Below are 57,671 nucleotides of genomic sequence, written 5' to 3' on the forward strand. Positions count from 1 at the left end.
TTGATGATGAGCCGATGGAACCGTGCAATGACGGTGTCCAGCCGACGGACTGACTTAATCCGTTGGCGGCTGACGCGTTAATTGCGGCGCCGTTTAAAAGAGTGCCGTCTTCATGAAGCGCTTTTCCGCCGCTGAAGACGCTGATGACTTTATCAGCAGCCAGTCCCGGCACTTCAAAGACATTATTCTGGGCATATATTTTTGACGCGTGGCCTGCGCCCCACGCATAGCTGAACGGGTATGCGGCGCTTTTAGAGCCTGCGTAAAAATTATTATAAATATGAACCTGCCCGTACCGGACCCGCGGTGCGCGCTGGACGATGTTCTGGTAATAGTTATGGTGAGTGGTCACCTTCAGTTTTCCTTCATCCGACGTCTTGCTGTCGCTGTTTCCGATGACGGAGCCTTTGTCATGGTCATGATATTTATTATAGGACAATGTAATATAATTCGCCCCGTTGGCTATATCCGTCTGGCCGTCATGGTGCTGATATTTTCTCCCGTAATAGTAAGGAAAACCGCTGTCGGGATTCGATCCGTCATTAAAGGTGCAATGATCGATCCAGATGTGCGTCGCGCCGTTAATGGTGATATTGTCATATTCCGAGTTCCAGTTGCCGCTGCTGCCGTCCGTCGGGTCCCATTGCGGAAAATAGTCGTAAGCGTCTTGAAATTCAATGTTGCGGATGATGACATTGTCGACGCCGTTCTTTATATTAAAACTTCCGCCTGTCACTTTGGCATTTGAACCCGAACCGATGATCGTCGTATTTGAAGGAATGTCAATCACGACCCGTGCTTTCTGGTTTTTTTGAGATCGCTGTCTGGCGTCTTCCTGGGTGCCTGACGGCGCTTTTTTCCCCCATTTGTCCGGGTCGTACGCCTTCAGATAAGCGTTGAGATCATATGCCGGATCCTTATAATCATTAAAGCCGAGCGTTTTATTCCGGTCGTCCGTATTCATATTGATTGTGCCTTGTATGTAAATAATCTTCGGCGTGCTGTTGGCGCTTCCCCCTAATGCAGAAACGAGCTGCTGTCTGTTTGATACGGTGTAGACATTCGATGAAGAGGCTTTCGCGCCGCCGGTTGTCCCGCCGGAAGCGGCTCCCCAGCCGTCATTTGTTCCTAACGTCTGCCGTCCCAGGTCAGCGGCATAGACGTCCGCAGGGATCATACATAAACAAACCGCCAGCATAAATAACATTTTTTTCATGAATTGTGCTCCTCCTGATTTTTCATTCCAATTTATTACAATTGAATTCTATCAAATCAGTTGAGAAACGGCACCGAAAATGTACAGCATGTGCCTTTCGGTTTTATTGCGGAAACCGCAAAAAAATCCCAAGGGACCGAAAACCCCTTGGGATCTGTTCAGCTTACGCCCATGATTTTACTTTTTCGTTATCCGTGACAAACAGAAGAACTTTTCCTTCATCTAAGCGCTTTTCAAATTGTGATGCTTCCTCTTCTGAAAAGCCGATTTCATGAATTTTGTTGCGGAGCTCGTCGCCTTTTTTATTAAACATATTGCCGACCGCGTGTTTAATGCCCGTTTCTTTCGCTCCGATGGTATTGACATCAGTATTATCTGCCAGGCGGTCCGTTCTGTCGTCATCATGAGAAAGCACATATACGTCTTCTTTTGCGACACCCAATTGCTGAAGCTCTTTTACGTCCTGCATCAGTTTTTGATCATTTGTATATTCTCTTACTACCGGTTTCATTGATAAGTCCTCCCTTTTGTTTTTGTATATTGGATGTTTACCCGCTCAACCAAAGGTCAAACAAAAGAAAGAGAGTTCCGGGAAAAAACGGGCAGATTGTCGCTGGATATTTTCCGGCGGGACATGTTACAGTAGGGAAAGCTACATTTATCAGAAAAATAAAAATCTTCATGAGCCGATTAAGCAGGGAGGTGGTTCCTATTCATTACTTTTCACCGGAACAGCGATTTAACGCTTGGGTTGTCAGTGATTTAGTGAAGCAGGTATTCCGCCGGCATACCCGCTGCCCGGATGGAATAAAAGAGCTTACGGTCTTTGCTGAAGATACTTTTCATATTAATATCGATTTCGTTTTCTCTATCATTATCAATATCGGTGATATCGAATCCGTTCTGCCGAAAGAAATTGAAAATAAGCTGGGTTCTTATCTGACCGCGCTTCAGCCCGTCATTACCGCTGACATGCTTCATTCTTCAAAAACGAATGCCTATGAATATTTGGAACATGAGAAAAACACCGATGTGTACCGGTTATTCTTTTAAATACGCATATAAGGAAAGAAGGGCCCGGGCCCTTCTTTTTTTGTTGCCGGCGGACGGTTTGATTTTGTATTCGGGAAATGGTTCGTGTTACATTTGGAACAAACACTCATGTTGAAGGAGGATGCATCATGCCGAAAAATCAGCAGCAGATTCAATTGGCAAGACGCCCCAAAGGCGTTCCCGTCCATGACGATTTCCGCTTTGAAACGATTGCCGTTCCCGAACCGAAAGACGGCGAAGTGCTTGTGAAAACGAGTTATGTGTCCGTTGATCCGTACATGCGCGGACGGATGCAGGATACAAAATCATATGTAGAGCCGTTCGCTTTAGATGAAGCCATAACAGGCGGAGTGATTGCCGAAGTTCTGACAGACGGCGATAAGCTGAAAAAAGGAGATGTTGTGATCGGAAATCTCGCATGGCAGGAATATTCAGCCGTCAATGAGTCCGCCCTCCGCAAGTTGGATACGGATATCGCACCCGCCCAGGCGTATCTCGGCATTTTAGGGATGACCGGACTGACCGCTTACTTCGGGCTGCTCGATATCGGCCGTCCGAAAAAGGGCGAAACCGTCGTCGTTTCAGGGGCTGCGGGCGCCGTCGGCTCAACGGTCGGGCAGATTGCCAAAATCAAAGGCGCGCGGGTTGTCGGCATCGCCGGTTCTGACGAAAAAATCGCGTACCTGAAAGAGGAGCTTCAATTTGATGAAGCCATTAATTACAAAACGGCGGATGATATTCAAAAAGCGCTTGAACAGGCATGCCCTGACGGCGTCGATGTCTATTTTGACAATGTCGGCGGACCGATTTCAGATGCGGTGATAAACCTGCTGAATGAATTCGCCCGCATTCCGGTATGCGGAGCGATCTCTTCATATAATACCGAAAGTGAAGAGGAAGACATGGGCCCCCGCGTCCAGCCGAAGCTGATCAAAACAAAAGCGCTGATGCAGGGGTTCATCGTCAGTGATTATGCTGACCGCTTTTCCGAAGGCGCGAAACAATTGGCCGAATGGCTCAAGGACGGGAAGCTTCATTATGAAGAAACGATTACGGAAGGATTCAGCCATATTCCTGACGCGTTCCTCGGCCTGTTTAAAGGAGAAAACAAAGGCAAACAGATCATCAAAGTCAGTGATCTAAGTTAACATGATGATGAAAAAAGGAGGGCTTTGTCCCCTCCTTTTCTGCTTTTTCGCATCAGCCGCGAAGAATCAAAGTCAGAAAGCCGTCTTCATCAGGCTCCGTATCTTCCAAAGTGAATCCCGCTGCTTGAAAGCAGGCTAAACTGATTTGATTGTCTTTTTCGATGCTTGCCGCCCATTCCCGCACGCCGGTAAACCCAGGATCAGTCAGCAGTTTTTGCAAAATCTGTTTTCCGTACCCTTGAAGCTGGTACAAAGGATTGACGATCAATCCGATATACGCCCGTTCCTCCACAAACTCTATAGAGACCATTCCTGCCGGAAGCTGCCCGTCATATGCCATAATGACAGTATCGTCTTCATCTTTATTCAATCGTGCATACCACGCGTCTAATGGCAGCATCGCATCCATTCTCCGTCTGATGTTATCGTTCTTAAACCAGTGTTCAAGTATTTTCAGCTCACGTTCCTTCAATATTTGAAATCGGTCTATTGAACCCATCTTCCCACTCCCCCACCCGAACCTTTTCTATTATTTTACAATAAAAAAAGAAGGGCTTCCCGCCCTCCGTTTCTTATTTCTCAGATAATTTTCCGCCTGAATAAACAGCCTCTTTCAGCTCAATTCCGAGTGATTTGGCCATTTTTTTCAGTTTGGATTCTTCCATCGGCGTGACAAGGCTGAGTACGGTTCCTTCTTTACCGGCCCGCCCCGTCCGGCCGGATCTGTGGATATATCCGTCTTCATTCGGGATGTCCGCGTGAATGACGTACGGAAGATCATCGATATCGAGTCCGCGCGCCGCAATGTCAGTCGCCAGAAGCAGCGGAAATTCTCCCCGTTCAAACGCTGATAATATCTTTGCCCGCTCCATTTTTTTCGCTTCTCCGTGCAGAATGCCGAGATCCACGTGGTGATAGGCGAGTTTTTCCGCATAGACGCTTAAATTTCCGATATCTCTGACGAACACGAGCGCCTGCATGCCGTTCAGCCGTGACAGCTTTTGTAATAGCTTCACTTTATCCCGCTGATCGCAGACGAGATATTGATGCGTGACGCGCGCTTTTTCCGCCGTATTCCGCTCCACTTTCAAAACGGCCGGTTCGTGTGCGATGGTATTCAGCACCTGTTCTGTTTCCGGCTGCAGCGTAGCGGAAAAGCTTAAAAGCTGTCGGTCTTTCAGCGTCGTTTTAATGATTTTTTTCATCGTTTCGCGGTGTTCCTGTGTCACGAGCTGATCCGCTTCATCAAGAACGATCGTCTTGACTTCATGCATTTTCAGCTTTTTCGCCTGAATCAATTCGAGCACCCTGCCCGGTGTGCCCGCAATGATATGCGGTTTATTTTTGAGCTTTTCCACCTGCTTTTTCACGTTTGCTCCGCCGATCAAAGACAAAGCGCGAAGATCAGAGCCTTTTATCCACTCCTGAATCACTTGAAAAATCTGCATCACAAGTTCGCGGGACGGCGCTAAAATGATCACTTGCGGATGTTTCTGTTCCGGGTTGATCCGCTCCAGAACCGGAAGCGTGTACGCCAATGTTTTTCCCGTTCCCGTCGGGGATTCGGCGATGACGTCTTTCCCTTCCATAATCACCTGAGCGGCTTTTTCCTGAATGACGGTCGGCTCCTGAAAACCTGACGCCTCCCAGTTTTCGGCGATAAATGGTTGTGTATGCTGTAAAAATGGCCATGTTTGGGTCATGTCGTTCTCCTCAATTCTTAAAATCTACTCCATAGTATCTCAAATGCACGCGCCAAACGCAATTTTCTTTTTCCTTCCAAGCCTTTTAACAAACGGTCTCCTCCTTTATAATCATAAATGAGAAAGACACATGATAAAAAATGCGTGTCTGATAACGATAGAGGTGTAATGATGAGTATTTTATCCGTAAAAGAGTTAAGCCACGGCTTCGGTGACCGTGCGCTTTTTAACAATGTATCGTTCCGTCTTTTAAAAGGGGAGCACGTCGGCTTAATCGGAGCAAACGGCGAAGGTAAATCAACGTTTATGAATATTATTACCGGAAAGCTTGAGCCTGATGAGGGTAAAGTTGAATGGGCGAAAAACGTGCGCGTCGGCTACCTCGATCAGCATACCGTGCTTGAAAAAGGAAAAACGATCCGCGACGTGCTGAAAGATGCGTTCCATTACTTATTTGCGATGGAAGAGGAAATGAATGAGATTTACAACAAAATGGGCGAAGCGGACCCTGATGAGCTTCAGCAGCTGCTTGAAGATGTCGGTGTCATTCAAGACGCCCTGACAAACAATGACTTCTACGTGATTGACAGCAAAGTTGAAGAAATCGCCCGCGGCCTCGGCCTGCAGGATGTCGGACTTGACCGCGACGTCACTGATTTAAGCGGCGGACAGCGGACGAAAGTGCTGCTCGCCAAACTGCTTTTGGAAAAACCGGAAATCCTTCTGTTGGACGAACCGACCAACTACCTTGATGAACAGCATATTGAATGGCTGAAACGCTATTTGCAGGAATATGAAAATGCGTTCATCTTGATTTCTCACGACATTCCGTTTTTAAACAGCGTGATCAATTTGATTTATCATGTGGAAAACCAGGAGCTAACGCGTTATGTCGGTGACTACCATCAGTTTATGGAAGTCTACGAAGTGAAAAAACAGCAGCTCGAAGCCGCCTATAAAAAACAGCAGCAGGAAGTGGCTGAACTGAAAGATTTCGTCGCCCGCAACAAAGCGCGGGTCAGCACGAGAAATATGGCGATGTCCCGCCAGAAAAAGCTTGATAAGATGGATATGATCGAACTGGCGGCCGAAAAACCGAAACCGGAATTCCATTTCAAGCCTGCGAGAACGTCAGGCAAGCTCATTTTTGAAACGAAGGACTTAGTCATCGGCTACGATACTCCGCTGTCACGCTCGCTCAATCTCAGAATGGAGCGCGGGCAGAAAGTCGCCCTGTACGGCGCAAACGGCATCGGGAAGACGACGCTGTTAAAAAGCCTGCTCGGTGAAATCCAGCCGCTGGAAGGCACGGTGGAACGGGGCGAGCATCAATACACGGGCTATTTCGAGCAGGAAGTGAAAGAAACCAATAACAATACGTGCATCGAAGAAGTGTGGAGCGAATTTCCTTCCTTTACCCAGTACGAAATCCGCGCCGCCCTCGCCAAATGCGGACTGACGACCAAACACATTGAAAGCCGCGTCTCCGTTCTCAGCGGAGGAGAAAAAGCGAAGGTCAGACTGTGCAAACTGATCAATTCAGAAACAAACCTGCTCGTGCTTGACGAACCGACAAACCACCTGGATGTCGATGCGAAAGAAGAGCTGAAACGCGCGCTGAAAGAATACAAAGGCTCCATTCTGCTGATTTCCCACGAACCCGAGTTCTACATGGATATCGCGACGGAAACATGGAATTGTGAATCTTGGACGACGAAAGTGCTGTAAACACAAAAAGGAACTCCCGCCTGTGCGGAAGTTCCTTTTTTTCTTAATGTCCGGCTTTTATTCCGGCGAGATGTTTGCGTCCCATGAGAAGGACAAGCATGCCGACAAAAACGACGATCCCGCCTACTGTATATGGAGTGCTTGCGGTGAAGTGTTCTGACAGCATCCCCGCAATCCACGGAGCGAGCGCACCGCCGATAAAACGGACTGAGCTGTAGGCTGAAGACGCGATTGAACGTTCAACCGGCGCAGAACCCATCACAGCGGTTGTCATGATCGTATTCACCATACCGAGAACAGCACCGGCGACAACGATACACGTAATGATCAACGTCTGATGGTCAGTCCAGATCCCCATGACGATGAGAATGACCGCAAAGGCGATAAAGAGAACGACGAGCGAACCCACTGTTCCCAGCGCTTTGTGCACGAGCGGCGCCGTAAAGACTGACGTAATTGCCAGCAATAACCCCCAGCCGAAGAAGACGTATCCAAGGCCGTGTTCATCTAAATCCAGCACGAACGGAGAATAAGCAAGCAAAATAAAAAATCCAAAGTTGTATAAGAAAGCAGATACTGCCATTGTCAAAAGGCCTTTATATTTGAGCGCCTTCATCGCATCAAACACACCGACGCGTTTCGCCGGTTTCGGCAGCTTCGGCAGCATGAGTGAAATCGCGCAAAGCGCTATGAACATAAGGACAGACACTCCGAAGAACGGAGCGCGCCATGAGATGCTGCCAAGCTCTCCGCCTGCAAGCGGCCCGACAGAAATTCCCAGTCCAAGCGCGGCCTCATACAAAATAATGGCTTTGGCGCTGCCGCCGACCGATACCCCGACGATGACGGCAAGCGCGGTTGAAATAAAGAGAGCATTCCCAAGCCCCCAGCCGCCGCGATAGCCGACAAGCTGAGCGATTGAACTTGAGCTTCCGCCGAGAGCGGCAAACACGATGATAAAAATAAGTCCGAGAAGCAGCGTCCATTTTGCGCCGATCCGGCTGGAAATCGCGCCGGAGAAAAACATCATAAAACCGGTAACGAGCAAATAACTTGTAAATAATAGAGATACTTCACTAGGTGAAGCATGTAATTGTGCGGCGATCGCCGGAAGAATCGGATCGACAAGACCGATTCCCATAAAGGAAATAACACAGGCAAACGCAACCGCCCAAACGGCTTTCGGCTGGCTGAATAAGCCTGTTTTCTGTTGTGATGATGTATCCATTTGACCAGACCTCCTGTTTCATCCATTAAAAGAAACGCTATATCCATAGCGTTTACAGCAAAATCATTCGATTGATTGAATGGCGCGGTCAGCTTTTTCTTTCATTCCGTTAAGGCGCGTTTTAAAATGCTGAAATGTGCTGATCTTCTCATCAATCATCTCAAGCTGGTGGTTCAAAGCGTGCTGAATCTCTTCCAGCTTTTCTTTCCGTTCCTTCAGATCCAGTGACAACAAGTACCCCTCTTTGTTTAATTCCAGCTGACGGCTCATCTCCATAAACTGCTGAAGCTCCTGAAGGGAAAAACCGAGCACTTCTTTTGTGCTGGTGACTTTTTCGAGCTCCTCCATATCATCTTCAGAGTAAAGCCGGACGCCGCCTTCTGTCCGTTTAGGAGCAGGAATCAAACCAATCTCCTCGTAAAAACGAATGGTTCGTTTTGTCAATCCGCTTCGCTTGGCAACTTGATCAATCTTCATCCATTCCAAGGTGAATCCCCCTCTTGTCGTATCTGTTTCTATTATACACCATTTGAACCTTAACGTAAACGTTAACTTTTTATGCCTGATAAACTTTGCTTGGACAAAACGTTTGTCTTTAAAGCGCCGGGAGACATCTGTGTAAGATAAAAAAAGCCGGAATGACCCGCCATCTTTCTCGGGGGCCGTACCGGCTTTTCTTAATTCTCAAGTTCTTCAATCATCAGTGACAATTCGGTCCAGCGCTCCATCGCCGCTTCAAGCTCTTCAGCCGTTTTTGCCTGTTCGGCCATCAGTTCTTGAATCTTTCCGAAATCACTTCCCGCTTCAGCGATTTCCGCTTCCAGACGCTGATGCTTTTCTTCAAGGCCGGCGATTTTGTCTTCGATGCCGTCCCATTCGATCTGATCCTTATATGAAAGCTTTTTGCGCTTTTTCTTCGGCTCTTCCTCCGCCTTTTTCTCTTCGGCCGGCTGTTTTACCGCCGTCTTCTTCGCTTTTGCGTATTCCATGTATTCACTGTACGAACCTTGGAAACGGGAAATGACGCCTTGTCCTTCAAATACGATCAGGCGGTCAATGACGCGGTCAAGGAAATAGCGGTCATGGGATACGGTGATGACGACGCCTGGGAACTGTTCGATATAATCTTCGAGCACGCTTAATGTTTCTGTGTCCAGATCATTGGTCGGCTCATCTAAAAACAGCACATTCGGTTCCTGCATCAGTACATTCAGCAAGTACAGACGGCGCTTTTCCCCGCCCGACAGCTTTCTGATATATGTCTGCTGCATCGGACGCGGGAACAGAAAACGCTCAAGCATTTGTTCCGCGGTGATGACATCGCCTTCCGCCGTTTTGACGATTTCAGCCGTCTCTTTTATATATTCAATGACTTTCATATCACCGTTCATTTCGCTGTGGTCCTGGGTGTAGTAGCCGATCCGGACCGTCTGCCCGATGGTGATACTGCCGCTGTCAGGCTGAATTCTGCCGGCGAGGCTGTTTAAAAGTGTCGTTTTCCCGATTCCGTTCGGCCCGATGATGCCGATTCGTTCCCCCGGGATGACAAGCTCATTAAACCGGCTGATCAGCGCTTGGCCGTTATAGGTAATGGCGACGTTATCGGCTTCGATCACCTGTTTTCCGAGACGGTGAGAACCGATCGCGAAATCGAGTGATCCGGAGACTGCCGGCCCTTTTTGCTCTTTGAGCGCCTCCGCTCTGTCCACTCTCGCTTTTTGTTTCGTCGAGCGCGCTTTCGCCCCTCTTCTGAGCCACGCCAATTCGCGGCGCAGGAGGTTTTGACGTTTTGTTTCTTTCTGCTCCGCCAGCGCTTCCCGTTCGGCCCGTTTTTCCAGGAATACTTCATAGTTTCCTTTATACGTATAAAGGCTGCCTCTCTCAAGCTCGTAAATTCTGTTCGTCACCCTGTTCAGAAAATATCTGTCGTGCGTGACAAGCATAACGGCGCCCGGATATTGCGATAAGTAGCCTTCCAGCCATTCAATCGTTTCATTGTCCAAGTGGTTTGTCGGTTCATCCAAAATGAGCAGGTCAGCCGGCTGGATGACGTTTTTCGCAATCGCGACGCGCTTTCTCTGGCCGCCGGACAGCTCGCTGACATCCTTCATCAGATCGGTGACGCCAAGTTTGGTTAAAACCGTTTTGGCTAACGTATTCGCCTCCCACGCATCATTCGCATCCATTCGGGCCTGCGCATCAAGCAGCTGTTTCTGGCGCTGGTCATTTTCCGGTTCTTCATTCAGCGCCTGAAGCGCTTTTTCGTATTCTCTCATCGTTCTCATGACGGCTGATCCGCCGGAATAAATATGTTCAAGAACGGTTTGTCCGGCCGGAAGATCAGGGTCCTGATGCAAAAACTCAATATGCACGTTTCCTGAGGCCGTAATCTCGCCTTCCTCCGTTGATTCAAGGCCGGCAATGGTTTTCAGAAGCGTAGACTTCCCCGTTCCGTTCGGGCCGATTAAACCGATTCTTTCATTCTCTTCAATATGAAAGGAGATATGGTCGAATAATGTCTTATCTCCGTATGTTTTATAAAGGTTTTCCGCTTTTATGATGCTCATGGTCCCTATCAATCCTCACGTAAGTTCATGTGTTCATTTTAAATCAGGCGCTGGAATAAAACTAGTAAAAGGACAGACAAATTTCTTGGAAGAGATCATTTTGTCCGAAGAATGTTTCCGCCTCTCCTTTTATACACTGGAGGTGAAGAGGTGATGACATGATCAGCGTCAGTTTGTGCGTTATCGTGAAAAATGAAGAGGAAGTGCTTGCGGGCTGTCTTGATTCCGTCAAAGACATTGCGGATGAAATTGTGATTGCTGATACGGGCTCGACCGACCGGACGAAAGAAATCGCGGCCCGTTATACGGATAAGATTTATGATTTTGAATGGATCGATCACTTTGCGGCCGCCCGTAACTTTGTGTTTTCGAAAGCGGAAATGGATTATATTCTGTGGCTGGACGCCGACGATATATTGACGGAAAAGGACCGTGAAAAGCTGATTGAACTGAAGGCGTCGCTTTCAAAAGAGGTGGACGCGGTATCCATGTATTATCACGTCGGCTTTGATGCACGGGGAGAGGTCAGCTTCAGATACCGCCGCAACCGACTCGTCAAGCGTGAAAAAGGGTTCCGCTGGATCGGAGCCGTGCATGAGTATCTTGAAGTATACGGAAACATCATAGAAACCGATATTGCCGTCACACACCGGAAATCCGAGAAAAAGCACTCGCCTCCCTCAGACCGCAACTTGAAGATTTATGAGAAAATGGCGGAAAACAGTGAAACGATGACACCGCGCGATTTGTTTTACTTCGCGAATGAATTAAAGGATCACGGCCAGTATCAGCGCGCCATCACGTATTATCACCATTTTCTTTCCACAAAACAGTGCTGGATCGAAGACGAGATCAGAACGTGCCAATATCTATCCGATTGCTACAGGGCGGTCGGCCATGAAGAGGCCGCCATGACGTCTCTCTTAAAATCATTTCTGATCGATTGTCCGCGGCCGGAGTTCTGCTGCAGGCTCGGCGACTATTTTGCGGAGAAACGGCAATACCGGCAGGGCGTGTTTTGGTATGAGCTCGCCCTATCCGCCAAAAGCAGTGATGCAGGCTTTACCCAGCTCGAATATTCCACCTGGTATCCCCATCTGCAGCTCTGCGTCTGCCACTGGCAGCTCGGCGACAGAGAAAAAGCGAAGATTCATAACGACAAAGCCGCCTCCTATCATCCGTCACATCCGAGTGTCCTGTATAATCAAAACGTGCTCGGCACATAACATCGAAAAAAAGAGCTGCCCCGTATGAAGGGCAGCTCCTTATTGATTACGCTGTCGGAATTCCTCCGCTTACACTGTAAATCTGGGATGTCACATAGCTCGATTCTTCTGAGGCCAAAAAGACATAAATCCCTGCTAGCTCCGCCGGCTGTCCGGCGCGCTTTAATGGAACGGCCGGTGTTTCCTTGCCGAATTTCGGAATGTTTTCACCGGGCTGTCCTCCCGAAATCTGCAGAGGCGTCCAGATCGGCCCCGGCGCTACCGAGTTGACTCTGATTCCTTTATTCGCCAGCTGTTTTCCTAAGCCGACGGTAAAACCGATAATGGCATGTTTCGTCGCGGCATAATCCAACAGCATCGGGCTTGGATTATACCCTTCTACGGACGTTGTCGTGATAATAGACGCGCCTTCCGGCAGATACGGAAGCGCGGCTTTGACGAGCCAATACAGCGAGAATACGTTGACTTCAAATGTTTGATAGATTTGTTCTGTAGTAAGATCGCTGATATCATCCACTGCCTGCTGTTTGCCGGCGACAAGAGCGAGCGTGTCAAGACCGCCAAGCTCTTGATACGCTTTTTCCGCCAATTCTCCGCAAAACGCTTCATCGCTTAAATCTCCCGGCAGCAGAACGGCTTTTCTTCCCTCTTTTTCAATTAACGCTTTCACTTCTTCAGCATCCGGCTGTTCCTCAGGCAGATAGTTAATCGCCACATCCGCCCCTTCCCGGGCATAAGCAATCGCGGCGGCCCGGCCGATACCTGAATCGCCGCCGGTGACGAGGGCTTTTCTTCCCTTCAGCTTGCCGGCTCCTTTATAGCTCGTTTCACCGCAGTCCGGCACAGGCTTCATCTCTTTCTGCAAACCGGGCGGTTCTTGATATTGTTTTGGAAATTCATCATGATCATATTTCGTCAGCGGGTTGTGCAGATTTGCATCAGACATACAAGACTCTCCTTTATCATTGGTGATGTATTCGTATGTGTACCCCTTTAGCATGACGGATCAAACGTGTAAGTGCAGTTTCAGATTGATAAAGGGAAAACAAAAAAGGAGCCCGTAAGCTCCCTTTTTTATGACTCTCCGAGTACGTTTTCAGCCATTTTCGCTAAATGCTGGGCGCTTCCCGAAATTTCCTGCATGGTGGCAGAAATTTGTTCAACCGCCGCCGCTTGGCCGTTTGTGTTCTGGTTGATGGATTCAATAGAGTCCTCCAGCCCTTTCAGCAGGCTGTGGATTTTTTTCGTAATCTGGTCAATTTGGCCGACGTTGTCTTTTGAATGAGTGGCAAGCTTGCGGATTTCGTCGGCCACCACGGAAAAGCCCTTGCCGGATTCTCCTGCTCTCGCGGCTTCAATGGCCGCATTCAAACCGAGCAGATTGCTTTGATCCGAGATGCCCTTGACAGTGACGGAAATGTCGGCGATTTCTCCCGCGCTTTCACTGACTTGTTTCGCCTGAGCGGAAATTCCGGTCATCTGTGCTGAGAAACCGCTGATGGATTCTGAGATATCCGCGATGGCCGAAGCGGTCTGTTCCACGACGGCGGACAGGCTCTCAGCGACATCGTGAAGCTTGGCTGATTTTTCAAGGCTCGTGCCGAGACCGACGCCGCCGATGACTTTTCCGTTTTCATCGTGAAGCGGAATCGCTCTGGCGATCAGCGGAAATCCGAACAGCTCTTTCGGCACCATGCTTGTCTTCTTCTGATTCATGCGGATCGCGTCTGTAATGATATCCCCTTTTTGCAGCGGGTCTCCCGGCTTTACGTTAAGAGAAAACGTTTTAGCCGGAATATTCACGATTAATTTTTCTGTATCATAAATTCCGATGGTGATGTCATCTTGGATCAGGCTGTTTAAAAAAGGCGCAACTTTGACAAAAGCGTCAAGCAGGCTGTGCGTTTGCTGCTCCGTCTGTATACTCATTTCTTTCACTCCTTCTTAATATGGGAATTGCCGTTTTTCATGCTGAACCGAAATCCATTTCAGCGTGGTGAATTCTTCAAGGCTCCATTCACCGTTCAGCCTGCCGAGACCTGATTGCTTCTCGCCGCCGAACGCGACGTTCGGTTCATCATTAATGGTCGTATCGTTGACGTGAATCATGCCGGTTTCGATCCGCTTAGCAAACTCAACGCCGCGCTCAACGTTTGCCGTATGCACGGCTCCGCTTAAACCGAACGGTGTCGCGTTTGCGATGCTTACCGCTTCATCCTCCGTTTCAAACGGCATGATGCAGACGGCCGGTCCGAACAGCTCCTCCTTCGCAATGCTCATCTCAGGTTTCACATCTTTTAAAATGACGGGCTCAGCGACCGTTCCGCTGAATCGGCCGGACAGCACCGGAACCGCTCCCTCTTCTATCGCTTTTTCGACAGACCGTCTCAAACCTTCCGCCTGTCTCTCATTGATTAAAGGGCCGATAACCGTATCAGGGTCCATCGGATCGCCGACTTTCAGCGATGACACTTTCGCTTCGTAAAGCTCTGTAAATTTGTCATATACAGATGTGTGAACGAGCACGCGGTTCGCCGACATACAGATCTGGCCTTGATGCGTAAACCGGCTGAATACGGCCGCATTGACGGCGTATTCAAGATCAGCATCCTCAAGCACGATCAGCGCGCTGTTTCCGCCAAGCTCCAACAGCGGTTTTTTAAAGTGTTTGACCGCAAGCTGTCCGATATAGCTGCCCACTCCGGTTGAGCCTGTAAATGAGATTATCCGCGGGACGGGATGCTCAACAAAGCTGTCGCCGATCTCCCCGATATCCGTCACGATAACATTCAGCAGCCCGTCCGGTACGCCGGCCGCTTCAAAAATTTTCGCGATAAGCGTTCCGCCGCAGATCGGTGTTTCTTCATGAGGCTTCAGCACGACGCCGTTCCCCGCGCCGAGTGCCGGCGCAACAGATTTCATCGAAAGGAAAAACGGGAAATTAAACGGGCTGATCACCCCCACGACTCCGGCGGGTATTCTGTACAGCCTGTTTTCTTTTCCGTCAATCGTGGACGGGAGAATTTTCCCTTCCATCCGCACCGGAAATGTTGCGGCTTCTTTTATCATATTTTTGACAAGTCCGATTTCAAACTCAGCCTTCAGCCGTGTTCCGCCAAGCTCCTCCATGATTAAGTAAATAATCGCTTCTTCGTGCTCTTCAATGAAAGAAACGGCTTTTTCCAAAATGGCCCGCTTTTTAAAAGGGTTTACTTTGTCCCATTCTTGTTTCGCAAGAGCCGCGGCGCGATATGCCGCATCCACGTCATCAGACGTCCCTTTTTGGAATGAGGTGATGACTTTTTGAGTATAAGGATTTCTGTTTTCCAATACGTTCCGGCTGCTCCCATCCCTCCATCGGCCGCCGATAAACTGCTTATTTAGTTCTTCATATTGAAACATGTAAAACATCTCCCTTTCACCGAAACTTGAAATTAGTTGATGAGTCATCTTTTGTATCGGTCTTAAGGTGAGAAAATTGAACTATTTCACAATAAAATTCCCGTTCCTTCCGTGCATCGACGCTTTTTAGCTTTGTCCTTTTAAAGTGGAAAATTCTTTAATTGACTGCGAGAAATTTCGACAATATAATACAAACGTCAGTGTATATAATGATAAGAATATTATGAATTTTCAGGAGGACCCATATGTCTTTACTATTTCGGAAAAAGCCGCTGGCCGACTTAAAGGCCCAGAGCAAACAGACCAGCCTGTCCCGCTCGTTAAGCGCTTTTGACTTGGTTTTGCTCGGAATCGGCTGTGTTGTCGGCACGGGGATTTTTGTGATTACCGGGACTGTGGCCGCGACAGGCGCAGGACCGGCTTTGATTCTGTCGTTTGTGCTCGCGGGCCTTGCCTGCGCGCTCGCCGCGTTTTGTTATGCGGAATTTTCTTCATCCATTCCGATTTCAGGCAGCGTATATACGTATTCATATGTCACTCTCGGGGAGTGTCTCGCGTTTTTAATCGGATGGGACTTAATGCTTGAATATGTCATCGCGCTCGCCGCCGTCGCAACCGGCTGGTCATCCTATTTCCAGTCGCTTCTTGCGGGCTTCGGGCTGCATCTTCCGGAGGCGCTGACCGCCGCACCCGGCAGCAAAACGGGTGCCGTGTTCAACCTGCCGGCCGTTATCATTATTTTGGTCATTACCGCGATTGTTTCAAGGGGCGTGAAAGAAAGCACCCGCTTTAACAATGTCATTGTATTGATGAAAATTGCGATCATTCTGCTGTTTATCATCGTCGGTTTCGGCTACGTGAAACCGGAAAACTGGTCGCCGTTTATGCCGTTCGGAATGAAAGGCGTCATCACGAGCGCCGCGACCGTTTTCTTCGCGTATCTCGGATTTGATGCCGTGTCAAACGCGTCGGAAGAAGTGAAAAACCCGCAGAAATCAATGCCGGTCGGAATCATCGGCGCGCTCGCCATCTGCACCGTCCTTTACATTACGGTATCGCTCGTCCTGACGGGAATGCTTTCGTACACTAAGCTGAATGTCGGGGATCCGGTATCTTTCGCGCTCCAATTTGTCGGCCAGAACAAGATAGCAGGCATTATTTCCGTCGGCGCGATTATCGGGATTACAACGGTCATGCTCGCTCTGCTTTACGCTCAGGTGCGCCTTACATTTGCGATGAGCAGAGACGGCCTTTTGCCCCGCATGTTTTCCAAGGTTCACCCGCGTTTTAAAACACCGTTTCAAAACACATGGGTGACGGGGATCGCTGCTGCCGGGATCGCGGGTTTTATTGATCTGGGAACCTTGGCGCATCTCGTCAACATGGGAACCTTGGCGGCCTTTACGGTCATTGCGATCGCCGTCATCGTTTTAAGAAAGAAACATCCGGAGATCAAATCTTCCTTCCGTGTTCCTTTCGTGCCTTTTGTGCCGATCATCAGCGCATGCTTATGCCTGTATCTCGCAAGCAGCCTGCCGGGCGTGACATGGCTCGCCTTTGTCATCTGGATCGCCGCCGGGATCGTCGTTTATATGATGTATTCGAGAAAACACAGTTTGTTAAATAAATAAAAAGGGAGGCTCTTTTTTCTGTTTGAGAAAGAAGAGCCTTTTTTGCACTTGATAATTCATTCACCTTATGAATAATATGGTGTATGCTTCGTTTACATAAAAAGGAGGAGAATCACTTTGGCAATTGCCGCCCCGCTTAAAGAAAAACCTGTCCATCGTCCCGAAACAACCATGTATTCTATTTTGTTCATTATCGGGATCTGTCATCTGCTGAACGATTCACTGCAAGCGGTGATTCCGGCGATGTTTCCGATATTGGAACGTTCCATGAATCTTACATTTACGCAGCTCGGAATTATCGCCTTTACGCTGAATATGGTGTCTTCCGTGATGCAGCCCGTCATCGGCTGGTATACGGATAAACGCCCGATGCCGTATGCCTTGCCGCTCGGACTCACCGCAAGCATGCTCGGCATTTTAGGTCTCGCGTTCGCCCCGTCTTTTCTGACGATTTTATGCTGTGTCTTTTTTATCGGCCTTGGCTCCGCCGTCTTTCATCCTGAAGGATCGCGTGTCGCCTACATGGCCGCCGGCGAAAAGCGCGGCTTGGCGCAATCGATTTACCAAGTCGGAGGGAATACCGGCCAGGCGATGGCGCCCTTGATTACCGCGCTGATTCTCGTTCCGCTCGGTCAATTCGGCTCTGTCTGGTTTACGCTAGTCGCCGCAATCGCTGTACTGTTTCTCATTTATATCGCCAAATGGTATAAAGGCCGCCTTATTCATTTGCGCGCCGTAAGTAAAAAATCACCGGCCTCCGCCGTGCAGACCGTGATTACAAAACCGATTATTCTCGCCCTTATCATGATTATCTTCTTAATTTTCGCGCGCTCCTGGTATGTGAGCGCGATCGGCAACTTTTATACGTTCTATGCGATGAATGCCTATCATGTCAGCATTCAGCAGGCACAGAGCTATATCTTCGTCTTTTTATTTTTCGGAGCTGTCGGAACGTTTCTCGGCGGGCCGCTTGCAGATCGTTTCGGAAAGCGGAACGTCATCATCGTTTCGATGATAGCATCGGCTCCATTGACGATTTTCCTTCCGTTTGCGGGGCCTGTCATCGCCTATGGCGTACTGGCGCTGATCGGTGTTGTTCTGATGTCCAGCTTCTCCGTGACTGTTGTCTACGCGCAGGAGCTTGTTCCAGGCAAAATCGGAACGATGTCAGGGCTTACGGTCGGGCTCGCCTTCGGAATGGGCGCGATCGGAGCCGTTGCGCTCGGTGCTCTTATTGATTCAGCGGGATTGACGCCGACCATGACAGCCGTCGCCTTTCTGCCCGTTTTAGGTCTGCTCGCCTTTGTCCTGCCGAGCGACAAAACATTAAAAGAATGGCATTCATAAAAACAATCCCTGCCGAAAAGGCAGGGATTTTATGTTTCAACCGTATAAAAATGAGTGTCAGGAACCGCATACTTCGGAATAAACCCGTCTCTGAAATCAGGAAACGCTTTTTGAATTTCATCAATCCATTTTTTTACGTTTTTGATGTACGGCACGTAAATCATATTGACTGTCGCCTCGTCATCAATGTGATAGTACCAGCACAGATTGAATTCGTTCTCCGTGACGAGCGTAAAGCCTGAAAAATGATAAAAAATCAGCGGGGTGTCATTGACATATACAGCCCCGCCGCGCAGGCTGACGTCATATTGCTCAATATTCCACAGCGCCGCATTCGCGCCGATCGACTCCGTGACATGAACGTCTTCAAACTGCGCGGGCCACTTTTCAACATACCTTTGGTCACCGTATGTCTTTTTTTCTTCATTCATCTCCACCGTACAATAGGAGATGCAATCCTGTCTCCACTGCCAGACCGCCCGATACGCTTCCCCGGTATTCCGCGCGCCGACAAACCCGGTGTTGTACTGCCCCGTCAGCTTGTAATAAGACGCAAACCGTTCTGAATTGCGGTGATCCGTCAGAAAAAGGGAAGCATCCGGCTTTTCCGCAAACAGCTCGCCCGCATCTGAGAAGAAAAAGAGATCGGTGTCCAAGTGGGCAAAATATTCGGCTCCATCATACTCCGTCATCACATGGAACAGAAATGCCGGTTTCAGCGTCCAGCAATATTCATGAAACGTCCGGCCGCCCTTTGCTTCAAGCAGCTCCGGGTCCTCCATTTCATGGAGCTGAACCGCCGTGATATGTTCCCACGGCACCTGCTGAAGCAGTTCGTACGCTTTCTGGTCGACACACAGCACATACAGATGAAAATCCCGGCAATGCTCATGGAGAGAATGAATCATCGGCATCAGTTTAAAGATATGCGTTCTGGAAACAATGGTTGAAAAATGATATTTACTCACCATATCACATCCAATTTATTTAAGATCCACATGCAGTAAATCAGCAGTCAGCGCTTTGAACGCCCTTGCAAAGTGCGTGACGCCCAGCTTTTTTTCCGCTTTTGCCAAAAGCTTTCCGACCTCCGGCAGCTGGAAGCTGTTCGCCGTGATCCGCGGGCTTTTCGTCTTCCAGTCCGGGTCAAGGTTGCGGTCTTTAACCGCGTGCAGCAGCTCGAGAAAAATGTGCAGCAGGCTTTCATATTTCTCATAATCAAGCAGCACTTCGATGTCTGCCATCATGCTGTTGGTTAACTCCGCGTCAAACGGGCCGTTAAACGCGAGGTGCACGTCAAGCGAATGAATGTCATTGTACTTGTCGCACATGTACGCGATATTCGCCCTGATATCATCAACGGAAGCGCAGTTGCTCGGATGCTCCTGATGGACGCTCATGATATCGCGCCGCAGCTGAAATCTCATTCCCGACTGATGAAGCCTGATGCCGAGATCATAATCTTCAAAGCCGTATCTGACAATGCCTTCATCAAACAGCCCGAGATCTGCCACGTGCTGTCTCTTGACTGACGAATTGTTCGTAATGAAAAAACGCCATGGCAGACGGTAGCCGTTCAAATCATCTCCGTATTTTTCCAAAATACTTTTCAGCACACGGATAAAGTCGGTATCTAAATCAAAGCATTGGTCAAGAAAACTTCCGTCTCTGATATCACTTTCATCAAGGAGCGGCTCTTTATCGCCCGGCAGCTCTTCATACAGTTCGGCGAGTTTCTCTTTATGCTCTTTTTCAAAACGGTCATAATAAAAGCTGTAAATCCGCTTCCAGAACATACCGCATACGACAAGATCGTCCCGGTTCTCATGAGCCTTGATATGCTTCGCCACCAAATCCTTTTCGGCAAGCATGTCGCTGTCATGGAAGATCAAAATATCGCCTCGGGCATTGCGGACCGCCTGATTCCGTCCGTAAGCGATCCCTCTGTTTTCTTTAATTCTCACAAAAATCAGCGGAAAATTCGCGCTGAATGATTCAAGCATGGATAAGGTTCCGTCTTCCGAACCGTTGTCAGCCACAATCACTTCGAACGGCTCTGTGCATTCCTGTTCATTCAGGGACAGCAGGCTGTTATAAAGCCGCTCCTTGGAATTATATGCGGGAACAATGACGCTTGCCTTCACTTTTCGTTCACTTCCTGTATATGATCATTTATTTGTTATCATCCTCAGATGCAAAGCCGCTGAACTCCGGGCAGACGGCGCTGACCGTCCCGATCACCCGCTTCAGAATGTCCTGATAAAGCTGATGGACAAACGGCAGGTCGGTCCGGTCCGTCTCATGAATCTGCCGAATGTCGCCGGCTGTAACGATCCGGTATCCGCTGAAATGATAGAAAATCAGCGGACTTCCGTCTTCGAGCACAAGACGCCCGTCCTTCCATGAAAACGTGTGGCGGCCGTAATTCCAATGGCCGATATTCACGCCGGGCGTGGTGATGTCACACACATTCGGGAACAGGCCGGACATGTAATCCAAGTAGCCTTGATCTCCGAATTTTCCTTCGCCCGGCGCATTTTTGCATTCTTCCAGGCAGCGTTCTTTCCACCATCTGAGACAATCTGTACCGGCACTGTCGGTTTTGAAGCTGAGAAAACCGGAATTATACCGGCCTAAAAGACGCTGCAGCATGTCGATTTCCTGTTTTCCAAATGAGGGAATGACGATATCGCCCCGTGACAGAAGCACCGAACAATCCGGCTGATTGTCAAAAATCGCGCGCGGATCAGCGAAGAAAAACAAATCGGCATCAATGTACGTGACACGCTCTAATTCCGGATGTCCGTCCAGCACGAATTCGAGAAATACCGGCTTCACCGTCCAGCAGTATTCGCTCTGATCCCTCGTCCGCTTCAGTTCAAGGAGCTCCTCATTTTCCAGTGCGGACACCTGAATCAAGGTGACATTATCCTGCCGCATTGCCTGAAGCACGTCATAGGTGTCTTGGTCCATACACAAAGTAAAAATGGGGGCGTCCGCCTGAACCGCTTTCAATGAGCCGAACAAAGCGATAGCCTGATACAGCCTTCCTTTTGATAAAACTGTGCAATATGCGCTTGTCACGTCTTTCTCTCACCTCTGTTTCTGTTACTTTTGAAAAAAGGCTTTATACCATTTGATCGTTTTTTCCAATCCTTCATCAATGGTATGTGCGGGTGTCCAATTCAGAAGCTTCCTCGCCTTTTCCGCCGATAAATATTGGTGCTTGATTTCATGGCTTCCCTGGTTGAGCACTTTCGGCTTGAGGTCACTGTCCATGGCCTTAAGAATTTTTTCTACAAGCTCCAGCACCGTCAGCTGAATCTCATTGCTGAAGTTGAACGCTTCTCCCGCAAGATTGAGCTCCTCCATCTTTTCCGCCAGCAAAAGGTATGCCTCGACCGCATCCTCGATGTAAAAATAATCACGGATAAATGTGCCGTCGCTGCGGATTTCCGGCGCTTCACCGTTCAGCACGAGCTGAATCGTCTGCGGAATAATCCGGTTGAAGTTCAAATCTCCGCCGCCGTACAAGTTGCCGCAGCGCGTAATACAGACCGGAAGTCCGTACGTATTAAAATATGTGTGGCTTAACAAATCGGCACAGCTTTTTGATACGTCATACGGATGTTTGCCCTGAAGAGGCATGTTTTCATCGTACGGCAGTGTCGGCTGGTCGCCGTACGCTTTATCACTGGACGCGACGATCACCCGCTTGATGAGCGGATGCCTGCGGCACGCTTCAAGGATGTTCCATGTGCCAAGAATATTGGCTTCAAATGTGGAAATCGGATTGCGGTTTGCGACGCCGACGATCGCCTGAGCGGCTAAATGAAAGACCGTGTCAATTTCATATTCGCCCAGCGCCCGCTCAATCACATCCAGATCTTCAAGCGCGCCCTGCACGATATTCATTTGCTTCACTTGTTCTCCCTGATACAGGTTCGACTTGGGCACAGTGTCACGGACAAGTCCCGCCACATTGGCCCCCTGATCGATCAGTTCCTTCACCAAGCAGCTTCCTAAAAGACCTGTGCATCCCGTCACAAACACATTTTTATTTTTCCAGAAACTCAAACTTGATCACCATACCTTCCATACATGTTGTCCCCGGTCCCACATCTTGTTGATTTCCAGCAGGTTTTTATACGTATCGATCGCCGTCCAGAAACCGTAATGCCGGTATACCGCCAATTCGCCGTCTTTCGCCAGCTCTTTCAGCGGTTCTTCTTCAAACATGACATCCCTGTCTTTCGGCAGATAATCAAATACCTTCGGGCTGAGTACGAAAAATCCGCCGTTGATGATGCCGTCACTCGAGGTTTTTTCAGAAAAGCTTTTCGCCATGCCGTCTTCAACCGTCAACGTTCCGAATTGCGAGGACTTTTCTATACCGGTGACGGTTGCCGCTGCCCCTTTTGATTGATGACAGCTGATCAGATGAAACAGGTTGATGTTGGCCAGTCCGTCCCCGTACGTCATAAGAAAGGTTTCATCACCGATGATGTCCTTCGCCTGTAAAAGCCGCCCCGCTGTCTGCGTGTGTTCCCCCGTGTCTAAAAAAGTGATTTTCCACGGCTCGGATTTTCCCAATATCCGCACTTCTCCGGTAGAGCTGTCCAGCGTCATGCTGTGATTCTTCCAGTCATAATCTAAGAAATATTCCTTAATCATCTCTCCTTTGAAACCAAGAAGCAGGATAAATTCGTTCACGCCATAGTATTGATAGAGTTTCATAATATGCCATAGAATCGGTTTGCCGCCTATCATGGCGAGCGGTTTGGGACGTTCATTGGTGATTTCGCTCATTCTCGTTCCTTTTCCGCCGCAGAGAATGACTGCTTTCATCTCTACCCCTCTTCTCTGTGAATATTGGATTCGAAACCGCCCGTATAAGAGAAACCAACCCGATAATTTGTCCGATTCTCTATCACCGGTTTCAAAATCTACTGTAAGATATGAGAGATTGGCGCCCTTTGTGACCAAAAGCTCTCTCTTTTTTCAGATTGGTGAAGATACACAAAAAAAAGAGCCTCACGGAAATTCCGTAAGGCTCTTTCTATTATTTATTATCCTGATTCAGCTTTTCTTTGCCGTAATGATATTTAGACGGATCAACCGGCGTAAAGTCGCTCAATTTGTGGAATCTGAGCAAGTCTTTGTACATCACGCTGTCAGACAGCTTCAGCTGCTCTGTGACTCTGGCTTTCAGGTTTTTCGTTTCCTGATTGCCTTTCAGTTCTTTTCCTGTCTTCGTATCGTATACGACATTGGAGATGGAAGTATATTTCGGCGTGACGTAATCTCCGTTACGGAACGTCACCGTATCATCATGGTCTTTCGAGAAGAGATCGGTGCCGAAATTAATATATTTCTTAGAATCGATGCCTTCCAAGTGAAGGATCGTCGGCACAACGTCCATTTCACCGCCGTACGTATGGTTCACCCCGCCTTTTTTGCCAGGGATGCGAAGCATAAGCGGCACACGCTGATTCTGCGCGTTTTGATAAGGCGTAATTTCTTTGCCGAGAATTTCTTTCATCGCGCGGTTATGGTTTTCAGAGATTCCGTAGTGGTCTCCGTAAAGCATAATCACCGAGTTGTCATATAAACCGGATGACTTCAGATCTTTAAAGAACTGTTCAAGCGCCTCGTCGAGATAACGCGCCGTCTGGAAATAGTCATCCACAGTCGCGTCGCCCGTTTTCGCTTTTTCGATCGTTGCGTCTTTTTCATCAAGCGTAAACGGATAATGGTTCGTCAGCGTGAGCAAATGCGCGTAGAACGGCTGTTTCAGCGATTGAAGCTTCGGAATGGATTCTTTGAAGAATGGTTTATCCTTCAGTCCCATATTGACAAGGTTGTCATCAGACATATCGTATGTGCTGGCGTCAAAGAATTTATCGTAGCCGATATGTTTGTAAATCTGGTCACGGTTCCAGAATGATTTGTAGTCACCGTGTAAAACGGCGCTTGTATAGCCCTCACTTTGGTCAAGGATGGCAGGAAGCGATTGATACGTGTTTTCCCCTTTTGTCACAAAGGCTGACCCTTCAGGCAGTCCGAACAGGCTGTTATCCATCATCAGCTCGGCGTCAGATGTTTTACCTTGGCCCGTTTGGTGGAAAAAGTTATCAAAGTACGTCATGTCCTCTCCGCCGCGGGCGAGTTTATTCAGGAACGGCGTGACTTCTTTTCCGTCAAGTTTGTAGTTGATCAAAAACGATTGGAAGCTCTCCAGGTGAATCTTAATGATGTTTTTGCCTTTGGCCTTGCCGAAATACTCGGCGTTCGGCTTCGCATAATGCGACGATGTGTAGTTTTCAACGCTCGTCAGGTCATCGCTGCTGGCATATGCCCGCTGGGATTCCGTCTGCGCCGTCTGTACGCCGTCATAAATCGTGTAATTATAAAGGCCTAAGTATTTTACAATGTAATTGCGGTCAAACGTTCTTGTCAGCAGCTCCGGGCGGTCCTCTTCGGCAATCGCCAGGTTCACGAAGAACAAAACAATACCCGTCACGATAATTAATGACGTATACCGTTTTTTCAGCTTGAATTCCTTCAGCTCACGTCTCCACACCAGAAGCGCGATTAAAATAATAATATCAACAAAGTATAAAATATCATGGCCGGACATAATGCTGAAGATGCCGTCTCCCATATTTCCCACATTACCGGATTGCTTTAAGTTCGGGAATGTCAAGAAATCATCGAAGAATCGATAGAATAGGATATTTGCATACAAAATAAACGTCATGATGAAATCAATAATCACCATGATAATCGCTGATTTGCGGCCTTTCGCAAACAATGCCAGTCCTAAAAAGAAAATGGCGCTTGAGAACGGATTGATCACAAGCAGAAACTGCTGCGTCGGACCCTTCACCCCAAGGTTGAATTCAGCATGATAGGCTAAATACGTTTTGGCCCAAAACAAAATAATAGCCAGTACAAAAAAACTAAGTCTGTAAGAAAATAATTTCTTCATGGCAACCTCTACTTTCCTAAACACTTTAAATCTGTATTCTTACTTTTTGCTTCAATTCCTGCTTTCCGAGCAAAACGAAAGCATCACACAGCCCCATAAACACACCATTTAAAAAAACGATATATTTATCATTCGTGTCATGCCCATTGAACATCTTATCCCGCCAGCCATTAGACGCAGGATATCCGTTCTTCGTTTCACATTTTTTTCTGGCATTAAAAGGTACCGTATCAGACCCGGTCTGAAAATAGGAGATACCAAATATAAGAATAACACAAACTTCTAAAAACGAAAAATGAATATCAAAGACAGCCGCCCAACAGGCGGGCTGAAGTTATTGTATGCAAAGGGGCTGAAAAACTTGAAGGTTTTTTTTGCTGATGTAAAAAAAGGACTGGAGTCATCCAGTCCTTTACCTGTCAAATTATCGCTTAGACCCTAAAGATATACAAAAATGCTTTCTTCACGTTTACCTTTTGTTTTTTATAATCCAACCATGCAGCAGAGCTGGCATTTGTGACTGCTTAAACTGTTCTCCAACACTGGTCCTTAACGCGTCTTGCAAATTTCTGTTTCTCATTAGCGAAAAAAATTGTGAACTGGTTTCATCAAACCCGCCAATAAAGGAATTAGCTCCGTTTTTTTCTGCTCAGTAACGAATTTCTTTCGTACTTTTTAAATAGAGCCTCGACATACAGTTTTAGTTTTTCACTTATCATTTCCCGCTCTCCTTTTAGTCCCAGCTGCGTTTTAATGACCCATTCTTCAGCGGTCTAGTTTCTTGCCATTTTAATGTAATGCCGGTATCCAATTAGAGAAACTATAAATCCCAGTATTGTATAGCTCAGTACAACAAGGGTTACCCATATTAGACTTTCTCCTCCCGATATCGTCGAGACCGATTGAATTAACCCTTGATGCGCCCAGTACTGCGGAAAGAGCATTCCAATAGTTTGAAGATAGCTTGGTAATTGATCATAAGGGGTCCATAAACCGCATACAACAGCGGTACCTAATGCAATCACATTTGTCATGATCAAACCGGTATTTTCAGTCTTTGCAAAGACTGAAATGGCAACTCCCCAGGATGTAACCAGTAAAGATATCAACACAACAACCCACAGATACGCCGGAAAATTATTAATTTCAATATCATACAGAAATATTCCCAGAACGGAAAGGAGAAGAATTTGCATAAAAGTTATGACTAAAAAAGGGGTACTTTTTCCTAAGAAGAAGTTATAAGGCTTTAAAGGGGTACTTGCCAGTCTTGATACAATTCCTTTTTCCCGATCCTTTACAAAACTTATAACGATGGAGATAATAATGAATGTTGAAAAGAATACGCTCATGCCGGTTACGGATTGAGAAGCTACTAAAGTTTTGTTTGTACTGTCTGTCGTAAATAGCTCAATCAGCAATATGATGGACACAATGGGTAATATAATGGTCCAAAAAAACAGAGACTTATCCTTTAACTGTTTTAGCGTTTCAATTTGAGCGAGCGGTAACATGATAAATTCCCCCTTTATTCTTCATCACGCAAATCAGTGCCGGTAAGTTTAAAGAATACATCTTCTAATTTTGGCTTATATAAAAACAACTGATGAGGCACAATATTGTTTTCCTTACTGACGCTAATTAAGCGCTCCATGGTTTCTAAAGGTTTTTTGGTTTTTATTATCAGCCCTGAATTAACGACTGAAAACTCAAAACCATGGCTCTTTATTAATTCATGAGACAATGAGGAGTTAAACATAATAGATGATTCTTCATGTCGTTTAAGCAGTTCATTTATTTCTCCTTCATCGATAATCTGCCCTCTGTCGATAAAAGCTACATAGTCACAAAGAGTTTCAATCTCTTCCATGTAATGGCTCACATAAATAATGGTTTTACCGGCTTTTTTGAGTCGATTTACGATGTTAAAAATGTAGCGGCGTGATTGCGGATCCACGCCTACCGTCGGCTCATCTAGAATAATTAAGTCTGGATCGTGCATTAGTGCACACCCGATATTTAAACGGCGCTTCATTCCTCCGGAAAAGTTCTCCACAACGTCGTTTGTCCTTTCTGACAACCCGATATCTTCTAACAGTTTTTTTGTTGTTTGCTTTAGTTTTAAGCCATTTAGTCCATGCACCTTTCCGAAAAATTCCATGTTGGTCTTTGCGGTTAATTTTTCTTCAAGGCTGATATCCTGTGGAACATAACCCAGTCTGCCATTTTCATTACCGACAAATTCAACCTTACCGTCATATTCCCGGATGATGCGTGAGATGATCTTAATTAAGGTAGATTTGCCGGATCCGTTCGGTCCAACAAGTCCATAGCAGACTCCTTTCGGAATTGTTAAAGCCACATTGTCCAAAGCCAGAGTCGTGCCATAGCGCTTACTTATATGTTCAACTTGCAGCATTTACACCATTCCCCCACTGTTATTTATTTTAAATATGGATTCAATTGTATTAATGTACTCCTTGTAGGCTGCTTTCCCTTCTTTCGTAATCTGAACAATAGTCTTCGGCTTTTTGGATACGAACTTCTTGGTTAGTTCTATATAAGCTGCATCTTCTAACTTTTTCAGATGCGAACCTAAATTCCCATCTGTGATGTCTAATGACTTTTTCAGGAAAGTAAAATCACATTGATCATAAGTCATCAGTAAACTCATAATTCCCAACCGTACTTTGGCATGTATTAAATCATTGATATTGTTAACATTACTCATTTCCTTGCCCTTTTCTTTTCAAAATCATTCCTGTAAGTAATAGGCTGCCTCCGCCAATAAATGCAAAAACAATATTCATTGCCTCAGGAAATAAACAGAATGTAAGCATACCGAGTATGCTCAGCCAAAATCCCATAATAAAAATCTCTTTTGTTAACACGATGCCTAAGAATATGTACATAATAGACACCATTAACACAATCAAAAACGATAGAAATTCTCCTGTTCGCGGCAATAATCCCATTAAAATCAGGAAAACAAAAATGCATACCATTAATATGAATCCAATCCATGCATATTTTAATTGATTCTTTAAGAAAGTGGGCATGGGATCAAATTGTTTCTGCTTAAGATATGTCTTCAAAGTCAGTATCCACCCTAATACTGCCAGTATTAACCAGACACAAGCAAGGACTACAGAAGGTACCTTACATAAAGAAACGGAGTACGCAATAATCCATATACAGCCCCAAATAATGAAATATGGACTGGTTTGCCTTGAGTACTCAGTCTTGTAGTTCGTCAAGACCTTGATATGAGATAAGTTTTCAGCTATCTCTGATTCTCGAAAATTCTGATTTGACATAAGACAGGCTCCTCTTTTTACAAAGTACTTTGTGAAACAGAGTATATTCTAATTCCATATATTTGTAAAGAGGTTTTATCCAAAATAGGCGCAACTATTTAGTCTTGGAAACAGCAGATGGGACTCTTGGCGCTGATATCCTTCCACCACTGTGAGACATCCTTATCTTGTTATAAGATCTCACAACAAAGCCTTCAGATTGCTGACAAACCGAATGTATATCGATTGGAAAGCAATTCATTTTCTTGAAGGAAAAAGGACTGGAGTCATCCAGTCCTTTTCATCAAATCGGTCAAATCCCCGCCCAAACATCTTTTGCGTAAATGCCTTTTGTCTGGAGGTCCAAAAGCCATTCTTGCGCTTGCCGTTCGTCTGTTTCGTGGACCGACTTATACGCTTTTTGCAGCGTTGCCTCTACATCGGGCGCCATTTTGCTGCCGTCGCCGCATACGTAGAGGTGCCCTCCCCGGCCGAGGATGGAAATTAAAGCGCCGGCGTCTTTCGCCATTAAGTGCTGCACATACGTTTTCGGTACGCCTTCTTTGCGGGAGAAAGCCGTATGAAGCGTCACGATTCCGTCTTTTTCATAAGCTTCAAGCTCGTCACGGTAAATAAAATCATGATCGTTTCTGCATCCGAAATACAGATGAGCCTCCCCCAGCTCTTTTCCTTCTTTTTTTAACGCCGCCCGGGCTTGCAGAAACCCGCGGAACGGGGCGACTCCTGTGCCGGGACCGACCATAATAATCGGTTTTTCCGAATCTTCCGGAAGCCGGAATCGTGTTTCCGGAGTGCGGACAAACATCACGATACCATCCTCAGGGCCGCGGTCCGCTAAATAATTCGAAGCGACTCCGCGATACTCCCCCAAACCGCTCCGGGCGGGGCCGCGAACGACGCCGACGGTAATTGAGGCCTGCCCGGGATGTTTCCGAGGCGAACTTGAAATCGAATAATACCGCGGCTTCAGCGGACGCAAAAGCTCCAGAAATCGCTCAAACGGAAGTTCACACGCTTCATATTTTTCAAGGAGATCGAGCATCGAGACGCGCGATGTTAAGATTTGCTCATGATAGACGCCCTCCTCAAGAAAATCTTCCAATTCCCGTTTGTGCGGCGGGCAGACCGTATAAGCGGCCATTTCCCGGATTTGAGCCCTTGATGCCGCTTCCTGCAATTCGACACAGCTGCTCAGAAGATCATGCAGCCTGACCGGCCGATCGAGCGGGAGATGAGCCGCGCTCTGTCCGCTGGCCGTCAGCAGCACTTGATCGTTCCCGTTCAGATTGTACCGGCGGAGAACACGGCTGACCTGCTCTTTGCTGTTTACCGGCAGCACGCCGAGATGATCCCCTTCATGATAGGCAGCCTCTTTCGGCAGAGTGATTTCGATATGCCTTGTGCTCCGGCCGCTTTCCGGCGCCTGAAGTTCCCTGTTTTCCGCAACGGATGCGTAAACCGCTTCATACGTCTGTGCCAAAGGAGACCCGCCAAGCCCGCTGACAAATTGAAGGCCCAGCGCACTTCGCTCTTTTTCGGCATTTTCATTCAGCTTGAGACCGAATGCCTTCATGGCGTCCGTCCACATGCTTTTTTTCCATTCATCAAGCTTTCCTTCAAAATCGCCGCTGACGTCCCCCTCGCCTCGGGAGGAAAAGCGTTCCGCCCCTTTTTCGGCAAGCTTCTCATCAATAAGCCTCGGTACAGCCTGATATGTCGCCGCCCAGTTATGATCACCGCAGCCGAAGACGGCATACCGGACGCCTTCCAGCTCCCCGGGTTTGACTTCTTCAAGCCATTGAACGAATTGTCCCGCGTTGCTCGGAGGCTTTCCGTTATAAGAGGACGTAATGATCAAGAGAGCTCCTTCTTTCGGCAGTTTTCCGATCCGGTCATTTAAAGGCGCCGTTTCAGTCCGGACGCCGTGCATCCCGGCAGTATCGGCAAGCTCCCGCGCCACGCCTTCTGCGGTTCCCGTATCTGAGCCGTACAGAATCAGAAGCGGTCGGTTATCAAGCCCGATAATGGATGCGCCTTTTGTTTCCCGTTTTTCTTTTTCGACGTCTTCCGCCGCTTTTTCAGCCGCCGGGAGAGCAGCCGCAACGGCTTCTTTATTTCTCGGCCGCACCCGGATATGAAAGTCGCCGGGCTTGATCGTCAGTGTCTGTTTAATATCGAGCTCATAATCGGTGTGATCGATAAAGGTAAAATGCTGCAGAATCATCCCCAGAACAAGAGTTGCTTCATGCAGGGCGAACTGCATACCGATACACGCCCTCTGACCGTTTCCGAACGGCTTATACGCATGGTGAGGCACTTGATCAGGATGTTCAAACCGCTCCGGATAAAATTCCTCCGCATTGTCTCCCCACGCGTCTTTATCACGGTGAAGCTGGGGAATTAAGACGGAAATTCTGTCTTTCGGCGTGATCGGATATTTCCCGCCGATCACCGTATCCTCTTTCGCATAAAGGCTGAACGCAGGGGCGGTCGGCCATAAGCGCAATGACTCCTGCAAAATCATTCGGATATAACTAAGCTCCAGTACTTGTTTATATGAAGGAACGGGATCGGTCAATACCCGATCGGCTTCTTCATAGGCTTTTTCCAAAACACGGGGATGTTTCAGCAGAAAATAGATGGCAAAGGAAAGCAGGCCGCTGGTCGTTTCGTGGCCGGCAATTAAAAACGTGATGATTTGAAACCTGATATTTTCATCATCAAGTTTTTCGCCCGTTTCCGGGTCTTCCACATTCAGCATTCTGGCCAGCAGATCCTTTTCATCCCGGCCGCCTGACCGGCGCTCTGCGATAATACTGTCTACTAACGAAAACATCGCCTGAATGTCATGATGAAATTGGCGCTTCGTCCTGATCATAAGCTTATCCTGAACATCAAGGCGCTGCATTTGGTGCATCGCTTCATCAAGGGCGCGCACCATGCTGTTGATAAACGGATGAGGCGTTTCCCTGTAATAGCTGTTAAACCGATAGTTAAAGCCGCAAAGCCCGATCGTATCAAGCGTCAGGCGGGTCATATCAGCAGGCACATCAACGGCCTCATCCGGGTTCAGCCTAGCCCATTTTTGAATCAGCTGCACCGCGATATCAGTCATCATCGAATGGTAATCTTTCATCGCGCGCTGGCTGAAGGTCGGCATCAGAATATGATGCGCCTTTCGCCAGTTAGGCTCATGCGTCCAGCTTGTAAACAGCCCGTCACCGGAAAACGCCCGGACTTTCTCCAAAGCTCCTTCAATGCTTTTATCGAACCGTTCTTCATCACAAACCTCTTTCACCAGTTCATGGCCGGACACGACGATAATGGCGCCCGCCGGGGTATGCAGCTGAAAAATAGGCCCCTGCTCGTTTGCCAGTTTGATCAGCGACATTGTAGGCTTGTCTTTATCAAGCAAAGGAAGATTGCCGAGCGGGCCGAATGTCTTCGGCTGCGGAATCGGACCTGTTTCCTTCATGAATAACACCCTTTCTAACACATTGATGCGTTCCTTCCAACTACATTGCCCTTTTCACCGGCCGATTATCCGCCGTCACGGATCAATCATCGGATTGACGATCGATAACGGTTTTTTCTATACTGGAGAGGCTTGTTAAATACAGAAATAAGGTGAGTTCACATATGGATTTTGAAATCAAGTTTTTATCGTTTTATGTCATTCAAGTGGAAGGAAAAGACGAACAGGCAAACAAACAGTTCAAACATTTCCAGACGCTTGACACGGAAGAATTTGAAGAAAGCGAGCTGAAGGATTTTCTTGACGGGGAATTGAAGAAAATCGTCAAACGGAAAGCCGAACGGCATCCGCAATCCGAGCAGGTCCCAACAAAAATCGGCCATTTTATCATGGAGCCGGGCCATGAGCTTGATTCAAATCCGAATTACAACCTTTTCAACCGCGCCAGACTTGCGGATACGAAGGAAGCATTTATCGAAGCAAGCGAGCAGTTCGTCCGCACTTACCTTGACACGAGCGCCGTGCGCGGCGGTGTTTTTATCGTGGCATCGGCCGTTCCGCGCAAGTATTTTGAAGACAAATTCGTCTTTATGATGAAATGCGATTTCGAGCCGAAGGTCGCCCGCATCTCAGACGCCTCGTCTCTCATTAAAAAGGTCGAAATGGCCATCACGACAAAAAACATGAAAAGCATTCAATATCCGTATATGCCGGAAGAAGGCATGACGGAAGAGCATGAGCTGAAAATCCACCAGGCCTCGCACGCCCGTTATTTCGAAGATTTTCTCAAATTTGTCGAATACGGCGAATCGATGCCGGAAATCATGAAAAACCAAGTCATGAACATGGTGCAGGAGCACGTGTATGAAACTCTTGAAGAAAACAGCGAAGAGCTTCAGCAGTTTGAGCACGACATTGAAATTTGGGAAGCGAGTGAAAAGCGGGAAATTCAGGAGCGCCTCGACACCCATCAAGTCATCGAGGCATCCGCGCAGATCATTGAACACACGCCGGAAGCCGAGCTGAAAATGAAAGTAGGAGAAACAGAGATTAAAGGATTACTGGCTGATTTCGGCGAATCCATCCATCTCGCAAAAGTGAACGGGCGCTATGTCGCGCTCATTGAGGCGGAGACGATCTCGTTTGAAAAAGGCAGTTCGCCGGTGGAGTTTCACAAGCCTGAGGGGCTGCAGGAGGTGATTGAACGGATACGGAATAAATCTGAACAAGACTGACAAAAGTCCAGACGCCATGTTCTGGACTTGCTTTATTTAATAAGGCTCTTTGAGCAATCGATAGCATTCCCTCATGATGTCTTGGACGCCGGGCGTTCCCTTTATCTCGCGGCGGACGATTTCAGATGAGAGATTCTGCACCTGTAAAGCCCGCTCCGCCCGTCTTTCGAAGTATACTTGACATGCAGTTTCATGGTTTTCGTGTTTTCGCAGTTCTTCACTAAGCACAATCGCGTCTTCAATCGCCATCGCCGCTCCCTGCGCCAATGTCGGCGCTCCTGCATGGACGGCATCCCCGCCCAGAACGACGCGGCCTCTGTGCCACGGTTCTTTGACCGCCATCTGCTCAATCTTATGAAACAAAACGGGATATTCCTTTGACATATTCTCTGTCACAAACTTTACTCCCGGAATTCCGCGCAGCAAGTCTTTCACCCGTTCAAAACGCGTGTCCTCGTCATCCCTGAAGTCAGCGTCATACGGCCGGATGATAAATACGTATCCTGTTTTTTCAGAGAGCGGCACGACTCCGACCTGCGTCTGCCCTTTTTTATACATCAGTGTTGAATCATGAAATATCGGCTCGGGAAAAGAAATGTAAAATCTGTGCGCTCCCATGCCGAGATACTCTGTTTTCACTTCTCTTTGCAGCATTTGATCGCGGACAGCGGAGCGGATGCCGTCAAAGCCGGCGAGAATGTCAGCCGTCATCATGGTTCCGTCTGCACAATGCACCGTTATTTCATCTGCCGTTTCTTCGTAAGACACGACTTTTTTACCGAGCAGAATCGTGACCCCCGCCGCTTCAGCATGCTTTTTGAGGATATCGTTTAACGTTTGCCGCAATATATTATTCCGCCCCGGCAATGAATCATCTAAAAACGCCTCACTCACTTTAAACTGCAGCGTTCCGTTTTCATCATGCTGCTTCAGCCATTCCGTTTGAAAGCCGTGTTGACAGCATTCATCATACACACCGATTTCCCGAAGCACCCGTAGCGCATTTTGAGGCTGGAGAATGCCCGCTCCGCTTTTTCGCATGCCGGACGCCGCCTCGCAAAGGGTCACTTCAAAACCCGCTCTGCCGAGAGAAATCGCTGCGGACAGGCCGCCGATCCCTCCGCCCGCTATGATGATCTTTTTCACTTCATGGTTCATCACGATACCGCCTTCTCTATTTATTTATCACTTATTAACTATTAGCCACCTTACTATATAGGCTGAAAAACTGTCAATCTTTATAAGTTGCCTTTTGAATCCGGCAAGCTTATACTTTGAATCACTAAAATGGTACGGAGGCTTACAAAAATGGAGTTGAGACATTTGCCGGATTACTCGCAGATTGCCGGACGCGCTGAGATTTACGCCGATATGGATGCTGAATCATTGAAAACATTTTTGACGTTATTTGATATGTCTAAAAAAATGAATCAGGTCATGGAGCATTATTTCTCAAGTCACGGATTGTCCGAAGGGAAATTCAAAATTTTAATGTTTCTGTTTGACGCACCCGGACACAGCCTGAGTCCGACAGAGCTGGCGAAAAAATCCAACGTCACCAAAGCGACCATCACCGGATTGATCGACGGACTCGCACGGGACGGCTTTGTAAACCGCAGCCGGCATACCGGCGACAGACGAAAAATCAGCATCGAACTCACAAAAGAAGGAAAAGAAAAGCTGATGCTGTTTCTTCCCGGCCACTTCTCCAATATTTCAGGAGTCATGGAAAGCTTCACCGCTGAACAAAAAGCGGAATTGACAAAAATGCTTGAAGTATTATTTGATAAGCTTCTGCTGTTTTCCGGCGGCAGAACATAAAGTAGTATCGTAAAAACAAAGGCAAATTTCTATGAGATGGAAATTGAAGTAAAAAGATGAGGGTTATAAAAAAACAGCCTGCACATTTGTTTGTTCAGGCTGTTTCAGAAGAAATAATTTTAAAATTACTTTCTCTTCACTATAAATGCAGGTGTTTTAATGCTGGAAGTTACATTTGTATATCGATTTTTAGTCTTCAACCTCACTCTCACACTATTTGATCCTTTTTTTAACGATTTTTGATTTGAGAGTTTAAATACTTTTTTAGGTGTTGAGTGACTGAAAGAACCTTTCTTTGTTTCATTAGCCACCCATTTTGAACCGTTCCAAACATCAATTGTCATGGAATAATCAAATGTTGCGATTGTCCCGCCCCCATATGATGCTACACAATCAATGGAAGTAGCTTTTGCAGAATAAGAATCCGCATCGGTACAAACTCTCAATACATATGTTGCATAATCTGTACTACAAGGCATAATATCCTTCCCCTTTCAAATTTTTTGAAACAGGCTTGTTATTATGACAAACCCTCCGTTCACTTCTAGCTGGCAAACGTATGACAAAGGGGATCTCATGGCTTAGGAGAGTAAAAATTCAAAACTCTTAGAAATTAACAAAAGGCGCCCCTCTCAGCAGGGCGCCTTTTTCGCGCGGTTAATCATCACTGTTTAAAATTCCGAAAAACCGTAGCAGGTTGATAAACAAGTTAATAAAGTCGATATAAAGCGTCAATGCCATCAAAGGAATCAGGTCAGCCGTGATGTCCCGGTGCTTGATCTGGTTCAGATCGTATAAGATGTACATTGAAAACACAATCGTCCCGATGACGGAATACGCCATCATGGCGGCGGAATTCAGCGGGCTGAAAATATTAAAGATCCCCACTGCGAGAAGTGCGATAACAGCGACAAGCAAGAAGGACCATAAAAATGACAAGTCCTTTTTCGTCTTAGCGCCGATCGTGCCGAGCACCGCAAAAATCACAAACGATGAACCGAATGCCTCCAATACGACATAGGCCCCCGCTGCGGACGCATAATGGCTGATAATCGGAAACAGCGTCATTCCGGAAATGAAAGCGAATGAAAACACAAACACATATCCGACGGCTTTTTTTCGGCGCAGCCAAAATGCGGCGATGATCATGACGACCTCTAAGACCGACAGCGGCAGCATCAATGCCGGCGGAATGAACTGGCCCGTATACAGGCCGATTGTCGCAACTAACAGTGTAAACACAAATACCGTTATAATGCGCTGCATAATAGATTGTTTGCTCTCATAAGCAGCAGTTTGCATGTCAAAAGTCCTCCCAAAAAAATGATCTTGATAGGTCTATTATAAATAAAATGGGAGAAATTTGCATGATTTTAAGAAGATTTTAAGGATGTCAGGCCTGACGTTTTGCTGCGCACTCCTGCATATCCATGAAATCATGCAGTTTTTTCGTCAATCCGCCGTGCCCGAATCGGATATTCCCCTTCTGCCCCGGCGTTTTCGCGAAATCGAGAAATGCCAGCACATAAAGACGCCTGACGGGAATCGGAATGACGCCCGCATCATAAAACCAGCCGTCAATTGTATTGAGCACGCCTTTGTTAATGCCGTATTGCTTCGTGCACCAATGCAGAAAGCGCACTTCGGGCAGGTGCAGATACCGGATCTCCCGGAAAGGAACAGTTGAATGCTTCATATGTACCGCCTCCTGTCATTGGCTGTTTTTTAAGATTGTTTTACTTCTTTGCTCTTCAGGGAAAATCGATATTTCTCCACCTTATCAATTTGTGTCACTTGGGAATTATGAACCGTAATCTGAACTGTCCCGAAATCGAGCGTTTCCAGCGCGCTGATAATCTTTTCGATCACATGCGGATCTACGTTTCCTTTGGACGTCATCATGCTCCCCCTTTATGTCTGGCCGTTCGTCTTTTGACAATGAGTGTTTTAATTCATACTATTCTGATAAGAAATATATAATTATACTATTATGTTTTCATTCAGAAATCAATAACATTTACACAATTTTTGGATATGTTTTCTTTGCGAAAACTTTCACTTCCTTCGCTTTGATTTAAACCGTGTCATCCCGAAATCGACTCCCAAGGCGTCATATAGCTGTTTTTAAGAATGCAATCTTCAAGTTCCGACATATTTACATTGTTTTCCGCTGACAAAAAAAGCGCCCCGCCTCTGGACGGAGCACCCTTTTTTCTATGCTTTTGCTTCCTCGATCACACATGTGACACCCATGCTGGCGAGCGCCTGCTCCAGGGAGCCGTAAGTTTGATACTCTGAAAAATCAAGCCCCAATTGGATAGAGGTCTGTGCCACATCAGGCCGAATGCCGGAAAACACGGTTCTGATGCCGAGGAGAAATAACGTTTTCGACAGCATATACAATTGCTGCGCCACCATCGTATCGACAATGGGCACACCGGACAGATCAATCACAAGGTTTGTGATCCGTTTGGCGACACAGTTTTCCGGCACCGACTCCAAAATCACGCGTGCCCGTCTCGTATCAATCGATCCGATGAGCGGCAGAGTGCCGATCGTATCCGCGATCAAAATAACCGGACAGCTCAATTCGGAAATAAGCTCCTGCTGAGATGACAGCCTCGCGATCATTAATTTCTGAAACTGTTCAGTAAAATCCGTCATCAGCTGATCAAACGAGCCGTTGACAAGGTGATTCCAGCGGCGGGCATCCTCGTTTGTTACGATGTCCTGATGCTCATCCATAAAACGGGTGACCGCCTCCCAAAAGACGGTTCTTGAATTGCCGATCGCCTCAACGACCTCATGAACCTCCGCGTCTTGCTCCACTCTGCTTTTCGCTACCTGTGCGGCCCATTTTTCTTTGTTATGCTGAAAAACGGCCGGATCTTCCAAAAAAGCGCTTGCGATGACCGTGTTTGTAAAGGTATGCTGCTCGATCAGCAGCCGTTTCATTTCCTCACTTAATTGATCCGCAGAATAAAAACGCCCTCTCAGCTTCCGTCTCAGCTTGAGCCATTTTTCCGTCAGCTCTGCCGAATGTGTAATAATATAATCATGAAGTAATTGGTCTTTGTTCACTGCCGTCTCCTCTTTCAAGAATATGTACTTTTGTTTAAATTATAAATCGGAATCGCCGATCGCACTAGAGAAATTAAAAAAACCGGCACATTAAAGCTTTTGATTGCTTTTTTCGACAGGAGGATACACTATAAAAGAAATGAAACAGGAGGTCAGTATGATGATCAATAAAATCGCGACAGTCGCCGTATACACTGATGATCAGCAAAAAGCGAAAACATTCTGGACGGAAAAAGCGGGGTTTGAAACCGTCGCCGAGCATCCGATGGGCCCGGGCGCCTTCTGGCTTGAGGTAGCGCCCAAAGGAGCCGCCACTCATTTGGTGATTTATCCGAAATCGATGATGAAAGGGGCCGAGCATATGAAGGCTTCTATCGTATTTGAGTGTGAAGATGTCTTTGCCGCATACGAACAGATGAAAAAGAACGGCATCACCTTTTTAGATGAACCGAAACAAATGGAATGGGGCAGCTTCGTGCAATTTAAAGATGAGGATGGTCATGTCTTTCTCCTGAAATCGTAATCCGTCAGGCATCTTAATTGACTTTGAGAATCATTTTCATTTAAAATGTTGGATAAAGCGTGAAAAGGATTGGAGAGTTGCCAGATGTTCGTGCAAATCAGAAAAATGACCGTAAAAGAAGGACATGCCGACAAAGTAATCGAACGCTTCAGTTCAGGAGGCGTGATTGAAAAGCAGGAAGGTTTGATAGACATAACGGTCCTGGAAAAAAAAGTCCGCCGCGGTGATGAAGAAGTCGTCGTGTTAATCCGCTGGGAGTCAGAAGACCATTGGAAACAATGGGAAAAAAGCGAAGACCACATCGCGGCCCACAAAGCAAACCAAGGCAAGCCGAAACCTGATTATATGCTTGGGACGGATGTCGGTATGTATCATGTCAGAGCCGTTAAAACAGGCGTACACGAAAAATAATAAAGAGCATTTGCCCCAGGGCAATGCTCTTTTCATTTTTTCTCCTCATACGGCAGGACAAACAGCGGTTTATCGGGCTTCCATTCCGCATACAGCACGTCCTCCGTTTTTTTGATGTTCAGCTTTTTCAGCTCCTGATTCAGCTGCTTTTCTTCCAGCCCGGCTTCTTTCAGATTTTCATACAGCACTTCGCCGTCAATAATCAGCGTGACCGGCAAAGAGACCTGCTTCGGCTTTATTTGCATGTCGCCGTTTTTCGTCGTGTCATATTGAAATTTCGGCAGGACGCTGACCATCCCGTTTGTTTCTAAAATCGCGTACTCCGCTTCCTGTATGGAAAAGCAATTCGCCTGTCTGAGAAGGCTTTGCAATTGATTAATGTCCAGCTTATTCTTTTTCAGCACACCATATTTCAGTTTTCCTTTATGGATGATAATACTCGGCTCGCCTTCCAACAGCTTTCTGGAGCTTTTTACTTTCTGCGTAATCAGTTCGATGAGATAAATTAAACCCCCCCATAACAGAGAGGCAAAAATGATTTCAAAAATCCTGACGCCTTTATCATACACCGCATTTCCGACCAGTTCGCCGAGGATGAGCGCGGAAATAAAATCAAACGGCGTAATTTGCGAGAATTGAGTTTTTCCAAGTAATTTTAAAATCACAAATAAAATACCCAAACCGCATACTAACTCCCAAGCCACTGTAAGTAAATGTCCCATATTCGCACCTTCTTCTTAAAAGTCATTACCATTATGGACATTCGCCTGTTTTCTATACAGCGGCCGGCAACACACAAAAAAACGCAGCCGCGGCCGCGTTTTTTCACTTCTGCTTACTGTTTTTGATTCGATCTGACGACCCGTAAGCACACCTCAGCGGCATAACCGGCGGCCGCTCCGGAACCCGCAAACATCGCGGCAAGCCCCAAGCCCATTCCTTCCCAGCCGCCGACACCGAAAATGCTGTAAACAACCGTACCGAAAGCAGTCAGGCCCAGCACCGCCAAAAGGCACTCAGGCCACATCTTTTTCGGCCATTTCTTGCGGAGCACAGCCGATACGGCAAAGTTAAGACAAAATGCGGCCAGACAGATCAGAAAAAAAAACCCCATGTCTTTTGCACCTCCGTCATGAGTAGCTTTTTATTTGCTCACCTTTTTTTCAAACAAATGATAACCCGGCGCGGGTCCTTTTGATTCGTACCCCATTCCGCTGTAAAACGACTGAAGCGCCTTGTTTTCGGACACGCAATCGAGCCGGATTTTCGTTTTTCCCGGACAAGACACACCCCTCTCCGCCCAAGTCATGATTGTCCGGCCGAGCCCTGCCCCTGCAAACCGCCTGTTAATCGCCAGCCGGTGAAGATATACGGACTCCTCATGTCCTTCATCGCCCCAAAGACGTCTGTCCCACCCGCTTGCTTCGGGAAGCAGCATGACGACGCCGGCCAACTCTTCATTCTGCCTGAATAAAAAAACATACCCTTGGGCGATCGCCTCCCGCATATTGTGGGTATCTTCCCCTTGCAGAAGGCCGCTCCACTGGTTCGACCCTTTATCGCGAAGCCATTCTGCCGCTTGCACGAGCAGATCCATGACCTCTTTTGCATCATCTTTCCGGGCGGAGGTGACCCGGAATGCCCCCGCCTTCTCCTCCGTGATCGTAAATGGTGTCATAAAAGCCTCCCGTAATCAGAATATTCGACACCTTCATTATAGACCAAACGCAGAAAGGAAAAAAACAGCCGTCATGTTTGAGGGCCGTTTAAAAAATTTTCTTCTTATCACGTTCTTCTTTTAAAATCTCAACCGCTTCCCTGAAACGCATAGAGTGGACGATTTCACGCTCACGCAGAAAACGGAGTGAATCATTCAGGTCAGGATCATCGGAAATATCAATAATCCATTGATACGTCGCTCTCGCCTTTTCTTCAGCCGCAATATCTTCATATAAATCAGCGATCGGATCTCCCTTCGCCTGTATGTAAGACGCTGTGAACGGAACTCCGGCCGCATTGTGATAAAACAGCGCGCTGTCATGGTTGACGTAATGATCGCTGAGCCCTGCATCACGCAGCTGCTCCGGGGTCGCATCTTTTGTCAGCTTATAAATCATCGTCGCAATCATTTCTAAATGCGCAAACTCCTCCGTGCCGATATCCGTCAGCAGGCCGATCACCTTGTCAGGAATCGTGTAGCGCTGGTTTAAGTACCGGAGCGCTGCGGCCAATTCGCCGTCCGCCCCGCCGTATTGTTCAATGAGAAACTTAGCCAGCATCGGGTTGCATGTACTGACTTTAACCGGATACTGCAGCTTTTTTTCATATACCCACATTTACAGATCCCTCCTTATACTTGCCATGGCCAAGGACCGCGGCCCCAGTCCCATTGAGCGCCGACCTGACTCACGCCGAATTGCAGAAGCGGTCCGTACTCAGGTTCAAACCGCTTTCTAAGCTGTCTTGAGTACCGGGAATATTCATGAAACTGCTGAAGCGCGAGACGGTCATGGGGATGCGTATCCAGATAAAGCGTCAGCTCCACCAAGACAAAGTCCGCCGCCTGAATTTGCTCCAGCAGCCGATAATATTCATCATCAATCTTTTTCGCCATATTCGATTCCCCCCCGATAAGGATTATCATAGAAATCGTAAAGATCCTTCCAAAGGGTCCCTTTTCTCAATGCCTCCATCGGAGAAAACTGCTCTAAGTGATACGGCTGAAACCGCATATAAAGATGCGGCGGCGTTCTGAAGTATTTTCTCCCGATCGGCGGGCAGGGATCAAACCGGCTGTGGAAGGGTTTATAGGATTTGACCGGTGTAAACGGCTGATTTTCTTTCATTACGATCCTCCTTTCCTCAACACATGACCTTAATAGGTATGAATCCGTATCGGCATTTATGCCCCGCAAGAAATGAAAAAAGCCAGCGCTTAGAAACGGTCACAAAAAAACACTCTTGCTGTTCCAAGAGTGCTTTTTCCCGAATGGTCAGATATATTGGCTGTCCCGATGATGATGATGGAACGGGTAGCCGCCGTAGCCTCCGCCATAGCCGCCAAAACCGTACCCCGGATATCCCCCGAAGCCTCCGTAGCCGCCAAAACCGCCGTAACCGCCAAAACCGTATCCCGGGTAGCCGTAGCCTCCGCCGAAACCGTATCCCGGATATCCTCCGTAGCCGCCGTAGCCGCCGTAGCCGCCAAAACCGTACCCCGGGTAGCCTCCGTAGCCGCCATAGCCTCCGCCATAGCCTCCGCCGTAAATCGGTCTTCTTTCATTCATGGTTTATCGCTCCTTCACATAGGTTACAGTCCAGTTTATGACATCCGGAAGGAAACGTATGGGCATCCGCCCAGTTTTGGCGAAATAATCAATAATTGCTTACGGAGAAAAATACGATACAGGCTGACCGCTTAAGCAAAATAAAAAGGCCGGAACTTATGCCGCCCCGGCCTTTTTGTCTTTATTCGCCTAAATCTACATTGTGATAAACCTGCTGTACGTCTTCGAGGTCTTCCAGCACATCGATCAGCTTTTCAAATTGAGCTTTCGCATCTTCCGGAAGCTCGACTTCATTTTGCGCAAGCATCGTCAGCTCCGCAACTGTGAACTCTTCAACGCCGGCATTTTTGAATGCCTCCTGCACCGCATGGAATTGGTCAGGCTCGGCATACACGATCACACTGTCATCCTCTTCTAAAATATCGCGCACGTCCACATCAGCTTCCATCAGCAATTCCAGCGCTTCATCCGCCGTCTTGCCTTCAACGCCGATAACGGCAGTCGCATCGAACATGTAAGCGACAGACCCGCTCACACCCATATTTCCGCCGTTTTTCCCGAATGCGGCGCGCACTTCAGGCGCCGTGCGGTTTACATTATTCGTTAACGCATCAACGATGATCATTGAACCGTTCGGCCCGAAACCTTCGTAACGCAACTCGTCAAAGTTCTCCTCCGCGCCGCCTTTCGCCTTTTCAATCGCACGCTCAATAATATTTTTCGGCACACTGTACGTCTTCGCGCGCTCAAGCACCACTTTTAACGCCTGGTTCGATTCCGGATCTGGCTCGCCTTGTTTTGCCGCCACATAAATCTCACGGCCGAACTTCGCGTAAATCCGGCTCGTATTTGCGTCCTTTGATGCTTTCTTTTCTTTAATATTGTTCCACTTACGGCCCATTTTGTTCCACTCTCTTTCACGAATTGAATCTGTATGATAAATACTCTGCTTCTATTATACCTCAGCGGTTGGGTTGTTTCGAGTGTAAGACATTAGAAAAAACAGGCACGCTTAAAATCACCGGAGCGCAGTAAGCCGAATGTGAGGGTTATTGTACAAAACATAAAAAGCTTCCCTTCATACAGGAAGGAAGTCGCAAGCCAAAAGATTCATTTTATTCTTATTACCTATTTCCTACACTGTATATCCTGACTTACGTGGTAAAATTTTGATATCGAACAAAAGAAAGGATATGGTCATGAAAGTTTTCGAAGCAAACAGCCTACCCAAGAGGTGATGTCAATGATTGAAACAAATATTTCTGAACCTGTATTTCAATTTTTAGGAGGTATTTTCCACCAAGATATAGACACTCCTGAGTCAGCACTTGAAGAATACTTAGAAGAAATACCTAAAAAAGAACAAGAAAACGATGTAGTAGCACTCAAAGCGTTTATAAAAAGCGATTACTCAGATGAACAAAAAAATGATTTTATAGAAGAGACTGCAGATGGTGTAGATATCAATAGTTACGGACTATCCCCAATACTATGGCTCGGACAAATCATTCAAAAAATCGAAAAGAATATTGAGGCTTTATAGATTCAGGGAAACCCTATTCCTATGTTTGCACAGTCTCTGATAAGTTTCTTAATCTTTCCCTCTATAAACTGAAAAAATAACCCCCGAATGAAAGGATATGGTCATGAAAGTTTTCGAAGCAAACAGCTTGTTGACAGCTGCCAAACAGCGTGCGAGTGAATACAAAGAACTGCGCGGCCAGATGGTCAATCTAAAAAAAGCGTTTCAAGGTATGGCTGATCTTGGTGACAATGATTTCTCTGGCCGGGGCGCCAATAACATCAAAGCTTTTTTCAAGGACCACGCCGGCGTCACAGACAGCTGGCTTGATCTGATCGATATGAAAATCGCATTTCTCACAAGCCTTCCCGGTAAGGTCGAAGATGCCGGACTTTCTAATTCGCATGTGGAGGAATCATTTCTGGAGCATGAGCTCACCCACGCCCTCAGTAAATCAAAGGCGATTATGGAAGAGCAGAAAAAGGACATGCGCTCCATCCTCGGAGAGATCGAAGATATCATCTCGCTTGATCTGTTTTCAACCGAAAGCACAGATCAGAAGCTCTCTTCAGCTGACAAAAAAAGAAGCGAAACGATACATAAGCTCGGCAAGCTTGATCACGATCTAACGAAAGAATACGCAGAAACCGAAGCAAATGAACATTTTATCCAAGCAGATTTCCAGCAGCTCCAAAACGCTACAGGCAAAGGAAAAAACGCCACGCCGCTTCACTACAATGCCAAGGCGTACCGAGAAAGCGACATCCATAAGAAAAAAGACGAGATTGCAAGACATTCGGATGCTTATTTGACGATTAAAAAGGAAGAAGCGAAAGAGCGGGAGATTGAAAAACTGAAAGAAAGACTGAAAAACTACGATTATGCGAATGCCGATGAATTCTATTCAATGGCCAAAACGATCGGCTATAAAAACCTGACAAAAGAACAGCAGCGCTACTTCACTCAAATTGAAAACACGCGTGAACTTACAGACGGTTTCAAAGGCGTTGCCGTCGGCCTTTATGATTCCGGAAAAGACGCGGTCACAGGCCTGTGGGATATGGTCACAGATCCGGGCGGAACGGTTGAAGCCATTACAGGAGCGGTGGCTCACCCGATCAAAACGTATGAAGCCATTTCAGCGGCAATCGAAGAATCGTACCAAAAAGACATGGTGAATGGCGACACCTACTCCAGAGCAAGATGGGTGTCATATGCAGTGGGCACCGTTGTGACATCAGTCGTCGGCACAAAAGGCGTCGGCGCCGTCTCAAAAACAGGCACAGCCGCCAAAGTGACAACCAAAGTCAAAACAGCAGCAAGCAAATCCGCCACAGCTCAAAAAGCGATAACGGTCTCAAAACAAACCGTTGATCGCATCAAACAAAAAGTAAACACAGGCATCGAAGTATCAAAAAAACGTGTCAAAACCAAGTTAAATCAAATCGGAGATGTCACCCTGGCTGATATTCTCCCGTATCATCCGCGTCACGACTTAGTGCCGGCGGGCGTTCCTTACAACGCAGTCAACGGGGTCACACTTAAAGAAGGACTTCAGAAATTCGCCAAGGTCATCCTGCCGAAACCGTACGGAACCTCCGCAAGCGGCAGACGGACACCGGCACCGCATGTACCGCCGGTAACGGTCAAATACGGCGAGCATTTTGCGAAATGGACTAGAAAGAAAGTATTGAAGCCGAATGTCATCTACAAAACAAAGGAAGGCTACACGTACACCACTGACAACTATGGTAGAATTACAAGTGTCAAAGCAGACTTGCAGCTGGGAGAAGCAAAACGCAACCAATATGCACAGTCAAAAGCAGGTAAACCAGACCGTCTGACAGATGACGACGGAGGCCACCTAATCGCCACCCAATTCAAAGGCTCAGGCCAATTCGACAACATCGTGCCGATGAACTCTCAGATTAATAGGAGCGGCGGCAGATGGTATGAAATGGAGCAAGAATGGGCAAAGGCTCTTAAAGAAGAACCACCGCAAAAAGTTAACGTTAATATAAAAGCCATATATAAAGGTGATTCACTAAGACCAGACAAATTCATCGTTAAGTACAGCATTGGAGATGCTGATTTCGAAAAAGTAACAATAAAAAATCAATCTGGAGGTTGAGGTCATGGACACACCAAAAATGGGTGAATTGTATCAAAGAATAGCAACTCAGATAAATGAAATGATTCCATCAGAATGGGAAAAAGTATATCTTCACGCCGAGATATTAGATGATTCTTCCGAAGTATATTTTTATTTTAATATACCGGGCGAGAGTGAATTCTTATATTCACATAACATTCCAGACCATTTTAATGTAAGCGAAGATATCTATGATGATTTATTAATCGAACTTCAAGAATCATTCGAAGAATTACGCGAAGAGTACAAGGAAAATAATCCACAAATTTGGACAAACTTGACTTTGAAACTAGATAGGACAGGCCAGTTTTCTATAGATTATAACTATGAAGATGTAATTGCTTCAGAGCTAAATGGATCTCAAAGAAAAGCTATTTGGGTGTATAAAAACCTGGGTTTACTGCCAAAAAGGAAAACGGTCAGAGACTTTTTAGAGGATTATATTAAGACTAACGAAGGAAAAATTTAAATTAGTTTCTGATATGGGACAGTTTTATCAACAAATAGCGGAGCACCTTAATGAAATGATTCCATCAGAATGGACAAAAATCATTCTTTATGATAATTCATCAGAAGTTTACTTTTTCTTCAATACACCACGAGGTGAAGAGAATATCTATTCTCATGATATACCGAAACAATTCGATGTTAGTAAAAAAATATACGTGAGTTTATTAATTGAACTTCAAGAGTTATTCGAAGAGTTAAGAGAAGAATTTAAAGCAAACAACCAAGATATTTGGACCAATTTAACGCTTAAACTGGAGAATACTGGAAAATTCTCAATTGACTACGATTACACCGATGTCATCGCCTCAGACTTAAACGAAACACAACGGCAAGTCGTATGGGAATATAAGAATTTAGGTATCTTGCCAGAAGATAAGAAAGAGAAAGATTTTGTATTAAACTACTTCGGTCTATAAATCAATAATGGCTCAGCTCTTTACTGCTGGGCTATTTTTATTCTCAGATTGGCTCTTGGCTTTTATGGAAACCGAAAAAGGCCTATTATATAAAAAGTCAGCCGAATGATTTAATAATTTGATTACTTCTGAATGGAATAAGGTTGGCCTATACGCTGAAATTTTAGATGAGTATAGACTTTTCTTTAGTACAGAAAAAAGAAGAAAACCAATCATCCCATACAAACGAATAATCATATTAATGATAATTTGTTTAATGCACTTCAAAATTTATTTTGAACTGAAAATACATCTTCATATTATTACTTAAACATGAGGCGGAAATTTTGGACTTATTTGAAGATTGCATCGAAGCCCTTAAAAATCCTAAAGAAATTTTATCAGATGAGCTAACCGAACAATACTTCGAGACACTAAACAATAATTTCCCGATAACCAGTTGGGCTAAAAAATTGATTGGGGCAAAGTACCACAAAAAGAAAGTATAGAAACCTATGATGATCTATATAAATGGTTAAAGTTTAAAGAGATTGTAGATACAACCATTAATCTTCTATGGAATCCATCGGATATTCCTGTTGTGAGGACTACATTAGAGAATGCATTAGAAGTGCTAGATAACGTACTTGCTGTAGGTTCAGATACTTTTATGTACAGCGACCACGGTTTTGTTATTGAATTTTTCCATGATGGTGAGGTCACAATCGGGAGAACTGAATAGTAGTAAGCTACTTCAGCTATAATTCAAAAATGGTACACTCCAGCTCTGCTTAATAAATCTAAGCCCTCTTAATTGAGGGCTTAGATTTATCTCATCTCACTTTATAAAAAGGAGCAACATTTTGACAGTAAGAAGAGCCTTAATAAAACAAATTAATTTAACAATCACAGCAATAAAAACAAACAATCAAAAGAATCCAACTCCAATGGTGAAAATCCTAATAAAAAGATACGAAGAGGGAAATGAATTTATCCTTCAATCATCGGATGAACAATTCGAAGAAGACCTCTCTAAAGTTAGAAATAAACTAGACACTCTGACAAGAGCATATCTAGAATCAGCTAACAACTATATGAATCCTATGCTCATAGTTAGTTCTTAATATCGTATTACCAAGAGTCAATATTGCCCTTAAAACAATTGATAGTAATAATAAACCTGCTATAATCAATAATTAGAGGATAATTACTTTCAGAAAAAACAACTCAAATGATTTCAAGAGCTTTTAATCAGACAGCCGTACATCTCTTTAAGATCTGAAAAGGTGATTTCTATACCTATACGTTTCAATTGATCCTTACGCTGATCAAACAATTTTTTTAAAAGTGTTTCTTTATCTTCATCTCTCCCTAAATGTATAAGACGATGACAAAGTGGACATAAACTTACCATGTTCTCTAGTTGATCTAAGTCATATTGGAATTCACCTTGCTTAGCTATAGGCACAAGATGATGACACTCAACAAAAGGCTTATTGGTAGATTTAGAGATAAATGTTTTATGGGAGTCATCAATTTCGCAAGTGTAATTTGAAAGCATCATAGCCATTGAGGCTAGGCTTGCATTCCTTGTCCACTGCTTTTGTCCACCTTTATTATAAATTGGTTCTGGACGTACTTTTTTTTGATTTACTTCATATGACTTTTTTACACTCTCAGATATAATAAAATGCTGAATTGCTAGCTGATATTCTTCTTCATTAGTCGTTTCATCTGTAAACACCCCGTCTTCCTGTAATAAAATGAAATCATTGAACTGTTCTATTGATCTCTTTCCAATCAGTCCTTCTATTTCTTTATATGTAATCAACAAATTTTGTAAATCGATTATGAATTCTTCCTTACTAGGTATATTGCTCACATCATAATATCGTCCACATATATGTCCTAGTTCATATCCTCTAGCAAGATCACCATTACCCTTTAAATCAATATTTAAAAGATTCATGTTTCTAGGTATAGTATTTAATTTTCCTCTAATTATAGAAGCTGTTTTTTTTATTTTTTCCTTCCCTAGCTTTGTTCCATATTTATCTTTAAAATATGTCCAACCTTGATTCAAACTAACATAAAAGCCACTGCCATCTGCATTAAACAAATATACAATATAGTACCCTCTTGTAGCTGAAATCGTTAAGTTCTTAATAAAGATAGAAATCCATGGAACCTCAGCCCATCTACCTTGTCCTACCGAACCTACTATATGATAAATTTTTAGATCTAATTCGGCGTCTTTAAAAAGAGACTCCTTTATCTTATGACGAACAAGTGTCCCTAAGGGATGGTCTTTAAACAACTCCCTTTTAGCTTTATGATATTCTGTTATTACTTTAATCATTTTTTCTAGTATGGTTAAATTTGAATCATCTAAAACTTTAGCCATTATTTCAAACACCTCTATATATAAATGAGATACCTAGAGACGAAGTATAAAAAGCCTCTCCTGATCTTGGGAGGCTTTAGTTTTTTTAAAATTTCTTATATATCTTTTCTCTCCAAAACCGCCACACACTTCACATGGCTTGGATGGTGATGGCAGAAAATATTGATGTAGTGGTGTTTACCTTATACTTTTAAATTAATAATAATTTTAGCATTTGAATCTTACATCATGCCGCCCGTAGGCTGTTAGAGTGTAATATTGCTAACATTGTAATGTATGTAACTCCTATAATTTTATTTACCTTTGAAATTCTGTGCCTAGCTTACATATCCATAATTGTAATCGTTAATTCACGCATAGTTCCAATTCGATTTTCGAACATTTCATCCCACATATCTAAACAACGCTGATTAACTTCGAAATCACCTTGGGTTCTATCATAGAGAAAAGCAATTAATTTCGATAATTCCCGAGCTATACCATATAGTTCACTTCCAACATCTTTAACTTCTTTTTGAGAGTTTTGAATTATATTTTGGCACATACCGAATATAACTTCTTTGAATAATATGATTGGTATATCATTTTCATTTATAAAATATACAAAGCGACGCACCATTTTTCTGGTAGTTTTAGAAGTTACTAATTTTAAAATAAACTCTTCATCCTCCTTTATATTTATCTTTTCTTTATATAATAATTGAGAATAAGAAAAAGTAAGATCGTCATCTTTTTCCTCATCCAAAAAATGTACAATTATTTTTTTACACTTTTCATGATGTTCTTGATATCCAATAAGATCACATGCAACCTTAACGATTCCTTCTTTTTGTTCCTTAGATTTATTAATATTCTTAAAAAGAATATCTCCAAAGCTTCCATATAATACATACATATTCGCAATGTGTTTGGCACCTACTTTAGCCACGTCTTCAAACTTTGAATTATACATTTCAAGGACTAACTCTTTAATCGTTCTAGAATAATCTTTATATAAATTATAGAACAAGTTATATGCATATGGATGAGCAGCAATTCTTAGATCTTTGTTAGCCAATTGAAAGAACCACTGTACAGCTTGTTCCTTATCAAAATTCATAATCGGTATAATACACTCTATTGCTGACATATTTACCGCTAGATTTTTATCGTTAACAATAGAATCTACAGCATCTTTAAAATAATCATATCTATCTTTATCTTCCCAGAGTAAAGAAGCTATTGCCTCAGCAGCGCAACCTCTTACACAATTCATTGAATTTGTAAAAAGAGAATTAATCGTGTTTACTTCTTTACCTTCTGAGGACACTACATTGAACTCACCCTGCTCTGGATTCAGATGATTCATTGCTATATTTGATATTTCGTTTAAAATATCCTTGTCCCATAATTCTTCAGCTCTCTCTCTAATTCCTCTACAAAAAGACGTTGCAACATTTATATTCTCATTGTTAACCCATTTTTTATATAAACTCTGTGCTAGATGGAGATTAACAGGTTTCCAATCTCCGTTTTTATTCATATCCTTATCTAAATCTTTTTTACCTATTATATCGAAAACAGCACTGATATAGTGATTATCAATATCTTTCGGAAACTTTAAGGCTAAGTTAGCGATTCTATTTGGATCTTTTTCACCAACTCTTATAATATCTCTTGAAAATTGCCTTGGTGAAGATTCTAGAATAGGTCCATCTTTTAAGGACCATTTATCTTTTTGATAATCTTTTTTCTCAATAATCTTTAACCATTGTTTATCACTTATTTTTTCAGCTTTAGTACCAATAGTCGAACTAACAAACCCCCCTATAGCATTATTCCTTTTATGCCTAAAATATTGACCATTAAATTTCCGCTTTAGAATTCTTTCCAGTTCGAAAGATTTTCTTGATATCCTATCTTGGTCGAGAGCTGGAATTAAATAATTTTGTACCTCGCCCCAGTATATCCAATGAACTGTCAATTTATTATGTTTTATCCTATTTTCTCTATTAAACTCAAACCTACGTTTTGCTATTTCTAACTCATCTTCTTCATGATAATAGTAAAGTCTATGTTCTAAGCTTTCAAACACTTCATCTGAGCATGTTTTAGAGTGTTTTTCTATTACTTTTTTAGCGATATATAAGTATTCGTCAGAGTCCCCTGTGTAATTGAATAATCTTGTGTGTGGATTCTCAATTAACCAGCTAATAGCATAATCAGAGCAATCAACCGGCAGACTTTCCATAAGGGATAATAAAATCTCATTTATTATAAGTGAAGAATAGTCATTATATTTTTCACAACTCTTCAATAGATTCTTCGCATCAATTTTAATTAATTCTTTTCCTGAAGCCTTAACCATCTCTACATAAGCTCTTCCATACAATTGACCCATATATTGTTTAGATATCCAAAAATCTATTTTTTTGTCACAGATTGAAGTTGTATTTTTAGTAGTTTCTGCAATATATAGCATAAAGTCCTTCCAGACTTGATACGGTCGATCCTTTGCAATTTCAGTAAGGATTTGTATTGCCTTATAATCCAAATCCTGTCTATTTTCAATAGCCTGATTGTTGACATTTTTAACAATTAAATCAATTAAAGATAATGCTCTGCTAGGAGCATCTTTAGCAAGTTCTTCCCAAGAAATGTACGCATTCCATAGTTCTGGCCTAAACTTTAATAATTCCAATCTAAAATCGAACATTTCATCAGAATCATCTGCAATATTCCAACATAGCACATTGTAAATTTTATTATCCAAATCAGGGTTTTTGAATGCTAAAGGATAAATCAATGAAGTCACTTCATTTGGTAAATCAAAGTTAACAGATCTAAGTAGCAACAATGCTAGCTCCCTATCTTGTTCACAATCAAGCCAAGTATTAATGTAACCTTCTCGAATTAAAAACTTTATAAAAATAGGGTGGTTAATGAAAGCAGCACCCAATAAATGATTTCTCCAGTACTCTGAGTTAATATATTCTTTTAAGAATACCTCCACTTTTGAATTGATTGTTTCTACCTGTCCCAGTACTTCTAAAAAGGCATATTTCATGTAAAAGCGTATATTTACACTTTGTATTAGCTCAATACCCACATCTACAAAGTCATCTATATCAAAGTCTAGTAAATTTTCTAATAACATCTGAAGTTGATACCTTTTAGATGGAGTCTGTTTAGAAGGAGAGCCAAGTATACTAATAATGGAATTACCTTCAAATATTTGTTGAATCATTTTTTCAACCAAGAAATAGTCATAAAAGCTTTGATGAACAAAACCAATTCTCTTACCATCTGAAAACAATAGTCCATTGGATAATAATTGCTCAATCGCAACCTTTGAGCAATTATTTACCATCTGTACAGGAATCATTAACTTCCCTAAATTATCAATTTGATGAACTATTGTATCTTTTAGTTCATTTAAATCATTAATAAAAACACCCATAATTTCACAATTAATACTTAATTGTGTCCACCATTGTTTTATTAAATCACTAGAGGATATGTATGTATTAGACTTCCTTTTCTCTTCCAAATTAGACCAAATATATAGATTGCTAGGTGTTTTTAACAAGAGTTTAAGTTTCGTTGATAAGTTATTATATGTTTCTCCTACAACTTCTTTTACGCTATCATTATCCAGATCACTCATAATTATTTCTTTCCATGTGTCTTCTTTGTAATTGGTGTTCATTTTTGAAAACAATTGCTTTATACCATTATCATTTTGGAAATCAAACGTTCTGCATATGAAAACCAGCGTTATTTTTCTATCTCTTTCCTTATTGATATTGTTTACTTCTGCTATCATTTCCTTACAGACTTCTAGTGCAGTACTTGAGTGGTTATTCGTCCATCGGATTGCATCTAGTTGGTCTAGAATCAAAACAGCTTCTTTATCCTTGGAAACTGCATCAATACAAAATACTGGTGATGCAGATAAACCTAATTGATCTCCGTAATTATTAGAAGAATATTCTGGAACACGCCGATCTAGTTTTAATGCAAGATGAACTATATTTTTTTCTTTTAGCTTATTTCTTAATTCTATAACACATCCGCTTTTTCCGCTTCCTGCTTTCCCATGTATAATTACTGAATTTCCATTCAAAAGTTCTTTATAACACTTTTCACTTTCCTGCCTATGCATGAGAGAGTTATTAATTTTAACGAAAGCAGAATCAAACTCATTATTCAGATACTCAATTCTTGGCATAATCCGTTCATCTTTATGTAATTGTCTAAATGAAATGTCAGGTTGACTTTCTAAAAAGTTTATTATCATATAAGATGATATTTCTTTTCCTAATAAATCATTTTCTATAGGGTAGCTCAATAATAGATTATAAATAGTTTCGGGATTACCTATAAAAAGATACTTTATAGTTTCCTTCAAGGTTAATTTTGTTTCTAAATCATCGGAGTAATGTATAACATGCATTCTTTTTAAATAATGAAAGGCTTGTTCATTGTCTTGAACAGAACTATGATCCAGCCCAAGATACTCACATATTTTTCTATATTCTTTATACACTTCTGTACTATTCTTTATTTGATATTCATAAAAATCTCTAGGGTTTCCATTAGAATTTCTAGCCCGATTAGTAATATCATTCAACATCATACTATTAACTGCTGAAACAAATTGATAACTAATCTTATCACTGGAGTCTAATTGTTTTTTTGCTTTTTGAAAAATTCCTTTTGCACCCAAATCACCTATAGTCCAATACTCTTTGCTTGCATTTCTCCCCTTGCATTGCGAGCATATTTTACTTCCATCATTGTTTCTAATCCATAGATCAATGCCCTCTTCCTCTTTCCCAATACTTTCCAGTATGATAGATGATATTTCCTCTTTTATTAGTCTAAGTAATTGTTTAACCACCCATCTACCTTCATATCTATTTCCAAACTTATCAGCCCTACCACCAGTTTCATAAGGCAAAGGAAGCCCTCCTCTTTAAAGATATATCTCTATTATAGATCCATTACGATTATTACGGAATCCTGAACTATTTTCTAAAATGAAAAAGCTTTGTGAGATGAAGGAAATTCAAATTATAACGTTAGATGGTTCCATCAATACTCAGCAACAAAACGTAGATTTAATTAGTCTTTATGCTTGGATAATTGAACATGAGACTCAAATCATGAGGCAACGAATCAAATATGGTAAGGAGAAACCATGTTAGATGAACAAATTTAATAATTTCCAAAAAAATATTGTAACCCAACAACAAGCGAAAACCGCAGCGGTTACTTAGCCACTTAAATGAATAGTCGGCTATGAAATTCTACGGTTTTTTAATATCGAAAGGAGAAAGAAACATCAATGAATAGTGATTTTAGAAAGCTCCGAAGCTTTATGTATAGTTAATGATCCAGAATCAGTAGATTCTAATTAACTTTTACAGGACTATAGGAAGCATTCAAATTACTTTACTGAATTAGCTTCAAAGAATATAGAATAAAAAATACGAGAATCGAAAGGAAACAAACAATCATGAAAAAACAACCTAGAGTAGGAATCTATTTTCGTACAAATCATTTAAATAATATGGCAACCCTTCATCACTTAGAGGTATATGCCAAGGAAAGAGAATTGGAACCTATTATCTTTCTGGATATTGACAGCGGAGTTGAACAACGACAATCTCTAAACCATTTACTAAACCAAGTCCGCAACCAAAAAGTAGATATCATTATCACTTATTCTCTTTCAGATTTCTCACGAAAGACCAGTGAGCTTTATTCCATTTTATGTTAATTTAAAAAATTCAACGCGAGATTGATTTTATACAGCGGTCAAATGGAGGTAGCTCATCATGACTAAACAACCTCATTCAGTTGAACATATATACACCGATCCTAAGTTGGCATTTGCTCATTGATCAAAGCAATTATCGATAATAAAATAGAAGAATTTGTAAATACCACTAACAAGGTAAACACTGCTACATCTCAACCAAACGATAAGGAGCAAGATGCTTCATGAGATGTGCAATTTATATTCGAGTATCAACAGATAAAGAGGAACAAAAAGCCTCACTAAAATATCAGAAAGAATTGTTTTACAAATTCATTGAAGAAAAAGGATGGGACATCTACGAATTTTACATAGATGTGCAATCCGGAACAACCGCAAAGAAAAAAAAACCTTCAACGAATGATTGAAGACTCTCAAGACAAAAAGTTCGATTTCATCTTAGCCAAAGAGTTATCGCGACTTGCTCGGAATGGTGAGTTATCATACAAAATCAAAAAACTTTGCGAAAATCAAGGAATTCACATTATCACATTAGATAATGCCATCAACACTCTTACCGGAAACACAAGTATGTTTGGGCCTATACGCATGGATGTATGAACAAGTATCTCAAAATACAAGTAATCGTGTAAAAGAAACATTAAAAACACGTGCAAAAAAAAGCTTGTTTAAAGGTTCCAATCCCCCATACGGTTATGAGGTCAAAGAGGGGAAGCTTTTTATTCGTAATGATGAAACACCTGAAATTGTTAGAAGTATCTTTCGTGAATATCTTGAAGGAAGTGGTCGTGAAAGTATCGCACGACGGCTCTATTATGAAGGAGTCAAAACACCCGCAGATGTTGCAGGGAAGAAAAATGCGAGTGACAAATAGAATGATTCCACGATCAAGCTCATCTTAACAAATTCTCATTATGTTGGAGATTTAGTTCAAGGGCGCACGACGACAGTAAGTGTCACAAGCAAAAAACGAAAGAAACAAGACGAAGATGATATGTATATCATTGAGAATACCCATGATCCCATCATCTCGCATGATATGTTTGAGGCCGTGCAAAAGCAGCGAAAGAAATTCATAACTGCCCCAAAGCTTCACTTATTTACGAACATCCTCTTTTGCGCGGATTGCGGAAAGGGAATGTGGTATCGAAGTAATCGACCAAATGGTTATATTTGCGGCACTTATGCTCGGCATGGTAAAAAAGCTTGTAGCGCTCACACGATCAAAAAGGGCAATCTCATAAAAACGATTTTGTATGATAGAAAACTTGTTAAAAATTGATAAAGAACAATATTTGAAAGTGCTTGAGGCGAAGTCAAAGAAATCAAAAAAGGATATTCAACAAAAGCTTGATAAGCTCAACAAGCAAATGGCGTATAAAGAGTACGAAAATAGAAATTCATCAATATGCTTGCTGATGAAAAAATCAAACATGATGAGTATTTAGAAATGGTTGAAGATACAAAAATGAATTTGCTCAGCTTGCGGAAAAGAAAAATGAAATGCTCTCAGTGATTGAAAGTGAGCAAGTGATTGATAATATCGACAAGCTGAAACAAGAGCTTCTTCAATTTCTAAACTTTAATGAATTAACACCGGAAATTTCACATCGCCCATTCAATAGAAATGATGTAAAAGAAGACGGCACACCAGTGATTAATTACCGATTTGCCGCCCCAACATTTGAATAAAAGCAGGTATTACCCTTATCGGGAGCCTGCTTCATTTTTTAAAATCATCTGCGATACTACCTCCACATGATTCGTATGCGGGAACATATCCACAGGCTGTACTTCGAGCGTCTGATACCCACCATCCTCAAGCACCTTCAGGTCTCTTGCAAGCGTTCCTGGGTTGCAGGAGACGTACACCACCCGCTTCGGTTTCATGTCGATGATTGTGCGCAACAGCGCTTCGTCGCAGCCTTTTCTTGGCGGGTCGACGACTAGCGTATCTGCCGTGATGCCTTCTTCGTACCACTTTGGAATGACGGTTTCCGCTTCTCCGACTGCGAATTCCGCGTTCGTGATGCCGTTCAGCTCAGCGTTGCGTTTTGCATCCTCAATGGCTTCCGGCACGATTTCGACGCCGTATACTTTCTTCGCCTGCTCCGCTAAGAAGAGAGAAATCGTTCCGATGCCGCAGTAGGCGTCGATGACGGTTTCTTCCCCTTGCAGCTCCGCGTACTCAAGCGCTTTGTCGTAGAGCACTTTTGTCTGTTCCGGGTTGACCTGATAGAACGATCTGGCGGAGATGGCGAATTTGACGTCTCCGATGAGGTCGTAGATGTATTCTTCGCCCCAGATGACGTTTGTTTCGTCCCCAAAGATGACGTTTGTTTTATTTGGGTTGATGTTCTGCACGATTGATTTGACGTGCGGGAATTGCGTCGTGATGTCTTCGATGATCTTCGCTTTATGCGGGAAATCGCTTGTTCTTGTGATGAAGACGATCATCATTTCGCCCGTGACGACGCCGTATCTGACCATGATGTGGCGGAGCCAGCCTTTGTGGCGTTCTTCGTTGTAGGCTT

The 57,671-nt window shown here is 44.5% G+C and carries 59 protein-coding genes and 2 pseudogenes (2 of these 61 running past the window's edge); 23 read left to right on the top strand and 38 right to left on the bottom strand.

Annotated elements, in window-relative coordinates:
• Both SB24_RS06025 and SB24_RS06030 read right to left on the bottom strand, forming a co-directional pair.
• Positions 1-1,216, bottom strand: partial view of a pectate lyase gene (locus SB24_RS06025; protein ID WP_033574969.1) — the 5' portion only. 50 nt of this gene lie to the left of the window's left edge; the window shows 1,216 of its 1,266 coding nt (coding positions 1-1,216); it begins with the start codon at positions 1,214-1,216; its stop codon lies beyond the left edge, outside the window.
• A gap of 163 nt (positions 1,217-1,379) precedes the next feature.
• Positions 1,380-1,727: a YflT domain-containing protein gene (locus SB24_RS06030; protein WP_003155650.1), complete on the bottom strand. Its 348-nt coding sequence runs from the start codon at positions 1,725-1,727 to the stop codon at positions 1,380-1,382.
• 191 nt (positions 1,728-1,918) lie between these two features.
• On the opposite strand from SB24_RS06030, the gene SB24_RS06035 reads away from it, so the two are divergent.
• Complete coding sequence (locus tag SB24_RS06035; protein ID WP_050515827.1) at positions 1,919-2,269, top strand: DUF3212 family protein; 351 nt, start codon at positions 1,919-1,921, stop codon at positions 2,267-2,269.
• A gap of 128 nt (positions 2,270-2,397) precedes the next feature.
• A complete protein-coding gene (locus tag SB24_RS06040) occupies positions 2,398-3,417 on the top strand; it encodes an NADP-dependent oxidoreductase (protein WP_033574968.1) in 1,020 nt (339 codons plus the stop codon).
• A 52-nt stretch (positions 3,418-3,469) separates the two neighbouring features.
• Here the strand turns inward: SB24_RS06040 and SB24_RS06045 are convergent, their stop codons facing one another.
• Together SB24_RS06045 and SB24_RS06050 are read right to left on the bottom strand one after the other, a co-directional pair.
• Positions 3,470-3,916: a GNAT family N-acetyltransferase gene (locus SB24_RS06045; protein ID WP_033574967.1), complete on the bottom strand. Its 447-nt coding sequence runs from the start codon at positions 3,914-3,916 to the stop codon at positions 3,470-3,472.
• 73 nt (positions 3,917-3,989) lie between these two features.
• On the bottom strand, positions 3,990-5,120 hold the full coding sequence (locus tag SB24_RS06050; protein WP_015239365.1) for a DEAD/DEAH box helicase: 1,131 nt from the start codon (positions 5,118-5,120) through the stop codon (positions 3,990-3,992).
• Between the two features lie 171 nt (positions 5,121-5,291).
• Between SB24_RS06050 and SB24_RS06055 the strand changes: the two genes are divergently transcribed.
• A complete protein-coding gene (locus SB24_RS06055; RefSeq protein ID WP_033574966.1) occupies positions 5,292-6,848 on the top strand; it encodes an ABC-F family ATP-binding cassette domain-containing protein in 1,557 nt (518 codons plus the stop codon).
• Positions 6,849-6,891: 43 nt separating this feature from the next.
• On the opposite strand, the gene SB24_RS06060 is transcribed toward SB24_RS06055, so the two are convergent.
• The 3 genes from SB24_RS06060 to SB24_RS06070 form a co-directional block, all read right to left on the bottom strand.
• Positions 6,892-8,076, bottom strand: coding sequence for an MFS transporter (locus tag SB24_RS06060; protein WP_007408959.1), 1,185 nt, complete (start codon positions 8,074-8,076; stop codon positions 6,892-6,894).
• A gap of 63 nt (positions 8,077-8,139) precedes the next feature.
• On the bottom strand, positions 8,140-8,562 hold the full coding sequence (locus tag SB24_RS06065) for a MerR family transcriptional regulator (protein WP_039252362.1): 423 nt from the start codon (positions 8,560-8,562) through the stop codon (positions 8,140-8,142).
• A 191-nt stretch (positions 8,563-8,753) separates the two neighbouring features.
• Positions 8,754-10,643, bottom strand: a complete 1,890-nt coding sequence (locus SB24_RS06070) for an ABC-F family ATP-binding cassette domain-containing protein (RefSeq protein ID WP_039252364.1) — start codon at positions 10,641-10,643, stop codon at positions 8,754-8,756.
• A gap of 158 nt (positions 10,644-10,801) precedes the next feature.
• Here SB24_RS06070 and SB24_RS06075 point away from each other — a divergent pair, with 158 nt between their 5' ends.
• Positions 10,802-11,869, top strand: a complete 1,068-nt coding sequence (locus tag SB24_RS06075) for a glycosyltransferase (protein WP_007609987.1) — start codon at positions 10,802-10,804, stop codon at positions 11,867-11,869.
• A 46-nt stretch (positions 11,870-11,915) separates the two neighbouring features.
• Here SB24_RS06075 and SB24_RS06080 read toward each other — a convergent pair whose 3' ends face one another.
• From SB24_RS06080 to SB24_RS06090, 3 genes are all read right to left on the bottom strand, one after another.
• Positions 11,916-12,815 (bottom strand): SDR family oxidoreductase, encoded by a 900-nt coding sequence (locus tag SB24_RS06080; protein ID WP_007609985.1) that lies wholly within the window; start codon positions 12,813-12,815, stop codon positions 11,916-11,918.
• A 128-nt stretch (positions 12,816-12,943) separates the two neighbouring features.
• The gene (locus tag SB24_RS06085) at positions 12,944-13,798 is read right to left on the bottom strand and encodes a methyl-accepting chemotaxis protein (protein WP_007408955.1); all 855 of its coding nucleotides are present in this window, start codon (positions 13,796-13,798) and stop codon (positions 12,944-12,946) included.
• Between the two features lie 15 nt (positions 13,799-13,813).
• Complete coding sequence (locus tag SB24_RS06090; protein ID WP_039252369.1) at positions 13,814-15,271, bottom strand: benzaldehyde dehydrogenase; 1,458 nt, start codon at positions 15,269-15,271, stop codon at positions 13,814-13,816.
• A 245-nt stretch (positions 15,272-15,516) separates the two neighbouring features.
• Between SB24_RS06090 and SB24_RS06095 the strand changes: the two genes are divergently transcribed.
• A complete protein-coding gene (locus SB24_RS06095; RefSeq protein WP_031379282.1) occupies positions 15,517-16,902 on the top strand; it encodes a branched-chain amino acid transporter BcaP in 1,386 nt (461 codons plus the stop codon).
• Positions 16,903-17,019: 117 nt separating this feature from the next.
• Positions 17,020-18,249 carry an MFS transporter gene (locus SB24_RS06100; RefSeq protein ID WP_007408952.1) on the top strand — a complete coding sequence of 410 codons (1,230 nt, stop codon included), beginning with the start codon at positions 17,020-17,022 and terminating at the stop codon, positions 18,247-18,249.
• A gap of 29 nt (positions 18,250-18,278) precedes the next feature.
• Here SB24_RS06100 and SB24_RS06105 read toward each other — a convergent pair whose 3' ends face one another.
• The 11 genes from SB24_RS06105 to SB24_RS06155 form a co-directional block, all read right to left on the bottom strand.
• Entirely contained in the window at positions 18,279-19,217 is a 939-nt protein-coding gene (locus tag SB24_RS06105) for a putative nucleotide-diphospho-sugar transferase (protein WP_039252374.1), read from the bottom strand.
• Positions 19,218-19,232: 15 nt separating this feature from the next.
• Positions 19,233-20,393, bottom strand: coding sequence for a glycosyltransferase family 2 protein (locus SB24_RS06110; protein ID WP_039252376.1), 1,161 nt, complete (start codon positions 20,391-20,393; stop codon positions 19,233-19,235).
• Positions 20,394-20,421: 28 nt separating this feature from the next.
• On the bottom strand, positions 20,422-21,333 hold the full coding sequence (locus SB24_RS06115; RefSeq protein ID WP_007408949.1) for a putative nucleotide-diphospho-sugar transferase: 912 nt from the start codon (positions 21,331-21,333) through the stop codon (positions 20,422-20,424).
• A 24-nt stretch (positions 21,334-21,357) separates the two neighbouring features.
• Positions 21,358-22,326: a GDP-mannose 4,6-dehydratase gene (locus SB24_RS06120; protein ID WP_039252377.1), complete on the bottom strand. Its 969-nt coding sequence runs from the start codon at positions 22,324-22,326 to the stop codon at positions 21,358-21,360.
• A gap of 6 nt (positions 22,327-22,332) precedes the next feature.
• Positions 22,333-23,097, bottom strand: coding sequence for a glucose-1-phosphate cytidylyltransferase (locus SB24_RS06125; RefSeq protein WP_039252379.1), 765 nt, complete (start codon positions 23,095-23,097; stop codon positions 22,333-22,335).
• Positions 23,098-23,311: 214 nt separating this feature from the next.
• Positions 23,312-25,240 carry a lipoteichoic acid synthase gene (locus SB24_RS06130; RefSeq protein WP_003155677.1) on the bottom strand — a complete coding sequence of 643 codons (1,929 nt, stop codon included), beginning with the start codon at positions 25,238-25,240 and terminating at the stop codon, positions 23,312-23,314.
• Between the two features lie 773 nt (positions 25,241-26,013).
• Positions 26,014-26,754: an ABC transporter permease gene (locus SB24_RS06135; RefSeq protein WP_031379276.1), complete on the bottom strand. Its 741-nt coding sequence runs from the start codon at positions 26,752-26,754 to the stop codon at positions 26,014-26,016.
• A 14-nt stretch (positions 26,755-26,768) separates the two neighbouring features.
• Positions 26,769-27,659: an ABC transporter ATP-binding protein gene (locus SB24_RS06140; protein WP_015239351.1), complete on the bottom strand. Its 891-nt coding sequence runs from the start codon at positions 27,657-27,659 to the stop codon at positions 26,769-26,771.
• Positions 27,660-27,971, bottom strand: a complete 312-nt coding sequence (locus tag SB24_RS06145; RefSeq protein ID WP_007609957.1) for a winged helix-turn-helix domain-containing protein — start codon at positions 27,969-27,971, stop codon at positions 27,660-27,662. It abuts the gene before it with no gap.
• Positions 27,964-28,557, bottom strand: a complete 594-nt coding sequence (locus SB24_RS06150) for a hypothetical protein (RefSeq protein WP_015416999.1) — start codon at positions 28,555-28,557, stop codon at positions 27,964-27,966. The genes SB24_RS06145 and SB24_RS06150 overlap by 8 nt, the downstream gene beginning before the upstream one ends.
• Before the next feature lie 292 nt (positions 28,558-28,849).
• Positions 28,850-32,032 (bottom strand): bifunctional cytochrome P450/NADPH--P450 reductase, encoded by a 3,183-nt coding sequence (locus SB24_RS06155; protein ID WP_039252388.1) that lies wholly within the window; start codon positions 32,030-32,032, stop codon positions 28,850-28,852.
• Positions 32,033-32,196: 164 nt separating this feature from the next.
• Here SB24_RS06155 and SB24_RS06160 point away from each other — a divergent pair, with 164 nt between their 5' ends.
• Positions 32,197-33,267, top strand: a complete 1,071-nt coding sequence (locus tag SB24_RS06160) for a DUF3900 domain-containing protein (protein WP_039252390.1) — start codon at positions 32,197-32,199, stop codon at positions 33,265-33,267.
• A gap of 36 nt (positions 33,268-33,303) precedes the next feature.
• On the opposite strand, the gene SB24_RS06165 is transcribed toward SB24_RS06160, so the two are convergent.
• Positions 33,304-34,425 carry an FAD-dependent oxidoreductase gene (locus tag SB24_RS06165; protein ID WP_039252395.1) on the bottom strand — a complete coding sequence of 374 codons (1,122 nt, stop codon included), beginning with the start codon at positions 34,423-34,425 and terminating at the stop codon, positions 33,304-33,306.
• 150 nt (positions 34,426-34,575) lie between these two features.
• Between SB24_RS06165 and SB24_RS06170 the strand changes: the two genes are divergently transcribed.
• Complete coding sequence (locus SB24_RS06170) at positions 34,576-35,088, top strand: MarR family winged helix-turn-helix transcriptional regulator (RefSeq protein ID WP_007408942.1); 513 nt, start codon at positions 34,576-34,578, stop codon at positions 35,086-35,088.
• Positions 35,089-35,213: 125 nt separating this feature from the next.
• On the opposite strand, the gene SB24_RS06175 is transcribed toward SB24_RS06170, so the two are convergent.
• The 5 genes from SB24_RS06175 to SB24_RS06190 all read right to left on the bottom strand — a co-directional run bounded on the left by SB24_RS06175 (position 35,214) and on the right by SB24_RS06190 (position 38,169).
• The gene (locus SB24_RS06175) at positions 35,214-35,567 is read right to left on the bottom strand and encodes a hypothetical protein (protein ID WP_015416996.1); all 354 of its coding nucleotides are present in this window, start codon (positions 35,565-35,567) and stop codon (positions 35,214-35,216) included.
• Between the two features lie 178 nt (positions 35,568-35,745).
• A complete protein-coding gene (locus SB24_RS06180; protein ID WP_007408941.1) occupies positions 35,746-36,390 on the bottom strand; it encodes a Bax inhibitor-1/YccA family protein in 645 nt (214 codons plus the stop codon).
• Positions 36,391-36,481: 91 nt separating this feature from the next.
• Positions 36,482-36,784, bottom strand: coding sequence for an FMN riboswitch-binding regulator RibR (locus SB24_RS06185; protein ID WP_039252406.1), 303 nt, complete (start codon positions 36,782-36,784; stop codon positions 36,482-36,484).
• 29 nt (positions 36,785-36,813) lie between these two features.
• Positions 36,814-36,987 (bottom strand): YezD family protein, encoded by a 174-nt coding sequence (locus SB24_RS19465; RefSeq protein ID WP_003155693.1) that lies wholly within the window; start codon positions 36,985-36,987, stop codon positions 36,814-36,816.
• Between the two features lie 315 nt (positions 36,988-37,302).
• On the bottom strand, positions 37,303-38,169 hold the full coding sequence (locus SB24_RS06190; RefSeq protein ID WP_007408939.1) for an STAS domain-containing protein: 867 nt from the start codon (positions 38,167-38,169) through the stop codon (positions 37,303-37,305).
• Positions 38,170-38,329: 160 nt separating this feature from the next.
• On the opposite strand from SB24_RS06190, the gene SB24_RS06195 reads away from it, so the two are divergent.
• Together SB24_RS06195 and SB24_RS06200 are read left to right on the top strand one after the other, a co-directional pair.
• On the top strand, positions 38,330-38,692 hold the full coding sequence (locus SB24_RS06195; RefSeq protein ID WP_031379272.1) for a VOC family protein: 363 nt from the start codon (positions 38,330-38,332) through the stop codon (positions 38,690-38,692).
• A gap of 84 nt (positions 38,693-38,776) precedes the next feature.
• Positions 38,777-39,103, top strand: a complete 327-nt coding sequence (locus SB24_RS06200) for an antibiotic biosynthesis monooxygenase family protein (RefSeq protein ID WP_039252410.1) — start codon at positions 38,777-38,779, stop codon at positions 39,101-39,103.
• 32 nt (positions 39,104-39,135) lie between these two features.
• Here the strand turns inward: SB24_RS06200 and SB24_RS06205 are convergent, their stop codons facing one another.
• From SB24_RS06205 to SB24_RS06240, 8 genes are all read right to left on the bottom strand, one after another.
• A complete protein-coding gene (locus SB24_RS06205; protein WP_015416992.1) occupies positions 39,136-39,825 on the bottom strand; it encodes a YetF domain-containing protein in 690 nt (229 codons plus the stop codon).
• Between the two features lie 113 nt (positions 39,826-39,938).
• Entirely contained in the window at positions 39,939-40,217 is a 279-nt protein-coding gene (locus SB24_RS06210) for a YesK-like family protein (protein ID WP_007408936.1), read from the bottom strand.
• A gap of 30 nt (positions 40,218-40,247) precedes the next feature.
• Entirely contained in the window at positions 40,248-40,781 is a 534-nt protein-coding gene (locus SB24_RS06215) for a GNAT family N-acetyltransferase (protein ID WP_015416991.1), read from the bottom strand.
• Positions 40,782-40,869: 88 nt separating this feature from the next.
• Positions 40,870-41,439: a spore coat protein CotJC gene (cotJC, locus tag SB24_RS06220; RefSeq protein WP_003155700.1), complete on the bottom strand. Its 570-nt coding sequence runs from the start codon at positions 41,437-41,439 to the stop codon at positions 40,870-40,872.
• 14 nt (positions 41,440-41,453) lie between these two features.
• Positions 41,454-41,717: a spore coat protein CotJB gene (cotJB, locus tag SB24_RS06225; protein WP_007408934.1), complete on the bottom strand. Its 264-nt coding sequence runs from the start codon at positions 41,715-41,717 to the stop codon at positions 41,454-41,456.
• A complete protein-coding gene (cotJA, locus tag SB24_RS06230; RefSeq protein WP_007408933.1) occupies positions 41,701-41,949 on the bottom strand; it encodes a spore coat-associated protein CotJA in 249 nt (82 codons plus the stop codon). Before cotJA ends, cotJB begins: the two co-directional genes overlap by 17 nt.
• Before the next feature lie 147 nt (positions 41,950-42,096).
• The gene (locus tag SB24_RS20645) at positions 42,097-42,390 is read right to left on the bottom strand and encodes a hypothetical protein (RefSeq protein ID WP_039252415.1); all 294 of its coding nucleotides are present in this window, start codon (positions 42,388-42,390) and stop codon (positions 42,097-42,099) included.
• Positions 42,391-42,571: 181 nt separating this feature from the next.
• The gene (locus SB24_RS06240) at positions 42,572-43,291 is read right to left on the bottom strand and encodes a YebC/PmpR family DNA-binding transcriptional regulator (RefSeq protein WP_003155709.1); all 720 of its coding nucleotides are present in this window, start codon (positions 43,289-43,291) and stop codon (positions 42,572-42,574) included.
• Positions 43,292-43,633: 342 nt separating this feature from the next.
• Between SB24_RS06240 and SB24_RS06245 the strand changes: the two genes are divergently transcribed.
• From SB24_RS06245 to SB24_RS06270, 6 genes and pseudogenes are all read left to right on the top strand, one after another.
• Positions 43,634-43,933, top strand: a complete 300-nt coding sequence (locus SB24_RS06245) for a contact-dependent growth inhibition system immunity protein (RefSeq protein WP_015416989.1) — start codon at positions 43,634-43,636, stop codon at positions 43,931-43,933.
• 103 nt (positions 43,934-44,036) lie between these two features.
• Positions 44,037-46,043, top strand: a complete 2,007-nt coding sequence (locus SB24_RS06250) for a T7SS effector LXG polymorphic toxin (protein ID WP_039252419.1) — start codon at positions 44,037-44,039, stop codon at positions 46,041-46,043.
• A gap of 4 nt (positions 46,044-46,047) precedes the next feature.
• Positions 46,048-46,533, top strand: coding sequence for an LXG family T7SS effector immunity protein YezG (locus SB24_RS06255; protein ID WP_039252421.1), 486 nt, complete (start codon positions 46,048-46,050; stop codon positions 46,531-46,533).
• A gap of 13 nt (positions 46,534-46,546) precedes the next feature.
• The gene (locus SB24_RS06260) at positions 46,547-46,990 is read left to right on the top strand and encodes a TIGR01741 family protein (protein WP_039252427.1); all 444 of its coding nucleotides are present in this window, start codon (positions 46,547-46,549) and stop codon (positions 46,988-46,990) included.
• Positions 46,991-47,316: 326 nt separating this feature from the next.
• Positions 47,317-47,711 (top strand): annotated as a pseudogene (locus tag SB24_RS20650) (CDI toxin immunity protein).
• Between the two features lie 121 nt (positions 47,712-47,832).
• Positions 47,833-48,093 carry a hypothetical protein gene (locus SB24_RS06270; protein WP_039252430.1) on the top strand — a complete coding sequence of 87 codons (261 nt, stop codon included), beginning with the start codon at positions 47,833-47,835 and terminating at the stop codon, positions 48,091-48,093.
• Positions 48,094-48,206: 113 nt separating this feature from the next.
• On the opposite strand, the gene SB24_RS06275 is transcribed toward SB24_RS06270, so the two are convergent.
• The gene (locus SB24_RS06275; protein ID WP_079891290.1) at positions 48,207-49,373 is read right to left on the bottom strand and encodes an MrcB family domain-containing protein; all 1,167 of its coding nucleotides are present in this window, start codon (positions 49,371-49,373) and stop codon (positions 48,207-48,209) included.
• Between the two features lie 322 nt (positions 49,374-49,695).
• Positions 49,696-54,315 (bottom strand): hypothetical protein, encoded by a 4,620-nt coding sequence (locus tag SB24_RS06280; protein ID WP_039252433.1) that lies wholly within the window; start codon positions 54,313-54,315, stop codon positions 49,696-49,698.
• Between the two features lie 97 nt (positions 54,316-54,412).
• On the opposite strand from SB24_RS06280, the gene SB24_RS20655 reads away from it, so the two are divergent.
• The 7 genes and pseudogenes from SB24_RS20655 to SB24_RS20350 all read left to right on the top strand — a co-directional run bounded on the left by SB24_RS20655 (position 54,413) and on the right by SB24_RS20350 (position 56,829).
• On the top strand, positions 54,413-54,562 hold the full coding sequence (locus tag SB24_RS20655; RefSeq protein WP_395135803.1) for a hypothetical protein: 150 nt from the start codon (positions 54,413-54,415) through the stop codon (positions 54,560-54,562).
• 311 nt (positions 54,563-54,873) lie between these two features.
• Positions 54,874-55,137 carry a recombinase family protein gene (locus SB24_RS06285; RefSeq protein ID WP_039252435.1) on the top strand — a complete coding sequence of 88 codons (264 nt, stop codon included), beginning with the start codon at positions 54,874-54,876 and terminating at the stop codon, positions 55,135-55,137.
• 224 nt (positions 55,138-55,361) lie between these two features.
• Positions 55,362-55,544 carry a recombinase family protein gene (locus SB24_RS20480; protein WP_079891292.1) on the top strand — a complete coding sequence of 61 codons (183 nt, stop codon included), beginning with the start codon at positions 55,362-55,364 and terminating at the stop codon, positions 55,542-55,544.
• Positions 55,537-55,737, top strand: a complete 201-nt coding sequence (locus tag SB24_RS20485; RefSeq protein ID WP_234015355.1) for a recombinase family protein — start codon at positions 55,537-55,539, stop codon at positions 55,735-55,737. Before SB24_RS20480 ends, SB24_RS20485 begins: the two co-directional genes overlap by 8 nt.
• Positions 55,730-56,149, top strand: a pseudogene (locus SB24_RS20340) (recombinase family protein); the annotation flags it as partial. The gene SB24_RS20485 and the pseudogene SB24_RS20340, both read left to right, overlap by 8 nt.
• A 126-nt stretch (positions 56,150-56,275) precedes the next feature.
• Positions 56,276-56,419: a hypothetical protein gene (locus tag SB24_RS20345; protein WP_231571738.1), complete on the top strand. Its 144-nt coding sequence runs from the start codon at positions 56,276-56,278 to the stop codon at positions 56,417-56,419.
• Positions 56,420-56,649: 230 nt separating this feature from the next.
• Positions 56,650-56,829: a hypothetical protein gene (locus SB24_RS20350; protein WP_225562136.1), complete on the top strand. Its 180-nt coding sequence runs from the start codon at positions 56,650-56,652 to the stop codon at positions 56,827-56,829.
• 15 nt (positions 56,830-56,844) lie between these two features.
• Here the strand turns inward: SB24_RS20350 and rlmD are convergent, their stop codons facing one another.
• On the bottom strand, positions 56,845-57,671 hold the 3' portion of the coding sequence (rlmD, locus tag SB24_RS06295) for a 23S rRNA (uracil(1939)-C(5))-methyltransferase RlmD (protein WP_039252436.1). It continues 568 nt past the right edge of the window; the window shows 827 of its 1,395 coding nt (coding positions 569-1,395); the start codon falls outside the window, past its right edge; the stop codon is at positions 56,845-56,847.

This window comes from Bacillus sp. Pc3 (assembly GCF_000815145.1).
Classification (GTDB): Bacteria; Bacillota; Bacilli; order Bacillales; family Bacillaceae; genus Bacillus; species Bacillus velezensis.

Excerpts from the sequence above, each read along its gene's own strand:
- cotJB (WP_007408934.1), bottom strand. The coding sequence starts at position 41,717 with ATGGCGAAAAAGATTGATGATGAATATTATCGGCTGCTGGAGCAAATT.
- cotJA (WP_007408933.1), bottom strand. The coding sequence starts at position 41,949 with ATGAAAGAAAATCAGCCGTTTACACCGGTCAAATCCTATAAACCCTTC.
- SB24_RS06245 (WP_015416989.1), top strand. The coding sequence starts at position 43,634 with ATGATTGAAACAAATATTTCTGAACCTGTATTTCAATTTTTAGGAGGT.
- cotJC (WP_003155700.1), bottom strand. The coding sequence starts at position 41,439 with ATGTGGGTATATGAAAAAAAGCTGCAGTATCCGGTTAAAGTCAGTACA.
- SB24_RS06090 (WP_039252369.1), bottom strand. The coding sequence starts at position 15,271 with ATGTTTCAATATGAAGAACTAAATAAGCAGTTTATCGGCGGCCGATGG.
- SB24_RS06275 (WP_079891290.1), bottom strand. The coding sequence starts at position 49,373 with ATGGCTAAAGTTTTAGATGATTCAAATTTAACCATACTAGAAAAAATG.
- SB24_RS06150 (WP_015416999.1), bottom strand. The coding sequence starts at position 28,557 with ATGTCAAATCAGAATTTTCGAGAATCAGAGATAGCTGAAAACTTATCT.
- SB24_RS06125 (WP_039252379.1), bottom strand. The coding sequence starts at position 23,097 with ATGAAAGCAGTCATTCTCTGCGGCGGAAAAGGAACGAGAATGAGCGAA.
- SB24_RS20345 (WP_231571738.1), top strand. The coding sequence starts at position 56,276 with ATGTGGTATCGAAGTAATCGACCAAATGGTTATATTTGCGGCACTTAT.
- SB24_RS20480 (WP_079891292.1), top strand. The coding sequence starts at position 55,362 with ATGAGATGTGCAATTTATATTCGAGTATCAACAGATAAAGAGGAACAA.
- SB24_RS06080 (WP_007609985.1), bottom strand. The coding sequence starts at position 12,815 with ATGTCTGATGCAAATCTGCACAACCCGCTGACGAAATATGATCATGAT.
- SB24_RS06195 (WP_031379272.1), top strand. The coding sequence starts at position 38,330 with ATGATCAATAAAATCGCGACAGTCGCCGTATACACTGATGATCAGCAA.
- SB24_RS06040 (WP_033574968.1), top strand. The coding sequence starts at position 2,398 with ATGCCGAAAAATCAGCAGCAGATTCAATTGGCAAGACGCCCCAAAGGC.
- SB24_RS06260 (WP_039252427.1), top strand. The coding sequence starts at position 46,547 with ATGGGACAGTTTTATCAACAAATAGCGGAGCACCTTAATGAAATGATT.
- SB24_RS20485 (WP_234015355.1), top strand. The coding sequence starts at position 55,537 with ATGATTGAAGACTCTCAAGACAAAAAGTTCGATTTCATCTTAGCCAAA.
- SB24_RS06050 (WP_015239365.1), bottom strand. The coding sequence starts at position 5,120 with ATGACCCAAACATGGCCATTTTTACAGCATACACAACCATTTATCGCC.
- SB24_RS06055 (WP_033574966.1), top strand. The coding sequence starts at position 5,292 with ATGAGTATTTTATCCGTAAAAGAGTTAAGCCACGGCTTCGGTGACCGT.
- SB24_RS06045 (WP_033574967.1), bottom strand. The coding sequence starts at position 3,916 with ATGGGTTCAATAGACCGATTTCAAATATTGAAGGAACGTGAGCTGAAA.
- SB24_RS06255 (WP_039252421.1), top strand. The coding sequence starts at position 46,048 with ATGGACACACCAAAAATGGGTGAATTGTATCAAAGAATAGCAACTCAG.
- SB24_RS06210 (WP_007408936.1), bottom strand. The coding sequence starts at position 40,217 with ATGGGGTTTTTTTTTCTGATCTGTCTGGCCGCATTTTGTCTTAACTTT.
- SB24_RS06170 (WP_007408942.1), top strand. The coding sequence starts at position 34,576 with ATGGAGTTGAGACATTTGCCGGATTACTCGCAGATTGCCGGACGCGCT.
- SB24_RS06070 (WP_039252364.1), bottom strand. The coding sequence starts at position 10,643 with ATGAGCATCATAAAAGCGGAAAACCTTTATAAAACATACGGAGATAAG.
- SB24_RS06085 (WP_007408955.1), bottom strand. The coding sequence starts at position 13,798 with ATGAGTATACAGACGGAGCAGCAAACGCACAGCCTGCTTGACGCTTTT.
- SB24_RS06240 (WP_003155709.1), bottom strand. The coding sequence starts at position 43,291 with ATGGGCCGTAAGTGGAACAATATTAAAGAAAAGAAAGCATCAAAGGAC.
- SB24_RS06285 (WP_039252435.1), top strand. The coding sequence starts at position 54,874 with ATGAAAAAACAACCTAGAGTAGGAATCTATTTTCGTACAAATCATTTA.
- SB24_RS06160 (WP_039252390.1), top strand. The coding sequence starts at position 32,197 with ATGGATTTTGAAATCAAGTTTTTATCGTTTTATGTCATTCAAGTGGAA.
- SB24_RS06130 (WP_003155677.1), bottom strand. The coding sequence starts at position 25,240 with ATGAAGAAATTATTTTCTTACAGACTTAGTTTTTTTGTACTGGCTATT.
- SB24_RS06030 (WP_003155650.1), bottom strand. The coding sequence starts at position 1,727 with ATGAAACCGGTAGTAAGAGAATATACAAATGATCAAAAACTGATGCAG.
- SB24_RS20655 (WP_395135803.1), top strand. The coding sequence starts at position 54,413 with ATGAAGGAAATTCAAATTATAACGTTAGATGGTTCCATCAATACTCAG.
- SB24_RS06250 (WP_039252419.1), top strand. The coding sequence starts at position 44,037 with ATGAAAGTTTTCGAAGCAAACAGCTTGTTGACAGCTGCCAAACAGCGT.
- SB24_RS06135 (WP_031379276.1), bottom strand. The coding sequence starts at position 26,754 with ATGTTACCGCTCGCTCAAATTGAAACGCTAAAACAGTTAAAGGATAAG.
- SB24_RS06155 (WP_039252388.1), bottom strand. The coding sequence starts at position 32,032 with ATGAAGGAAACAGGTCCGATTCCGCAGCCGAAGACATTCGGCCCGCTC.
- SB24_RS06165 (WP_039252395.1), bottom strand. The coding sequence starts at position 34,425 with ATGAACCATGAAGTGAAAAAGATCATCATAGCGGGCGGAGGGATCGGC.
- SB24_RS06095 (WP_031379282.1), top strand. The coding sequence starts at position 15,517 with ATGTCTTTACTATTTCGGAAAAAGCCGCTGGCCGACTTAAAGGCCCAG.
- SB24_RS06180 (WP_007408941.1), bottom strand. The coding sequence starts at position 36,390 with ATGCAAACTGCTGCTTATGAGAGCAAACAATCTATTATGCAGCGCATT.
- SB24_RS06145 (WP_007609957.1), bottom strand. The coding sequence starts at position 27,971 with ATGAGTAATGTTAACAATATCAATGATTTAATACATGCCAAAGTACGG.
- SB24_RS06205 (WP_015416992.1), bottom strand. The coding sequence starts at position 39,825 with ATGGGACATTTACTTACAGTGGCTTGGGAGTTAGTATGCGGTTTGGGT.
- SB24_RS06215 (WP_015416991.1), bottom strand. The coding sequence starts at position 40,781 with ATGACACCATTTACGATCACGGAGGAGAAGGCGGGGGCATTCCGGGTC.
- SB24_RS19465 (WP_003155693.1), bottom strand. The coding sequence starts at position 36,987 with ATGACGTCCAAAGGAAACGTAGATCCGCATGTGATCGAAAAGATTATC.
- SB24_RS06140 (WP_015239351.1), bottom strand. The coding sequence starts at position 27,659 with ATGCTGCAAGTTGAACATATAAGTAAGCGCTATGGCACGACTCTGGCT.
- SB24_RS20645 (WP_039252415.1), bottom strand. The coding sequence starts at position 42,390 with ATGAATGAAAGAAGACCGATTTACGGCGGAGGCTATGGCGGAGGCTAT.
- SB24_RS06185 (WP_039252406.1), bottom strand. The coding sequence starts at position 36,784 with ATGAAGCATTCAACTGTTCCTTTCCGGGAGATCCGGTATCTGCACCTG.
- SB24_RS06060 (WP_007408959.1), bottom strand. The coding sequence starts at position 8,076 with ATGGATACATCATCACAACAGAAAACAGGCTTATTCAGCCAGCCGAAA.
- SB24_RS06200 (WP_039252410.1), top strand. The coding sequence starts at position 38,777 with ATGTTCGTGCAAATCAGAAAAATGACCGTAAAAGAAGGACATGCCGAC.
- SB24_RS06075 (WP_007609987.1), top strand. The coding sequence starts at position 10,802 with ATGATCAGCGTCAGTTTGTGCGTTATCGTGAAAAATGAAGAGGAAGTG.
- SB24_RS06175 (WP_015416996.1), bottom strand. The coding sequence starts at position 35,567 with ATGCCTTGTAGTACAGATTATGCAACATATGTATTGAGAGTTTGTACC.